General features: G+C 72.2%; 49 protein-coding genes and 1 tRNA gene (2 of these 50 only partly in view). 30 read left to right on the top strand and 20 right to left on the bottom strand.

Features of this window, described 5'->3' with window-relative positions:
- Both ACQP1N_RS07265 and ACQP1N_RS07270 read right to left on the bottom strand, forming a co-directional pair.
- Positions 1-477: the beginning of an acetate/propionate family kinase gene (locus ACQP1N_RS07265; protein ID WP_433229847.1), read on the bottom strand. Its footprint begins 591 nt before the window's first position; 477 of the gene's 1,068 nt are visible here — the first part of the coding sequence; its start codon is at positions 475-477; its stop codon lies off the left edge, out of view.
- Between the two features lie 16 nt (positions 478-493).
- Positions 494-2,851: a phosphoketolase family protein gene (locus ACQP1N_RS07270; RefSeq protein ID WP_067796256.1), complete on the bottom strand. Its 2,358-nt coding sequence runs from the start codon at positions 2,849-2,851 to the stop codon at positions 494-496.
- Positions 2,852-3,335: 484 nt separating this feature from the next.
- On the opposite strand from ACQP1N_RS07270, the gene ACQP1N_RS07275 reads away from it, so the two are divergent.
- Positions 3,336-4,643, top strand: a complete 1,308-nt coding sequence (locus ACQP1N_RS07275) for an amidase (protein WP_433229850.1) — start codon at positions 3,336-3,338, stop codon at positions 4,641-4,643.
- Here the strand turns inward: ACQP1N_RS07275 and ACQP1N_RS07280 are convergent.
- The 4 genes from ACQP1N_RS07280 to ACQP1N_RS07295 form a co-directional block, all read right to left on the bottom strand.
- Positions 4,640-7,336, bottom strand: coding sequence for an AAA family ATPase (locus tag ACQP1N_RS07280; protein WP_433229853.1), 2,697 nt, complete (start codon positions 7,334-7,336; stop codon positions 4,640-4,642). The two genes, ACQP1N_RS07275 and ACQP1N_RS07280, sit on opposite strands and share 4 nt — an antisense overlap.
- A gap of 90 nt (positions 7,337-7,426) precedes the next feature.
- Positions 7,427-7,693, bottom strand: a complete 267-nt coding sequence (locus ACQP1N_RS07285) for a serine hydrolase (RefSeq protein WP_433229856.1) — start codon at positions 7,691-7,693, stop codon at positions 7,427-7,429.
- 59 nt (positions 7,694-7,752) lie between these two features.
- Positions 7,753-8,787, bottom strand: coding sequence for a magnesium transporter CorA family protein (locus ACQP1N_RS07290; protein WP_084262778.1), 1,035 nt, complete (start codon positions 8,785-8,787; stop codon positions 7,753-7,755).
- A 79-nt stretch (positions 8,788-8,866) separates the two neighbouring features.
- Complete coding sequence (locus ACQP1N_RS07295; RefSeq protein ID WP_433229861.1) at positions 8,867-9,874, bottom strand: LacI family DNA-binding transcriptional regulator; 1,008 nt, start codon at positions 9,872-9,874, stop codon at positions 8,867-8,869.
- A gap of 88 nt (positions 9,875-9,962) precedes the next feature.
- On the opposite strand from ACQP1N_RS07295, the gene ACQP1N_RS07300 reads away from it, so the two are divergent.
- Positions 9,963-11,180 (top strand): MFS transporter, encoded by a 1,218-nt coding sequence (locus tag ACQP1N_RS07300; RefSeq protein ID WP_242608714.1) that lies wholly within the window; start codon positions 9,963-9,965, stop codon positions 11,178-11,180.
- A gap of 7 nt (positions 11,181-11,187) precedes the next feature.
- Here the strand turns inward: ACQP1N_RS07300 and ACQP1N_RS07305 are convergent, their stop codons facing one another.
- Positions 11,188-12,873: a dolichyl-phosphate-mannose--protein mannosyltransferase gene (locus tag ACQP1N_RS07305; protein WP_067796240.1), complete on the bottom strand. Its 1,686-nt coding sequence runs from the start codon at positions 12,871-12,873 to the stop codon at positions 11,188-11,190.
- Positions 12,874-12,971: 98 nt separating this feature from the next.
- Here ACQP1N_RS07305 and rsmI point away from each other — a divergent pair, with 98 nt between their 5' ends.
- Together rsmI and ACQP1N_RS07315 are read left to right on the top strand one after the other, a co-directional pair.
- Positions 12,972-13,808 carry a 16S rRNA (cytidine(1402)-2'-O)-methyltransferase gene (rsmI, locus tag ACQP1N_RS07310; protein WP_433229865.1) on the top strand — a complete coding sequence of 279 codons (837 nt, stop codon included), beginning with the start codon at positions 12,972-12,974 and terminating at the stop codon, positions 13,806-13,808.
- Between the two features lie 155 nt (positions 13,809-13,963).
- Positions 13,964-14,266 (top strand): hypothetical protein, encoded by a 303-nt coding sequence (locus ACQP1N_RS07315; protein ID WP_067796234.1) that lies wholly within the window; start codon positions 13,964-13,966, stop codon positions 14,264-14,266.
- Between the two features lie 31 nt (positions 14,267-14,297).
- Here the strand turns inward: ACQP1N_RS07315 and ACQP1N_RS07320 are convergent, their stop codons facing one another.
- The gene (locus ACQP1N_RS07320) at positions 14,298-16,109 is read right to left on the bottom strand and encodes a glycosyltransferase family 39 protein (protein WP_433229869.1); all 1,812 of its coding nucleotides are present in this window, start codon (positions 16,107-16,109) and stop codon (positions 14,298-14,300) included.
- A gap of 311 nt (positions 16,110-16,420) precedes the next feature.
- Between ACQP1N_RS07320 and ACQP1N_RS07325 the strand changes: the two genes are divergently transcribed.
- Entirely contained in the window at positions 16,421-17,737 is a 1,317-nt protein-coding gene (locus tag ACQP1N_RS07325; RefSeq protein ID WP_433229872.1) for a glycosyltransferase family 2 protein, read from the top strand.
- 94 nt (positions 17,738-17,831) lie between these two features.
- A complete protein-coding gene (locus tag ACQP1N_RS07330) occupies positions 17,832-19,688 on the top strand; it encodes a hypothetical protein (protein ID WP_067796228.1) in 1,857 nt (618 codons plus the stop codon).
- On the opposite strand, the gene ACQP1N_RS07335 is transcribed toward ACQP1N_RS07330, so the two are convergent.
- Positions 19,685-21,301 carry an ArnT family glycosyltransferase gene (locus ACQP1N_RS07335; protein ID WP_433229876.1) on the bottom strand — a complete coding sequence of 539 codons (1,617 nt, stop codon included), beginning with the start codon at positions 21,299-21,301 and terminating at the stop codon, positions 19,685-19,687. The genes ACQP1N_RS07330 and ACQP1N_RS07335 overlap by 4 nt on opposite strands.
- Before the next feature lie 134 nt (positions 21,302-21,435).
- On the opposite strand from ACQP1N_RS07335, the gene metG reads away from it, so the two are divergent.
- From metG to ACQP1N_RS07385, 10 genes are all read left to right on the top strand, one after another.
- Positions 21,436-23,229: a methionine--tRNA ligase gene (gene metG, locus ACQP1N_RS07340; protein WP_433229879.1), complete on the top strand. Its 1,794-nt coding sequence runs from the start codon at positions 21,436-21,438 to the stop codon at positions 23,227-23,229.
- Positions 23,226-24,050 (top strand): TatD family hydrolase, encoded by an 825-nt coding sequence (locus ACQP1N_RS07345; protein WP_067796222.1) that lies wholly within the window; start codon positions 23,226-23,228, stop codon positions 24,048-24,050. The genes metG and ACQP1N_RS07345 overlap by 4 nt, the downstream gene beginning before the upstream one ends.
- A gap of 192 nt (positions 24,051-24,242) precedes the next feature.
- A complete protein-coding gene (locus ACQP1N_RS07350) occupies positions 24,243-25,043 on the top strand; it encodes a transglycosylase family protein (protein ID WP_242608717.1) in 801 nt (266 codons plus the stop codon).
- A 17-nt stretch (positions 25,044-25,060) separates the two neighbouring features.
- Positions 25,061-25,942 (top strand): 16S rRNA (adenine(1518)-N(6)/adenine(1519)-N(6))-dimethyltransferase RsmA, encoded by an 882-nt coding sequence (rsmA, locus tag ACQP1N_RS07355; protein ID WP_433229884.1) that lies wholly within the window; start codon positions 25,061-25,063, stop codon positions 25,940-25,942.
- 69 nt (positions 25,943-26,011) lie between these two features.
- Positions 26,012-27,124, top strand: a complete 1,113-nt coding sequence (locus ACQP1N_RS07360; protein WP_242608718.1) for a glycoside hydrolase family 26 protein — start codon at positions 26,012-26,014, stop codon at positions 27,122-27,124.
- A gap of 74 nt (positions 27,125-27,198) precedes the next feature.
- Positions 27,199-28,119, top strand: coding sequence for a 4-(cytidine 5'-diphospho)-2-C-methyl-D-erythritol kinase (locus ACQP1N_RS07365; protein WP_433232603.1), 921 nt, complete (start codon positions 27,199-27,201; stop codon positions 28,117-28,119).
- A 121-nt stretch (positions 28,120-28,240) separates the two neighbouring features.
- Positions 28,241-28,381, top strand: a complete 141-nt coding sequence (locus tag ACQP1N_RS07370) for a hypothetical protein (RefSeq protein WP_157419168.1) — start codon at positions 28,241-28,243, stop codon at positions 28,379-28,381.
- Positions 28,382-28,431: 50 nt separating this feature from the next.
- Positions 28,432-28,659, top strand: a complete 228-nt coding sequence (locus ACQP1N_RS07375; RefSeq protein ID WP_433229889.1) for a hypothetical protein — start codon at positions 28,432-28,434, stop codon at positions 28,657-28,659.
- Between the two features lie 61 nt (positions 28,660-28,720).
- Entirely contained in the window at positions 28,721-30,478 is a 1,758-nt protein-coding gene (locus tag ACQP1N_RS07380; RefSeq protein WP_433229892.1) for an ABC-F family ATP-binding cassette domain-containing protein, read from the top strand.
- Positions 30,479-30,526: 48 nt separating this feature from the next.
- Complete coding sequence (locus ACQP1N_RS07385; protein WP_433229895.1) at positions 30,527-31,642, top strand: amidase; 1,116 nt, start codon at positions 30,527-30,529, stop codon at positions 31,640-31,642.
- Here the strand turns inward: ACQP1N_RS07385 and ACQP1N_RS07390 are convergent.
- Positions 31,639-32,130: a MarR family winged helix-turn-helix transcriptional regulator gene (locus ACQP1N_RS07390; protein ID WP_067796201.1), complete on the bottom strand. Its 492-nt coding sequence runs from the start codon at positions 32,128-32,130 to the stop codon at positions 31,639-31,641. The two genes, ACQP1N_RS07385 and ACQP1N_RS07390, sit on opposite strands and share 4 nt — an antisense overlap.
- Before the next feature lie 207 nt (positions 32,131-32,337).
- On the opposite strand from ACQP1N_RS07390, the gene ACQP1N_RS07395 reads away from it, so the two are divergent.
- Positions 32,338-33,132 (top strand): trans-aconitate 2-methyltransferase, encoded by a 795-nt coding sequence (locus ACQP1N_RS07395; RefSeq protein WP_067796198.1) that lies wholly within the window; start codon positions 32,338-32,340, stop codon positions 33,130-33,132.
- Positions 33,133-33,442: 310 nt separating this feature from the next.
- Entirely contained in the window at positions 33,443-33,805 is a 363-nt protein-coding gene (locus tag ACQP1N_RS07400; RefSeq protein ID WP_433229899.1) for a VOC family protein, read from the top strand.
- Here ACQP1N_RS07400 and ACQP1N_RS07405 read toward each other — a convergent pair.
- Together ACQP1N_RS07405 and ACQP1N_RS07410 are read right to left on the bottom strand one after the other, a co-directional pair.
- Positions 33,797-34,543 carry a TetR/AcrR family transcriptional regulator gene (locus tag ACQP1N_RS07405; protein ID WP_067796193.1) on the bottom strand — a complete coding sequence of 249 codons (747 nt, stop codon included), beginning with the start codon at positions 34,541-34,543 and terminating at the stop codon, positions 33,797-33,799. The two genes, ACQP1N_RS07400 and ACQP1N_RS07405, sit on opposite strands and share 9 nt — an antisense overlap.
- A 53-nt stretch (positions 34,544-34,596) precedes the next feature.
- The gene (locus ACQP1N_RS07410; RefSeq protein ID WP_067796189.1) at positions 34,597-35,550 is read right to left on the bottom strand and encodes an acyl-CoA desaturase; all 954 of its coding nucleotides are present in this window, start codon (positions 35,548-35,550) and stop codon (positions 34,597-34,599) included.
- Positions 35,551-35,951: 401 nt separating this feature from the next.
- Here ACQP1N_RS07410 and ACQP1N_RS07415 point away from each other — a divergent pair, with 401 nt between their 5' ends.
- Both ACQP1N_RS07415 and ACQP1N_RS07420 read left to right on the top strand, forming a co-directional pair.
- On the top strand, positions 35,952-36,710 hold the full coding sequence (locus tag ACQP1N_RS07415; RefSeq protein WP_433229903.1) for a hypothetical protein: 759 nt from the start codon (positions 35,952-35,954) through the stop codon (positions 36,708-36,710).
- A 3-nt stretch (positions 36,711-36,713) separates the two neighbouring features.
- Positions 36,714-36,947 (top strand): hypothetical protein, encoded by a 234-nt coding sequence (locus ACQP1N_RS07420; protein ID WP_084262774.1) that lies wholly within the window; start codon positions 36,714-36,716, stop codon positions 36,945-36,947.
- Here the strand turns inward: ACQP1N_RS07420 and ACQP1N_RS07425 are convergent.
- A tRNA-Gln gene (locus ACQP1N_RS07425) sits at positions 36,918-36,988 on the bottom strand. The genes ACQP1N_RS07420 and ACQP1N_RS07425 overlap by 30 nt on opposite strands.
- 297 nt (positions 36,989-37,285) lie before the next feature.
- Between ACQP1N_RS07425 and glmU the strand changes: the two genes are divergently transcribed.
- From glmU to ACQP1N_RS07475, 10 genes are all read left to right on the top strand, one after another.
- The gene (glmU, locus tag ACQP1N_RS07430) at positions 37,286-38,677 is read left to right on the top strand and encodes a bifunctional UDP-N-acetylglucosamine diphosphorylase/glucosamine-1-phosphate N-acetyltransferase GlmU (protein WP_242608719.1); all 1,392 of its coding nucleotides are present in this window, start codon (positions 37,286-37,288) and stop codon (positions 38,675-38,677) included.
- A 164-nt stretch (positions 38,678-38,841) separates the two neighbouring features.
- Positions 38,842-39,822, top strand: coding sequence for a ribose-phosphate diphosphokinase (locus tag ACQP1N_RS07435; RefSeq protein ID WP_084262773.1), 981 nt, complete (start codon positions 38,842-38,844; stop codon positions 39,820-39,822).
- 241 nt (positions 39,823-40,063) lie between these two features.
- On the top strand, positions 40,064-40,690 hold the full coding sequence (locus ACQP1N_RS07440) for a 50S ribosomal protein L25/general stress protein Ctc (protein WP_067796178.1): 627 nt from the start codon (positions 40,064-40,066) through the stop codon (positions 40,688-40,690).
- Positions 40,691-40,785: 95 nt separating this feature from the next.
- Positions 40,786-41,361, top strand: a complete 576-nt coding sequence (pth, locus tag ACQP1N_RS07445) for an aminoacyl-tRNA hydrolase (RefSeq protein WP_433229907.1) — start codon at positions 40,786-40,788, stop codon at positions 41,359-41,361.
- Positions 41,362-41,614: 253 nt separating this feature from the next.
- Positions 41,615-43,093: a sugar transferase gene (locus ACQP1N_RS07450; protein WP_067796171.1), complete on the top strand. Its 1,479-nt coding sequence runs from the start codon at positions 41,615-41,617 to the stop codon at positions 43,091-43,093.
- Positions 43,094-43,177: 84 nt separating this feature from the next.
- Entirely contained in the window at positions 43,178-44,161 is a 984-nt protein-coding gene (locus tag ACQP1N_RS07455; RefSeq protein WP_433229912.1) for an inositol monophosphatase family protein, read from the top strand.
- A gap of 108 nt (positions 44,162-44,269) precedes the next feature.
- Positions 44,270-45,187 carry a sulfate adenylyltransferase subunit CysD gene (cysD, locus tag ACQP1N_RS07460; protein ID WP_067796165.1) on the top strand — a complete coding sequence of 306 codons (918 nt, stop codon included), beginning with the start codon at positions 44,270-44,272 and terminating at the stop codon, positions 45,185-45,187.
- A gap of 29 nt (positions 45,188-45,216) precedes the next feature.
- A complete protein-coding gene (locus ACQP1N_RS07465; RefSeq protein WP_433232606.1) occupies positions 45,217-46,479 on the top strand; it encodes a sulfate adenylyltransferase subunit 1 in 1,263 nt (420 codons plus the stop codon).
- Positions 46,480-46,547: 68 nt separating this feature from the next.
- A complete protein-coding gene (locus tag ACQP1N_RS07470; RefSeq protein WP_067796162.1) occupies positions 46,548-47,444 on the top strand; it encodes a glycosyltransferase family 2 protein in 897 nt (298 codons plus the stop codon).
- Positions 47,445-47,537: 93 nt separating this feature from the next.
- Positions 47,538-48,401, top strand: a complete 864-nt coding sequence (locus tag ACQP1N_RS07475; RefSeq protein WP_433229917.1) for a hypothetical protein — start codon at positions 47,538-47,540, stop codon at positions 48,399-48,401.
- On the opposite strand, the gene ACQP1N_RS07480 is transcribed toward ACQP1N_RS07475, so the two are convergent.
- The 7 genes from ACQP1N_RS07480 to ACQP1N_RS07510 all read right to left on the bottom strand — a co-directional run.
- Positions 48,398-49,714, bottom strand: a complete 1,317-nt coding sequence (locus tag ACQP1N_RS07480; RefSeq protein ID WP_433229920.1) for an RCC1 domain-containing protein — start codon at positions 49,712-49,714, stop codon at positions 48,398-48,400. The two genes, ACQP1N_RS07475 and ACQP1N_RS07480, sit on opposite strands and share 4 nt — an antisense overlap.
- Positions 49,711-51,027, bottom strand: coding sequence for a ParB N-terminal domain-containing protein (locus ACQP1N_RS07485; protein ID WP_067807984.1), 1,317 nt, complete (start codon positions 51,025-51,027; stop codon positions 49,711-49,713). Before ACQP1N_RS07485 ends, ACQP1N_RS07480 begins: the two co-directional genes overlap by 4 nt.
- A gap of 2 nt (positions 51,028-51,029) precedes the next feature.
- Positions 51,030-52,694: an oligosaccharide flippase family protein gene (locus tag ACQP1N_RS07490; RefSeq protein ID WP_067807987.1), complete on the bottom strand. Its 1,665-nt coding sequence runs from the start codon at positions 52,692-52,694 to the stop codon at positions 51,030-51,032.
- Entirely contained in the window at positions 52,681-54,750 is a 2,070-nt protein-coding gene (locus ACQP1N_RS07495) for a hypothetical protein (protein WP_433229925.1), read from the bottom strand. The genes ACQP1N_RS07490 and ACQP1N_RS07495 overlap by 14 nt, the downstream gene beginning before the upstream one ends.
- Before the next feature lie 89 nt (positions 54,751-54,839).
- Positions 54,840-56,285, bottom strand: coding sequence for a hypothetical protein (locus ACQP1N_RS07500; protein ID WP_433229928.1), 1,446 nt, complete (start codon positions 56,283-56,285; stop codon positions 54,840-54,842).
- A 24-nt stretch (positions 56,286-56,309) separates the two neighbouring features.
- Positions 56,310-57,173, bottom strand: coding sequence for a sulfotransferase domain-containing protein (locus ACQP1N_RS07505; RefSeq protein ID WP_433229931.1), 864 nt, complete (start codon positions 57,171-57,173; stop codon positions 56,310-56,312).
- Positions 57,170-57,320, bottom strand: partial view of a hypothetical protein gene (locus ACQP1N_RS07510; RefSeq protein WP_067806747.1) — the final stretch only. Its footprint extends 1,058 nt past the window's final position; the window shows 151 of its 1,209 coding nt (coding positions 1,059-1,209); its start codon lies beyond the right edge, outside the window; its stop codon occupies positions 57,170-57,172. The genes ACQP1N_RS07505 and ACQP1N_RS07510 overlap by 4 nt, the downstream gene beginning before the upstream one ends.

Genomic DNA, 57,320 nt, shown 5'->3' on the forward strand with positions numbered 1-57,320 from the left:
CGGGGCCGCGCCGAGCATCTCGCCCGCCCGCCGGGTGGCGTAGGAGAACGACAGGCCGTGGAAGCCGTAGCGGCGCAGGCCGTACCGCTCGCGCCATCCGGCGGGCAGCGCGTAGGTCGCGGCGGCGGGCGGCAGCGTCGCGTGGAACGCGGTGTCGAAGCACGCGACCACCGGGACGTCCGGCAGCGCCGAGGTGACCTCCTGCAGCGCCCGCAGGGACGCCGGCTGGTGCAGCGGCGCCAGGTCGGCGAGCTCGTGCAGCCGCTCGGCGACCTTGGCGTCGATGCGGACGGGCGTGGTGAAATCCGTGCCGCCATGGACGAAGCGGACACCGATCGCGTCCGGATGGGGCATGCCCGCGGCCATCGGCCCCGTCTCCCGGCTCGGGCCGGAGTCCCGCGCGAGGACGGTGTCGTCCGCGTCGAGCAGGCTCACCTTCAGGCTGCTCGACCCCGGGTTGACCGTGAGGACCCGCATCGGTACGGCTCCCTCCCTAGTACGACCACGTCCAGTCGCTGACCTCGGGGGCGTCCTCGCCGTGCTCGCGCGTGTAGGTGCGCATGGCGAGGCGCTGGTCCACCATCCGCTGCCGGATGTGGCCGACGCGCCCGCCGAGGGAGGGGACGCGGTCGATGACGTCCATGACCAGGTGGTAGCGGTCGAGGTCGTTCAGCATGACCATGTCGAACGGGGTGGTCGTCGTCCCCTCCTCCTTGTAGCCGCGGACGTGCAGGAGGGGGTGCCCGGTGCGGCGGTAGGTGAGCCGGTGGACGAGGTACGGGTAGCCGTGGAACGCGAAGATGACGGGCCGGTCGGTGGTGAACAGGGCGTCGTACTCGCGGTCCGTCAGGCCGTTCGGGTGTTCGCTGGACGGCTGGAGCCGCATCAGGTCGACCACGTTCACCACCCGGACGCGCAGGTCGGGGAAGAACCGGCGGAGCAGGTCGACGGCGGCGAGGGTCTCCAGGGTGGGGATGTCGCCCGCGCAGGCCAGCACGACGTCGGGATCGGCGCCGCCGTCCGTGGACGCCCATTCCCAGATGCCGATGCCGCGGGTGCAGTGCGCGATCGCGGCGTCCATCGGCAGCCAGTTCAGCGCGGGCTGCTTCCCGGCGACGACCACGTTGATGTGGTCGCGGGACCGCAGGCAGTGGTCGGCGACCGACAGCAGCGTGTTCGCGTCCGGTGGCAGGTACACCCGGATGATCTCCGACTTCTTGTTCATCACGACGTCGAGGAAGCCGGGGTCCTGGTGGGTGAAGCCGTTGTGGTCCTGCCGCCACACGTGCGAGGACAGCAGGTAGTTCAGCGAGGCGATCGGCCGCCGCCACGGCAGGTGCCGGGTCACCTTCAGCCATTTGGCGTGCTGGCCGAACATGGAGTCGACGATGTGGACGAACGCCTCGTAGCTGTTGAAGAGCCCGTGCCGCCCGGTGAGGAGATAGCCCTCCAGCCAGCCCTGGCACAGGTGCTCGCTCAGCACCTCCATGACCTGGCCGGACGCGGCCTGGTGCTCGTCGGTGGGCAGCCGTTCGCCCGTGAAGACGCGGTCGGTCACCTCGAACACGTCGCCGAGCCGGTTGGACGCCGTCTCGTCCGCGCCCATGATGCGGAAGTTGGACGGGTTGGCCGCCACGACGTCGCGGAGGAACGTGCCCAGCCGGCGGGTCGGTTCGGTGGTCGTCGTGCCGGGCTTGTCGACGGGCACGGCGTAGTCCCGGAAGTCCGGCAGGGCGAGCGGCTTCAGCAGCAGCCCGCCGTTCGCGTGCGGGTTGGCGCTCATCCGCCGCGCGCCCTCGGGAGCCAGGACCCGCAGCGCCTCGACGGGACGCCCGTCCTCGCCGAACAGCTCGTCCGGACGGTAGGAGAGCAGCCACCGCTCCAGTTGCGCGAGGTGGCCGGGGTCGTCGCGGACGCCCGCGAGCGGCACCTGGTGGGACCGCCAGGTGTTCTCGACCGGCAGCCCGTCCACCTCCTTCGGGCCGGTCCAGCCCTTGGGGGAGCGCAGGATGATCATGGGCCAGCGGCGCCGCTCGGACACGCCCTCCTCCCGGGCGCCGCGCTGGATGTCCGCGATCTCGTCGAGCGCCTGGTCGAGCGCGGCGGCCATCTTGCGGTGCATGGACTCCGGTTCGTCCCCGCTGACCAGCAGCGGGTGGTATCCGTACCCGTCGAACAGCTGGACGAGCTCCTCCTCGGGAATCCGCGCCAGCACCGTCGGGTTCGCGATCTTGTAGCCGTTCAGGTGCAGGATCGGCAGGACGGCGCCGTCCTTCACCGGGTCGAGGAACTTGTCGGAGTGCCAGCTCGCCGCGAGGGGCCCGGTCTCCGCCTCACCGTCCCCGACGATGCACGCGACGACCAGGCCGGGGTTGTCGAACGCCGCCCCGAACGCGTGCGCCAGCGAATACCCCAGCTCACCGCCCTCATGGATCGAACCGGGCGTCTCCGGCGCGACATGGGACGGGATGCCGCCCGGGAACGAGAACTGCCGGAACAGCCGGCGCATGCCCTCGGCGTCCTGCGAGACCTCCGGATACACCTCGCTGTAGGTGCCCTCCAGCCACGCGTTCGCGACCGCCGCCGGACCGCCGTGCCCCGGCCCCATGATGTAGATCATGTCGAGGTCGCGGGCCTTGATCGTCCGGTTGAGGTGCGCGTAGCAGAAGTTCAGGCCGGGGGAGGTGCCCCAGTGCCCGAGCAGCCGCGGCTTGATGTCCCGCCGCGAGAGCGGCTCGCGGAGCAGCGGGTTCGCGAGCAGGTAGATCTGCCCGACGGACAGGTAGTTGGCGGCTCTCCAGTACGCGTCGAGCGCCCGCACCTCGTCATCGGACATCACGGAGTCGGCCATGGCGCGTTCCCCCCGGTGTCGGTACCGCCTCATAGATGGATCACGTCCCCCGCTCCGGCGCCGTCAACCGTCGTGAAGAGCCCATCATGGGAGGGATCCTGCGCACAGGGGCCAAAGTCCCCGCGTGATCAACGAAGCGTCGCGCGGTGCCTTCGACGCCGGCGTCCGGCGTCGAAGGCACCGCGGTGAGCGGGCGGACGTCACCGATTACAGAGGCGGCACCGCGCCGGGCGGCGGGCTCCGCCTCGCCCCCCAGCAGAACCGGTGGGAACGTCACGGCCGAGTGCGTTGCAGCCTCCCCCGTACTCGCGCGTAGGTTCACGGCTCCGGGCGGACGGTCGCTCAGCGGTAGCACGTCTGCGACGAACGGTCCACGAAGAGCGACGGATCAGGCACGGAACGCCACGACCGGAATATCGGATTTGCCGTGGAGAGGGCCCGGTGTGCTACCCAGACCGGTAGGGCCAACCAGGCAGGAGGCGGTATGCGCGGGTTCTTCATCGGACGGACGCTGGCGGATCTCGGGGGCGCGCTGCGTTCGGGCGAGGAGACGGCGCAGGGGCTCCTCGCGCGGGCCCTGGAGTCGGTCGACCCGGACCTGAACGCCTTCGTCACCCTCGACCCGCAGGGCGCCGAGGCCGCCGCGAAGCAGGCGGACCGGGAACTGGCGTCCGGGATCGACCGCGGCCCGCTGCACGGTATCCCCGTCGCGGTGAAGGACATCATCGACGTCGGCGGCCTGCCGACCGGGATGGGGTCCGCGCACTTCGACGGGCACGTCGCCGAGAAGGACGCGGAGTGCGTGACGATGCTCCGCGACGCGGGCGCGGTGATCGTCGGCAAGACCGGCACGCAGGAGTTCGCGTTCGGCGCCACCGGCGACGTGTCGGTGACCGGGCCGGTCCGCAACCCCCGCGACCGGGAGCGGATGCCGGGCGGATCCAGCAGCGGCAGCGCCGCCGCCGTCGCCGCCGGGACGGTTCCGCTCGCGATCGGCACCGACACCGGCGGGTCGGTGCGCATCCCGGCCGCGTTCTGCGGGATCGCCGGGTTCAAGCCCGCCTACGGCGCCATCCCGGCCGGCGGCGTGTTCCCGCTGTCGCGTTCGCTCGACCACGTGGGCCTCCTCGCCGGGTCCGCCGCCGACTGCCGGACCGCCTACCGGGCGCTGACCGGGCCGGCCGGGGCCGTCCCGTCCCCGGCCGACGACGGCGCCCCGCACGCCCGCGTCGCCTGGATCGAGCCGCCCGCCGCCGACCCCGAGGTGACGCGGACCGTCCGGGCGCTGTTCCCGGACGCGCCCGCCGAGCGGCTCGACTTCGCCGGGCTGCGGCAGGTGTTCCTGGCGATCCAGTTCAGCGAGGCGTACGACGTGCACGCCGAACGGGTCGCGGAGGCACCCGGCCGGTACCAGCCGGTGACCCTGAAGCGGCTGGAGGAGTCCGCCCGCATGCCGGGGTGGCGTCTCGTCCGGGCGCTGCGCGAGCGGGAACGGTTCGCGCGAGAGATCGCGGAACTGCTGGACCGCTACGACTACCTGGCGATGCCGACCATGCCGATCACCGCGCCGAGGATCGGCGATACGCAGGCCGCGCAGGGCCCGCTCACGGCGCTGCTGGTCAGCCTCACCTTCCCGTGGAACGTGCTGGGGCTGCCCGCGCTGAGCGTCCCCGCCGGGACGGCCGGCGGCCTGCCCGTCGGCGCGCAGCTCATCACCCGGCGCGGCGCGGAGAGCGTGCTGTTCGACGCCGCCGGACGGCTCGCCGGCCCCGCCCGGAGCCGGCCCGCCTAGAGGTAGAGGCCGAAGAACTCCTCCGGGTGCTCCAGGAGCGGCGGCAGGTCGTCGGCGGTGAGCGTGACCAGCTCCTCCCGCGTGGGCGGTTCGGCCGGCTCGCCGCCGCGCTCCTTCCCGGCGCCCACGGCGGCGGACGCGACCCGGTCCGCCTGGTTGGCGACCGCGATGTCCAGCATGTTGCGCATCAGCCGGCCGTTGCCGAAGGACGGGCCGCGCGGCGCGCGGCGCAGCATCGCCCGCAGCACCTCCTCGGTGCCGGGCGCCAGCTCGAACCCGTCCGCGGCGGCGAGCTGCCCGAACACGGTGATCAGCTCGTCGTCGGTGTAGTCGGGGAAGTGGATCTGCTTGGGGAACCGCGAGTCCAGGCCGGGGTTGGCGGCGAGGAACTCCGCCATCTCCTGCTGGTAGCCGGCGACGACCACCACGAGGTCGTCGCGGTGGTCCTCCATCAGCTTGACCAGCTCGGCGATCGCCTCGTGTCCGTAGTCGCCCTTCAGCGGCGACTGCGTCAGCGTGTACGCCTCGTCGATGAACAGGACACCGCCGATCGCGCGCTCCACCAGGCGGCGGGTGCGCGGCGCGGTCTGCCCGATGTACTCGCCGACGAGATGGGCCCGGGACGCCTCGACCAGATGCCCGGACGACAGGACCCCGAGCCGCTTGTAGATGCGCCCGAGCAGCCGCGCCACCATCGTCTTGCCGGTCCCCGGGTTGCCGGTGAACACCATGTGCCGGGTCGGCGGGGTGATCTTCAACCCGGACTCGCTGCGCAGCCGCGCCGCGTGCGTCCCGGCGACGAGCAGCGCGATCTCGTGCTTGACGGTGTCGAGGCCGGTGAGGTCGTGCAGCTCCTTCAGCGGGTTCCCGGAGGCCCGCGAGATGTCGAGCATGTCGGGGATGTCGCTCTTGCGGACGACGGGTTCGGCGTCCCCCGCCCGCTTGCGCACGGCGGCCACGACCTGGTCGGCGAGATGCGGGGCGAGCCGGGCGTGGCGGAGCGTCTGCATGGGCGGTGTCTCGGCCAGCAGCGCACCCGCCGCCGCGATCGCCTGCCGGGTGCCGCGGACGCCGCGCGCGTCCAGCGCCCGGCGGAACAGCTCGGCGTGGCCGTCGGCGCTGAACGGACGGGTCCGCGTGATCCGGAACCGGTGCGGCAGTACGGGATTGACCTCCCGGATGCGCTCCTCCCCGCCGATGTCGCACAGCGCCACCAGATGCAGGTCGGGATGGACGGCGAGGAGCCGGTGCAGCTCCGCGGCGAGGGCCTCCCCGTTGCCGGGATCGGTGACGATGCCGTCCAGGCCGTCGATGACGAGCAGCCGGTCGCCGGCGCAGTCGCGGGCGTCGGCGTGCAGCTTGGCGACGGCGTCCGGCAGCCGCTGCCCGGCGAACAGGTTGTCGGTGATCCAGTGCGGATCGCGGCCGAGCGCGAGCGCCCGGCCGAGCTCCTGCGCGGCGTCGCGCTTGCCGGTGCCGTCCGGCCCGCAGATCAGCAGGCGGACGGGCTCGGTGCCGCGGGTCAGCTCGTCCAGGACCGCGCTCACCTCGGGCTGCCCGACCAGCGACGTCGCGATCTGCGGCCGCGTCCCCGGCCGGTCCTCGGCCGCCCCGCCCGCCGCGGGCGCGCTCTGCAGCGTCTCGGTGAGCGGGTTCACGACGCGGCGACGCGGCGCGTAGAGGCGCCGCAGGTCCGTCTGGAACTGGCCGACCGGGATCCACTCCGACTTCGGGAACCACGGGTCGCCCGGCAGCCCCTGGACGACCGCGACGAACCTCATGGCCATGTCGAGCCAGCCCCGGCACGCGTCCGCGGCCCCCGCGACCAGCGCCTGGACCAGCCACGTCCGCGTCCGCTCCTGCCACGCGCCCGCCTTGAACCCGCGGCGCTCCACCGCGAACCGCTGCTGCAGCTCGCCGTACCGGTCCTCGCCCAGCGCGACCGCCAGCTCCGGCGGGACGTGCTCCATGCTGCCCTGCAAGAGCAACTGGATCAGATGGACCTCGACGCTCTCGTCACGCGGCGCCACGTCCGTCAGATGCTCATAGGACGCGAGCAGCCCCGCGCACACCCACTCCAGATAGCCGACCGGGCCGAGCAGCTCCGGCACCGCCGCGACGATGTCGTCCCCGGCGTGCGCGTGCCAGTGCTCGCGCAACTCCATCTTGGGCAGGCTGATGTCGCATTCGGGCGGGTCGTCGTACAGCCGCAGCAGCGCCTTGCGGCGCTCCTCCAGCGGCTCGATGCCCTCCAGCAGCGCCAGGCAGTCGCGCGCCAGCTCGATCGCCGCGCCCCGGTCGGGCGCCTCGATCAGCCAGTCCACCGGCGGACGCCACCGCCCGCCCGGTGCGTCCCAACGCGTCATCCGCGTGCTGAGCGGCCCCGGATTCACCAGATGCCGGTACAGCAGCCGCTCCGGCAGCTGCGACCACGACCCCGCCTTGATCGCGCCGCCGCCCGGCAGGAACGCCAGCATGCCGAAGATCTCGGCGGTGACGAGCGACGCCGGCAACGTCAGCAGCTTGTGCTCGTCGGTGGTCAGGTCCACGGCCCGCGGATCGGCCGCCAGCCCGTCGATCCGCGCCGAGATCTCCTCGAACAGCCCGTCCGGCACACGCCACGGACCATGCGCGTAGACGTCGAGCACCGGCTCGTCGGTGAGCAGTAGCTCCAGATGCTCCGGCAGCCGCAAAGAACACTCCCAAGACAGGTAAAAACCGGGATACAGCCTACGTATTACAACGCCGTGGATGGGCTCATTCCGCCGCCCTCGGGCACCGGGTCAGCGGCCGGGGCGGCGGAGGAACTCTATGGCCTGCCGGGCGGTGGTGCCGATCACCGCGTCGGCCCGGGGAAGGACGGCCGCGGGCAGGAGCGCGCGGGTGAAGACGGCCACCGCGTAGCGGGCACCGTCCGGGTGCTCGACGGCGCCGACCTCGTTGCGGAGGGGCGGGAGGGTGCCGGTCTTGCCGCTGACCACGACATCGTCGTAGGGGAAACCGGACGCCAGCCGATGCGGCGGCACCGGCGCCGAGGCCGCCGCCCCCATCGCGGCGAAGTTCCCGCGCTCCCTCTAGCCCGCCGGACGCGGGGCACGGGGGGAGGCGGTCACAGCCAGTCGCGCAGCTTGAAGACGATGTAAAGGGCGGCGCTGCAGACGATGATGATGACGGTGCTCGCGATGAACCCCGCATACTGCGAGAAACCGGGATACGGGACGTTCTGCCCGTAGAACCCGGTGACGGCGGTCGGCACCGCGATGATCGCCGCCCAGCTCGTGACCTTCTTCATCACGTCGTTCATACGGTTGCCCTGCAGCGCCAGCCGCGTGTCGAGCAGGTCGGCGACGAGGTCGCGCAGGCTGTCGGTCCACTCCCCGACGCGCAGCGTGTGGTCGTAGACGTCCTGGAAGTAGGGCACCAGCGACACCGGGACGAACCGGAGGTCGCGGCGGAGCAGCGTGTTGAGCACCTCCCGCATCGGCAGCGCCACCCGCCGCAGCGCGGTCAGGTTCTTGCGCAGCCGGTAGCTGCGCCGCTGGATCTCCTTGACCGGGAACCTGTCGTCGAACACCAGGTCCTCGATCGCGTCGGCCTCGTCGTCGAGCGCCTGCACGGCCTCCAGTTGCAGGTCGACGACGAGGTCGAGCATCCCGTGCAGCAGGAGCGCGGTGGTCGGCTCGCCGGCGTCCATGTCGGGGCTGCCGTCCCAGCGCCGGATGAGCTCGTCGACGTCGACGCGCGTGTCCTGCCGGACCGTGACCAGCGCGCGTTCGGTGATGAACGCCGACAGTTCGTGGAGGGTCAGGCCGTCGTCGTCCACCCGCGGGATGTAGACGTTGAGGAACGCATACCCCTGGTACCGGTCGAGCTTGGTCCGCTCGTGCCGGGACACCGCGTCCTCCACCGCGACGGGGTCGAGGCCCAGCTCGTCGCTGACGACGCGCAGGTCCTCGTGGCGCGGCCCGCACAGATCGAGCCACACGACGACGTCCGGGCCGGCCAGGTGGTCCCTCACCTCGGCGACGGGAAACCCTTCCGCCACGACCTCGCCGTTGCGCCACGCCCGGGTCCGGGGCGGCGCGGTACCGAGGTGGTTCTCCGGATGTTCGTCGATATCGGTCTCGCACGGACGGGATCCCATGCGACTCTTATACCTGGCTTTTCCGGTTCACCGGGAAGCGCGGGGGTGTGACCTCGATTCTCCCCGTGGCAGGGGAGCCCTATCCCCGGGGCGGCGCCGTCGAGTCCCGCACGACCAGTTCGCCCGGCAGGACGCGGGGGGCCGGGCGGTGGCCGGCGAGCAGGTCGAGCAGAGCCGTCATGCCCTGCGCGCCCAGCTCCTCGGCGGGCAGCCGGACGGTCGTCAGCTCCGGCTCCAGCGCGGTCGCGAGCAGCACGTCGTCGAACCCGGTGACCGACAGGTCGGCCGGGACGTCCAGGCCGAGCGCCCGCGCCGCCTTGTAGGCGCCCGCCGCGATCAGGTCGTCGTCGCAGACCAGTGCGGTCGGCCGGGCCGGGCCGGTCAGCAGGCGGGCCGCGGCGTCCCTGGCGGACGTGACGTCGATCGCGCACCGCGCCCGGGTCAGTACGCCGCCCGGCAGGCCGGCGACGGCGGCGGCGAGGGCCTCGGCGCGGGCGTGGAACGTCCACTGGTCGACGGCGGCGGCCACATGCCCGAAGCGGCGGTGGCCGAGCTCCGCGAGATGCCCGGCGATCGCCCGCATCCCGTCGGCGACGCCGAAGTCGACCGTGGGGACGCGGTCACCGGGCCGATCGTCCGGGCCGCTGTCGAGCATCACGGCGGGTGTGCCGCGGAACTCCGCCAGGGCGCCGGCGGCCATCGAGGAGGCGAGGACGCCGTCGATCGCCTCGTCCGACCCGAACGGGCTGTCGGCGGGACCGGCCGCGTCGTCCGGCCACGTCGACACGACCACGCCGAAGCCGTGCCGGGCCGCGACCCGCGCCGCGCCCGTGTAGACGGGCCCGAAGAACGGCGCGGACAGTGTCGGGACCATCAGCAGGACGGTCCGGGTGGTGCCGAGGCGCAGGTTGCGGGCCGCCTGGTTGGGCCGGTAGCCGAGCCGCTCGGCCGCGCTGCGCACGTTGCGCGCGGTGGCGGGGGAGACGCGCCCGCTCCACTTGCCGCCCAGCACCAGGGAGACCGTGGACTGCGAGACCCCGGCCTCCTGAGCCACGTCCTTGCTGGTCGGACGGCTCACTGCCGGCACCTGCACCTCCCCGGGCGGACATTGTGACGAAAACAGACTAGAGCCGAGGTCCCGGAAAGTGGTACGTATGACTGGTTCGGTAATACGTATGACGGCGATCCCGGGGGCTAGTGGCATGCACGGCTATGTCGTCTTCCTGCGCAGGCCGTACGCGGCACGGCTGCTCGGCGGCACGCTGCTCGGCCGGCTGCCCAACGGGATGGGCATGCTCGCCGTCGTGCTGCACGTCCGGGCGGACGGCGGCGGGTACCCCCTCGCCGGGACGCTCGCCGCGATCCTCGGCCTCGCGACCGCCGCCGGGCAGCCCGTCCTCGGCCGCGTCATGGACCGCTGCGGCCAGCCGCCCGTCCTGCTGCCCGCCGCCTGCGCCGCCGCCGCGGGCTTCGCGCTGCTCGCCGCCGCCGGCGCCGACCCCCTTCCGGTCGCCGTCGCCGCCGTGTTCGTCGCCGGGTTCGCCACCCCGCCGCTGGAGGCCGGGCTGCGCGCGCTCTGGCCCGACGTCCTGGACGGCCCCGAACAGGTCGAGGCCGCCTACGCCCTGGACGCCGCCGCCCAGGAGATCCTCTTCACCGTCGGGCCGCTGCTCGTCGTCGCCGCGGCCGCGGTCAACACCGAGACCGCGCTGCTGCTGACCGGCGTGCTCGGCATCGCCGGGACGCTCGTCGTGTCGCTGTCCGGGCCGTCCCGCCGGTGGCGCGGCGAGCCGCGCGCCGCCGGCTGGGCCGGGCCACTGCGCTCCCCGGGCCTGCGCGTCCTGCTGCTGTCCCTCGCCTGCGCCGGGATCGCGCTCGGCGTCTACGCCGTCGCCGTCGTCGCCTACGCCGAGGAACAGGGCAGCGGCCTCGCGTCCGGCCTGCTGCTGGCGTGCATGGCGGGCGGTGCTCTCACCGGCGGGATCTGCTACGGCGCGCGGCCGTGGGCGGGTGAGCCGCACCGCCGGCTGCCGTGGCTGCTGGCCGCCCTCGCCGCCGGCTACCTCCCGCTCGTCCTCGCGCCCGCGCTGCCCGTCATGTCGGTGCTCGCGTTCGTGTCCGGCGTCTTCCTCGCGCCCGTGCTGGCGTGCAGCTTCACCCTCGTCGACCGGCTCGCGCCCGCCGGGACCGTCACCGAGGCGTTCGCGTGGGTCGTCGCCGCGGTCGGTGCGGGCGGGTCGCTCGGCTCGTTCGTCGCCGGCGTCGGGCAGGACGCCGCGGGCGTCCCGGGCGCGTTCGCGGGCGCCGGGGCGGGCGGCGTCCTCGCACTGGCCCTCTGCCTGCTCGGCGGCCGGGCGCTGCGCCCCGGCACGGCCGCCGTGGCGACGGCCTAGCCGCGCGTCACACCCAGGACTGGAACCAGATCCGCGCGTGCCAGTCCTCGTACGGGATCGTCTGCGCCGACAGGATCGGATGGAAGTACGCGAAGTTCACCAGCACCACCAGCAGGAACGCGCCCGCGGCGGAGGCGCCGATCAGCCGCCGCAACCCCGTTCCCTGGACCGGCGCCGGCGACGCGTGGGCCCCGCCCTCCCCGTACGGGACGGGAGGATGCGCGAGGGTGTGGCCGTCCTCGGAACGGTCCTCGTCCGGACGGGCCGCGTGCGCCCCCGCCGCCCCGGCGGGCGCCGGCCCGATCAGATACCCGAGCACCAGGACGACCGCCAGCGCCATGAACGGGATCAGCGGCGTCGCGTAGAACAGGAACATCGTCCGGTTCGCGAACGCCGAGGGGAACCAGGTCAGCCAGCCCGCGAGGAACCCCAGCAGGATCGCGCCCGCCCGCCAGTCCCGCAGGAACAGCCAGATGAACACGATGACGACCAGGGCGACGAGCGCGCCCCACCACAGCGCGGGCGTGCCGATCCCGAGGATCTCCCGCGAGCAGCGGGCCGCGCCGCACGACTTCGGCTCGGTGTAGAAGAACGCCACCGGGCGCCGCAGGATCGGCCAGTCCCACGGCCACGACTGGTACGGGTGCTTGGCGTCCAGCCCCGTGTGGAACGAGAGCATCTCCGCGTGGTAGTGCCAGAGCTTCGGCATGGCCTCGAACGGCCGCCACAGCGGGGTGTCGGACGCCGTGCCCCGGCCCCAGCCGCCCGGCTTGAAGATCCACCCCCACCAGGTCGCCAGGTAGGTCACCACCCCCACCACCACGAGCTGCACGAACGCCGGGACGGCCTCCAGCACCAGCGTTCCGGCGAAGGGGGCCCGCACCCCGGCGGCGCGGCGGGCGCCGTAGTCCCACAGGACGACCATCAGCCCGAACGCGGCGACGTAGAAGATCCCGGTCCACTTGGTGGCGCAGGCAAGACCGAGGCAGACCCCGGCGCCCCAGCGCCAGCCGTGCGCGAGGAACGGCCCGTACACCGAGGCGTCCCCGTGCTCGATCCGCTCGGCGAGGACGCGGCGGGACCGGTCCCGGTCGTTCACCAGGCATGCGAACCCGGCGAGGACCCAGAACATCACGAAGATGTCCAGCAGCGCCGCCCGGCTGGTCACGAACGCCAGCCCGTCCACCGCGAGCAGCAGCCCGGCGGCGCAGCCGAGCAGCGTCGAGCCCGTCATCCGGCGGGCCACCCGGCACAGGATCAGCACCGACAGCGTCCCGATCAGCGCGGGCATGAACCGCCAGCCGAACGGCGTCGCGCCGAACATCCACTCGCCGATCGCGATCATCCACTTGCCGAACGGGGGATGTGCGACGAACGCGGGACCGTTTCCCCAGATGTGCGCGTCCGGATCGGCGATCAGCATCTTGTCGGCGTTCTCGACGGTGTTGTGCTCCCAGCCGAACTTCAGCAGGGCGAGCGCGTCCTTGGCGTAGTACGTCTCGTCGAACACCACCGCCTTCGGCGACCCGAGCCGGTCGAACCGCAGGTAGGCGGCCAGCGCGGTGACCAGCAGGGCGCCCAGCCAGGACAGCGCCGGGCTGCCCGGGACCGCCGGGGCCAGCCACTCCCGGAGCGGGGGCGGCCGGCGCCGTGACGCGGAGGCCGGGGCGGGGACCAGATCCGTCGTCGCCATCCTGCGAGTTTATTTGCATTCCCCTCCTCCTTCGGGTCCTTGGGCACTTTCAGCGCCGGGTGGGGTCGCCCGGCCGGGCTTCCTGCGAGAATGAGGACGTGACGGGAACCCTGCTGCTGGCGGCGGCGCCGATCGGGCGCCCGCAGGACGCTTCGGAGCGGCTGCGGGCCGCGCTCGCGGACGTCCCGGTGATCGCCGCGGAGGACACCCGGCGGCTGCGCCGGCTGGCGGGGGACCTCGGCGTGGAGCCGGTCGCGCGCGTCGTGTCGTACCACGACCAGAACGAGCGGACGCGGGCGGCGGGGCTGATGGAGGAACTGCTCGCCGGGCGGGACGTCCTGGTGATCACCGACGCGGGGATGCCGGGCGTGTCCGATCCCGGCTACCGGCTGGTGCGGGCCGCCGTCGCGGCGGGCGTGCCGATCTCGGTGCTGCCGGGGCCGTCCGCCGTCACGACCGCGCTGGTGGTGTCGGGCCTGCCGACCGACCGGTTCTGCTTCGAGGGCTTCCCGCCGCGCAAGCCCGGCGAGCGGGCCCGGCGGCTCGCCGCCCTCGCCGCCGAGCCCCGGACGATGGTGTTCTTCGAGTCGCCGCGCCGGCTGCCGGCCACCCTCGCGGCGATGGCGGACGCGTTCGGCGCGGACCGCCCGGCCGCCGTGTGCCGTGAGCTGACCAAGACCTACGAGGAGGTCCGGCGGGGGACGCTCGGCGAACTGGCCGCGTGGGCGAAGGACGGCGTGCTCGGCGAGATCACGCTGGTGGTCGGCGGCGCGCCCGAGCCGGCGGGGCTGACCGAGCCGGCCGACCTGGCCGCGGCCGTCGCCGTCCTGGAGGAGGCCGGGACGCCCCGCAAGCAGGCCATCGCGGAGGTCGCCAAGGCGAACGGCGCCCCGAAGCGCGCGGTTTACGACGCCGTTGTCAAGGCCAGGAAATAGTCACCGGCACAGGACCGCTCGACCCGCTTCTTCGTGGGAATAACCCGATCGGTGGTGGGCGACGGGGGCCGGAACGGGCCCGGTGGAGCCACCATGGAACTGAACGCGGGTGACTTGGGACGCGCGCGAGACGGTCGCCGAAGGGGGTGAATGCCGTGCAGGATGCATGGACGAGCCACGAAACATGGGTCTTCGAGTGCCTCAGCTGCGCGACGACCTGGAACGAGGAGTACGAGGTCCGCCACACCGGGGACGGGCACGGCAACGAGGCCGTCCTGTACGAGCGCGGCGGCCAGCCCTGCATGACGCCCTGGATGGACCGCTGCTGCTCGACCTGCCAGAGCCAGAACGTCAAGGCGCTGTCCGCGATGCGCGGCAAGGAGGGCGAGGTCCCGAAGGTCCGCGGCGGCAGCGACGTCGCGATGGTCTTCCACCTGCGCCGCATGCACGCCTGGTAGCCCGGCCCGACCGGGCCGGGCCACCGCGAGGTCAGTCGACCGCGGGCTCGGCGGCCTTGGCGGCCTTGGCATCGGCCGGGGCCGCGGCGCGCCGGAACCGGCGCCCCCATCCGGCGATGGTCCCGCGGGCCTCGGCGGTGAACGCCGTCCCGGCGGCGAGCGCCGCCAGCGGCACGGCCGGCAGTACGTACCGGTAGTCGAACTCGGCGGTCGCCGCGGGCGCGAGCAGCAGCCCGGTCGCGAGCGTCCACGGCAGCAGCGCGGCGCCGCCGAACCGGCGCCACAGCGGGACCAGCCCGGCCAGGCCGATCAGCAGGATGCCGCCGAGCATCGTCCCGCGCAGGTAGACGACGTCCTGGTAGCCGCGGGCGACCCCGGCGAACGGCTCGACGATCTGCGTCTGGGCGTTGCCGCGCTCGTAGGACCTGGCCTCGCCGGAGGCGATCGAGTCGGCGTCCATGTGCCAGTCGGGCAGCGGGCGGCCCGTCCTGCCGAACTCGTACTGCGAGTACGTGGCCGGGTCGGGGAAGACCGTGCGCTTCCACTGGAAGACGCGGAAGAAGTCGTGCGCGACGACCTGCAGGTAGTCGCCGGGCTGCGCGGTGATCGCCCGCTTGGCGAAGTCGTTGCCGAGCGCGTTGTTGTCGGGGCTGAACCGGGTGCCGGTGTAGCGGTTGAGCGGGGACCGGGCGTTCCAGATGCCGTCCTGCGAGTTGGGCAGCCGGTTCGCCGGCTCGGTGCACAGCGGGTACTCGCGGACCGGCAGGTCCTTCATCCGGTGGCAGTCGGCGAACTTGTAGACCCGCGCGTACAGGAAGATCCCGTTGCTCTCGGTGATCGCGAACTTGCCGCCGGCGGCCTTGTACCAGCCCATGTAGCCGAGCACCGGGAGCATGCACGCCGCCAGCGTGATCGCCATGGTCTTCCAGCCGCTGCGCCGGATGAGCAGGTAGACCAGCACGCCGAGCAGCACCGGCATCCCGACCGAGCGGGTCAGCCACGCCGCCCCGACGATCAGCCCGACCGCCGCGGCGATCTTCCAGGACGGGCGGTCGTGCCACAGCAGCAGCGTGACCGCGCTCAGCACCAGGAACGTGAACATCGTGTCCGACAGGACGAGGTGCTCCAGCTGGAGCTGGTAGGCGTCCAGCAGGACCGGCGCGGCGGCGAGCGCGGCGCCCCAGCCGGGCAGGCCGAACCTGCGCCGCAGCAGCGCGTAGATCATCACGCCCATGGCCAGGCCCATCAGGTGCTGGACGGCGGCGACGAGCGCGAAGCTGTGGAACGGCTTGAGCAGGAGCAGCAGGAACGCGTACCCGTCGGGACGCAGCGGGTGCGGGTACGGGTCGGTCGCGACGTGCAGGTAGTCGAAACTGTCGTTGAAGAACATCACCGGCTGGTAGCCGAGCATCGCGATCAGCCGGAGCAGCGCCGCTGTGGCAATGATCACACTGAACGCCGGGTTGCGGCGCGCCAGCGTCCACAGCCCGCGCGCCCGCCGCCGACCACCGGAAACGGCCCGGTCGGCGGAGGCCGCACCAACCGTCCGTGCGGCTCCGGTCCTTTTTCCGCCGAGTACGCGGCCGTTCTTAAGGTCGGCCCCAGAAGCGGTTTCCGGATCGTCCTCGATAACTTTGCCGGGTTTTGTCGCGATGCCCGGGCCGCCGGGCGCGTCGGCCCCATTCGCGGCATCCGCCGCCTTCGTCCCGGTTCCGCTGTCAACCGCGTTGACCTCGGCGGACGCGTCATCGACCGCTCGTGCGGCCTCGTCGAGCACGGCCTCGTCGAGCGCGGTGCCGAGCCCCGCGTCCAGCGCGGCGCCCCGCGGCGTTTCCCCCGCCACTGCCGCACCTCCCCTTCGGTGTCCGGCCCCCGCTCCGGTGGCACTGCGTTCTCCCGCACGCGTCACAGCCGACCTACCCCTTCCGGGCCGCCGTGCCCGTATGCTTGACGTCCTAGCCTGCCGCCCGCGACCGTGGCGGAGAGGGTTTTTTCGGTTGCAAGTGGGCAACACGATACGGGTGCTCTTGATGAGAGCGGCCATCATTACCCGTCCTCGGCAGGCATCATGAACGACGACGGGCCGCCCCGTGGAACAACTGAGATTAGTGGAAACCGCCGCAGACGGTCACCAGGGGTAACGAAGGAGATCGCGTGGAACTCTCCGTAGTGATGCCATGTCTGAACGAGGCCGAAACGGTCGAGACCTGCGTCCGTAAGACCATCGGCTTCTTTACAGAGAACGGCATCGACGGCGAGGTGGTCATCGCCGACAACGGCAGCACGGACGGCAGCCAGCAGCTCGCCAGGGACGCGGGAGCGCGTGTCGTGCCGGTGATCGACAAGGGCTACGGCAACGCGCTGATGGGCGGGATCCGGTCCGCGCGCGGCCGGTACGTCGCGATGGGCGACGCCGACGACTCCTACGACTTCACGACCCTCGGCCCGTTCCTGGACGAGCTGCGGGACGGCGCCGACCTCGTCATGGGCAACCGGTTCAAGGGCGGCATCGCCGACGGCGCCATGCCGCCGCTGCACCGCTACCTCGGCAACCCGGTGCTGAGCTTCGTCGGCCGGCTGTTCTTCGGCAGCAAGATCGGCGACTTCCACTGCGGGCTGCGCGCCTTCGACCGGGAGGCCATCCTGCGGCTCGGGCTGCAGACCGGCGGCATGGAGTTCGCCAGCGAGATGGTCGTCAAGGCGACCCTGCAGGGCTACGACATCCGCGAGGTGCCGACGACGCTGTCGCCGGACGGGCGGACCCGCGCCCCGCATCTCAACACCTGGCGGGACGGCTGGCGCCATCTGCGCTTCCTCATGCTCTACAGCCCCCGCTGGCTGTTCCTCATCCCCGGGCTGGTCTTCATGACCCTCGGCCTGCTCGCAGGGATCGCGCTGTCCACCGGTCCGGTCACCGTCGGGGAGATCGCCTTCGACGTCGACACCCTGGTCGGGGCGTCCGCGGCGGTGGTGATCGGCTTCCAGGCGGTGCTGTTCGCGCTGCTCACGAAGGTCTACGCGATGCAGGAGGGATTCCTGCCGCACGACCGCCGGGTCCAGAAGATCATCGACTGGTGGAGCCTGGAGCGCGGCCTGCTGATCGGCGGGCTGCTCGCGGTCGCCGGTCTCGGCGGCCTCATCGCGTCGCTGCTGCACTGGCGGGTCAACAGCTTCGGCGAACTGGACCCGCGGCACTCGCTGCGCATCGTCGTGCCCGCCGCGACCGCGCTGGTGGTGAGCTTCCAGGCCATCTTCGCCTCGCTGTTCGTCAGCATCCTCGGCATCCGCCGCCGCCAGCACCCGCCGCTCACCGACCCGGCGGAGGAGGCCGCGGGCGTGGTGGACGCCGCGCACCGGGCCGCCAAGCGCAAGGCCGAGCCGGCCGGGGAGAAGGCCGGGGAGAAGGTCGCCGCGGCCAAGGCCGAGCAGGCGGCCGGGGACGACGGCGAGGACGGCACGTCCGAGCGCTGACGGCCGCCGATGCCGGCGAGCCGCTGAGCGCCGCCGGCCCCGGGGCCGCTGTCCCGGTCGCACTATGACAGGCTTGACCTGCGATGGATCTTCGTTGTCCGACCGTCCGCGCCCGGCGCGCCGCGCGCCGGTGAGCGCCCGTCCACCGGCGGGCGCCCGGGCCGTCTCCCGGGTCGTCGCGCGTCCCCCGGCCACGCCGGCGCAACCGGACGCCGCCCCGTCCCGGAGGGGCCGCCGCTGGGCCTGGGTGTTCCTGCTCGGCTGGGCCGCGCAGGTCGCGGTGCGGCTGTGGCTCGGCGCGGGGCAGACGATCCCGGTCGCGACGCCGGACGAGTCCGGATACCTGTTCGCCGCCCGCGTCCTCACCGGCGGACCCGACGCCGACATGTCGTTCGGGACCGTCTACCGGGGCGGCTACCCGCTGCTGCTGACCCCGGCGTTCTGGTTCGCCGACGGCCCGGTCGGCGTCTACCGGGGCGCCCTGGTCATCAACGCGCTGATCAGCGCCGCGATGCTGCCGCTGGCCTACCTGCTGCTGCGCCGCCTGCGGGTGCGGCGCCGCCTGTCGTATGTGTTCGCGCACGTGATCGCGCTGCTGCCGTGCGTGCTGTTCTACTCCGAGTTCGCGCTGACGGACGCGATCCTGCCGGTCATCGTCGTCGGCTGGCTGCTGCTCGTCCACACCTGGCTGACCGCGCCCGCGCGGTGGACCGGCCGCCGCGCGCCGGGTCGGCCACTGCTGTGCGGGGCGGGCGCGTCGCTGCTGGTCGCCTACGCCTACACCTGCCACACGCGCGGCGCGATCCTGCTGGCCGTGCACGCGGCGCTGCTGCTCGCCGCGCCGGTCCTCCGGTGGCGGGCATGGCGGGACGCGTCGGCCGCCGGGCTCGTCCTCGCCGCCGCGACGGCCGCGGGGATGCTGCTGAACCGGTCGCTGCTGCCGCACATGTACCCGTCCGGCGACAACGACCTGGGAGGCAACGTCGTCCGGCGGCTCACCACGCCCGACGGGTGGGGCTGGACGCTGTCGCTCGGCACCGGCCAGGTCTGGTACCAGGCCGTCGCGACCGGCGGGATGGCGGCGGTGGGGCTGCTCGCGGTGGTGTTCGCCGCCGTCCGGCCGCCGCGCACGCTGCCGGGCGGCCCCGGGCGGACGCGGGCGCTCGCCCTCGCGGTCCTCGCGATCGTCGCGGGCATCGCGTTCGCGACCTCGGCGGCGCTGCCGGTCGAGTACCGCATCGGCAACTACGTCTACGGCCGCTATCTCGCCTGCATCGCCCCCGTGCTGTTCGCCGCCGGGGTCGCGGTGCTGGTGCACGCCCCGCGGCGGACGCTGCTGCGGGCGTCGGCGGCGGCGGCGGTCATGACGGTCGCGGCGGCGGGCGTCGTCCAGTGGTACGCCGGCGACCTGCTCGGCCGGTACACCTACACGGCCTACGACTTCCCGGAGACGTCGCTCCTGACCTGGGACTGGACGGCGTTCCGCCTCTGGCGCGCCACGGCGGCCGGGCTCGTCCTGCTGGGGCTGTCCGTGGCGGCCGTCCGGGTGCGCCGGCACGGCCCGCTGCTGCTCGGGGGGCTGCTCGCCGCCGCCGCGGTCGCCATGTGCGCCACCGCGATCGACCGGATCGCGCAGCCGCTGGCACGCGCCGAGACCGCGCACACCGACCTGCGCGGCAGCGTCGACCTGCGCGCGCAGCGCTCCATCGCCGTCGACTGGAACGTCTGGTGGACGATCCGGCTCTCGCAGTACTACTGGGCCTGGTGGAGCGAGGGCAGCGTCTTCGACGCCCGGTGGACCGCGCCGCCGCAGAACGTCGACATGGTCGTGCTGGCGTGGCCGAAGGACGTTCCCGCCACCGCGTCCTGGCCGAAGGGCGCCCCGCCCGGCTGGCAGGTCGCCGACAGCCGCCGCACCATCGAAGGCGACTGGGTCGCCTGGACCCGCTAGTCCTCCGGCGGGAGGGGAGGCGGGTTCCACAACTGCAGGACGCCGTCGGACGAGCGCCACATCAGCGTCCAGCCCTCGGCGGGGGAGGGGCGCCAGCCGGCGGCGATCTGCGACTCCATCCCGCGCCAGCGCGTGTAGAGCATCGGGCCCTCCATCGCGTTCCGCGGGATCTGCGGCATGTAGTGCGGGAAGTCGCGGATCTCGCCCCGCCAGATCCGGTCGCCCCACATGTCGCGCGTGTAGAACGTGAGGGTCTGCGCGAGCCGCCGGTCGGCGCAGATCAGCGTGATGTCGCGGTGCCCGCGCAGGTAGCCGCGCAGTTCGTGCCACGCCTTGTCGCGCGGCAGGTCGGGGACGGCGCGGACGGCCGCGACCGTGTACGTCCCGCCGAGCGCGACCGCGAGGACGGGCACGGCGACGGCCCGCAGCCGGGACACCCGCCCGGCGGGCAGCATCCGGAACATCAGGATCAGCGACCCGAACCCGCCGGCGAGCAGCGCGGGCAGCACCGAGAACCAGTACCGCTGGAGCCATGCCCGCAGCTTGATGTCGTCGGGGTCGAGGACCCCGGAGAAGACCGTCAGCGGGACGGCGAGGGCGAGGAACCACACCAGCACCAGCGCGAGGCGCCGGTCACGGGTGACGACCCAGCCGACGATCGTCAGGGCGAGCGCGGCGGTGAAGACGACCCCGAGCGGGTTCCAGTCGTGCATCGCGCGCAGGAACGACAGGGCGGCGAGCGTGCGGGTCACGTAGTCGCGGGACTGGCCGCCGTGCGTGGCCGCCGACATCAGCCCGGCGAGCGGGCTGCCCCACACCAGCTGGTTGTGGACGAAGTTGAGCACCAGGATCGCGAGCATCGGCGCGCCGACCGTGATGTTGCGCCGCCACGGGATCCGCAGCAGCGCCAGGTAGGCGGGGATCGCGAGGAACAGGAACGCCAGGAACTCGCGGACCAGGAACGACGTGCCGAGGAACGCCCCGGCGGCGAGCAGCATCCGGGTCTGGGCGCGTCCGGTGCGGCGGCTCGCGACGACGAGGCCCGCCATCCCGATGGCGAACAGCCCGGCGCCCGGCATGTCCGGCAGCATCACCCCGGTCGACCAGGTGGTCTCGTGGCCGAACGGGTTCGTCATCGTGAAGAACGGGTGGACCAGCAGGATCGCCGCGGACGCCACGCCCGCCACGTCCCCGAACAGCGACCGGACGACCAGGTACGTCCCGGTGAAGAACGCGATCCCGCCGAGCGCCGCGACGGTGAAGTAGGCGGCCTGGCCGGGCCCGAGAACCTCCTGGACGAGCCGCGCCGGCAGCACCAGGCCGATCCGGGTGACCTGGTGGGGGACCTCGTCGAACGGCCACTGGGTGAGCGGGATGTCGGGCCAGTCGCGGGCGGCGAGCCACACGTAGTACGGGTCGAAGTACAGCGGCGGCGGCATGACCGCCCACTGGGCGAGCACCGCGGACACCGCGACCAGCAGGGACAGCCACACCACGCGCCGCGTCCGCCGGGCCCGCCCGATCAGCCGCGCGGGCAGGCTCCGGGGCCGCCCGTCCGGCTCGGTGCCGGTCGCCGCCCGTTCGGCGGCCTGGTCGGACGTGGTCTGGTCCATGCCTGGGTTCCCGCCTCCGCGAAAGATGGTGCGCGCATGGAAGAGAAGGGTGCGCCGCCGAATGTCCTGCCCCCGGGACCCGGACCAGGTTACTCGCGTGCCGCGGCCACCGTGACGCGACTACCCTTGACTTCATGTCCTCGTCAAGCCGCCATATCTTGACCGCGCCCGCATGGCCGTACGCCAACGGGCCCCGTCACATCGGGCACGTCTCCGGTTTCGCGCTGCCCGCCGACATGTTCAGCCGCTACCAGCGGATGGCGGGCAACAAGGTCCTGATGGTCAGCGGCACCGACGAGCACGGCACGCCGATCCAGGTGCAGGCCGACAAGGAGGGCGTGACCGCCCGCGAGCTGGCCGACCGCTACAGCGGCGTGATCGCCGAGGACCTGTACCGCCTCGGCATGTCGTACGACCTGTTCACCCGCACGACGACGCGCAACCACTACGCGGTCGTCCAGGAGGTCTTCAAGGGCCTGTACGACAACGGGTACATCTTCCCGACGAAGACGATGGGCGCGATCTCGCCGTCCACCGGGCGGACCCTCCCGGACCGCTACATCGAGGGCACCTGCCCGATCTGCGGGTACGACGGCGCGCGCGGCGACCAGTGCGACAACTGCGGCAACCAGCTCGACCCGATCGACCTGGTCAACCCGGTGTCGCGGATCAACGGCGAGACGCCGAAGTTCGTGGAGACCGAGCACTTCATGCTCGACCTGCCCGCCTTCACCGAGGTCCTCGGCCGCTACCTGCGCGGCAAGGAGGGCCACTGGCGCACGAACGTGGTGAAGTTCTCGCTGAACCTGCTGAACGACCTGCAGCCGCGGGCGATCAGCCGGGACCTCGACTGGGGCGTGCCGATCCCGCTGGACGGCTGGCGCGACAACCCGGCGAAGAAGCTGTACGTGTGGTTCGACGCGGTCATCGGCTACTTCTCCGCGTCCGTGGAGTGGGCGAAGCGGTCCGGCGACCCGGAGGCGTGGCGCGCCTGGTGGCAGGACCCGGACGCCCTGTCGTACTACTTCATGGGCAAGGACAACATCGTCTTCCACACCGAGATCTGGCCGGCGATGCTGCTCGGCTACGGCGGCCAGGGCGACAGGGGCGGCACGCCCGGCTCGCTGGGCGCGCTGAACGTCCCGACCGAGGTCGTGTCGTCGGAGTTCCTGACGATGGAGGGCCGAAAGTTCTCCTCGTCCCGCAACGTCGTCATCTACGTGAAGGACTTCCTGGAGCGCTACGACGTGGACGCGCTGCGCTACTACGTCGCGGTCGCCGGTCCCGAGAACCAGGACACCGACTTCACCTGGGCGGAGTTCGTCCGCCGCAACAACGACGAACTGGTCGCCGCGTGGGGCAACCTCGTCAACCGGTCGGTGAACATGGCGGCGAAGAACTTCGGCGCGATCCCGGAGGCGGGCGACCTCACCGACGCCGACCGGGCACTGCTGGAGCGCAGCCGGGGCGCGTTCGCGAAGGTGGGCGCGGAACTCCAGCGGTCCCGGTTCAAGAGCTCGATCACCGAGGCGCTGGAGGTCGTCCGCGACGCCAACAGGTACCTGTCGGACCAGGCGCCGTGGAAGCTGAAGGACGACCCGGCCCGCGTCCAGTCGATCCTGCACACCGCGCTCCAGGTCGTGGACGACGCGAAGACGCTGCTGACGCCGTTCCTGCCGAACTCGTCGCAGAAGGTCTACGAGATGCTCGGCGGCGAGGGCGTGTGGAGCGGCATGCCGGAGCTTGAGACCGTGTCGGAGGAGGGCGGCCCCGACTACCGCGTCCTGACCGGCGACTACGCGACCGAGGCGCGCTGGGAGTCCACGCCGGTCAAGCCGGGCGTGCCGCTGGCCAAGCCGACACCGCTGTTCAAGAAGCTGGACGCGTCCGTGGTGGACGAGGAGCTCGCGCGGCTGGAGAGCTCGTGACCCGGGACGAGGACGGGCAGGTCGCACGGTCCTACCCGCCGCTTCCCGAGCGCCTGCCCGTGGACGTCTTCGACAGCCACTGCCATCTCGACATCGTCGGGACGCCGCTGGAGGAGCAGTTGAAGGCGGCGAGCGCGGCGGGCGTCACCCGGATCGTCACGATCGGCTGCGACCTGCCGTCGTCCCGGTTCGCGGTGGACGCCGCCGCCGAGTTCGACGACGTGTACGCGGCGGTCGCGATCCACCCGAACGAGACCACGGGGATCTCCGACGCGGTCCTGGAGGACGTGGCGCGGCTGGCGGCGCACCCGAAGGTCCGCGCGATCGGCGAGACGGGCCTCGACTACTACCGGGACTGGGCGCCGAAGGACGACCAGCACCGCTCGTTCCGCGGCCACATCGAGATCGCCAAGCGGACCGGGAGGGCGCTGGTCATCCACGACCGCGACGCCCACGACGACGTGCTCGCGATCCTGGCCGAGGAGGGCGCGCCGGAGAAGGTGGTGTTCCACTGCTTCTCCGGTGACGCCCGCATGGCCGGGATCTGCGCCGAGCACGGCTACCTGATGAGTTTCGCCGGGAACGTCACGTTCAAGAACGCGGAGCCGCTGCGGGACGCGCTGCGGGCGGCGCCGCTCGATCTGCTGCTGGTGGAGACCGACGCGCCCTTCCTGACGCCGATCCCGCACCGGGGCAAGCCGAACGCCTCCTATCTGATCCCGCACACCGTGCGGGCGATGGCCGAGGTCAAAGGCGTGGACGTGGCGGAACTGTGCACGGCGATCGCCGCGAACGGAGAACGCGTCTTCGGCCCCTGGTGACGGCCCCGGCGGCCACCGGGACGGTACCGCGGAAAGGTGACGGCCCGGCCCGCGTCCCCATGGGTGAAATCCGGGACGTATCGCCTCAGGCGGTGCTTTTGGGGGTGATGAGGTGGCGGAGGACGTCCGGGTGGCTCTACTCTCTGGCCCGGTGAGCGGGCGCCTTCGAGCCCGGCCCCCTGGAGGAGCACAGTGCGTCGACCCCCTGCGGCCCCTGCCGTCCCCGTTCTGCTGGTCACGGCGATGCTGGCCGCGGCGTGCGGCGGCGGCGGATCGGCGGGCCCGAAGAACACCGCCCCCGTCGCGGATGCGCCGCGGACCAGCGCCCCCGCGCCGCGCAAGGTCGTCATCGTGGTCGACGGCAAGAAGGCCGAGACGATGACGACGGGCGCGACCGTCCAGCAGGTCCTCGATCAGGCGAAGATCGCGCTCGGCCCGCACGACCTGGTCAAGCCGGCTCCCGACCGGCCCGCCGGGGAGATCATCAAGATCATGCGGCTGCTGTCCGCGCCGGTCGTCCAGGTCGTGAAGACGCCGGCGCCGACGATCCGCAAGAACAGCTCGTCCGTCCCGCCGTGGAGCGAGAAGGAACTGCGCAAGGGCCGCCCCGGCATCAAGATCATCAAGGTGGCGTACGTCAAGCGCAAGGGCAAGAAGGTCAAGAAGGTCATCGCGCAGCAGGTCAAGCGCAGGCCGGTCGCGCGGATCGTGGCGGTCGGCCCGAAGTCGGCGGGGACCGGCTCGGCGGCGCGGCTGAACTGGGCGGGGCTCGCCAAGTGCGAGTCGGGCGGCAACCCGAAGTCGGTGAACCCGGCCGGCTACTACGGCCTCTACCAGTTCTCCATGGCCACCTGGACGTCGGTCGGCGGCACGGGCAAGCCGTCCGATGCCAGCGCGGGTGAGCAGACCTACCGCGCCCAGCTCCTCTACAACAAGGTCAACGGCCGCTGGCAGGGGCAATGGCCCAACTGCGGTAAGTACCTGTTCTCCTGAGCTGAAACAATCACCGGATGGGGGAGACACGGGGGCTGCTCGGGCCGGCGGACGTGCGCGAGCTGGCCGCACGGCTCGGCATCAGGCCGACGAAGGCGCTGGGGCAGAACTTCGTCATCGACGCCAACACCGTCCGGCGGATCGTCCGGACGGCCGGAACGTCCGCCGATGACGTCGTCATCGAGGTCGGACCGGGGCTGGGGTCGCTGACGCTCGCGCTGCTGCCCGAGGTGCGGCGTGTCGTCGCGGTGGAGATCGACCCGGTGCTGGCCGCCGAGCTGCCCGCCACGGTCGCGGCGCGCGAACCCGGCCTCGCGGGACGGCTGGAGGTCGTGCGCGCCGACGCGATGAAGATCACACACGTGCCGGGGCCGGCCCCGACCGCGCTGGTCGCGAACCTGCCCTACAACGTCGCCGTCCCGGTCGTCCTGCACCTGCTGGCCACCCTGCCGGCGCTGCGGACCGCGCTGGTCATGGTGCAGGCCGAGGTCGCCGACCGGATGACCGCGGCGCCCGGCTCCAGGGTCTACGGGGTGCCGTCGGTGAAGCTCGCCTGGTACGGGGACGCGCGCCGCGTCGGCGCCGTCGGGCGGGCGGTGTTCTGGCCCGCGCCGAACGTGGATTCCGGGCTGGTCGCGTTCACCCGCCGCGACCCGCCGCCGACCACGGCGTCCCGCGGCGAGGTGTTCGCGGTGGTCGACGCCGCGTTCGCGCAGCGCCGCAAGACGCTGCGCGCCGCGCTGGCGGGCTGGGCGGGCTCCGCGGCCGCCGCCGAGGACGCCCTGCGCGCCGCGGGCGTCGACCCGCGAGCCAGAGGCGAAGCGCTGGACGTGGCCGCCTTCGCCCGCATTGCCGAGTATGGTCCTTCACGCCGGGGAGATCACTCCCCGAACCCCTAGGCGGGCGCTTCCCCCGGGGGCGGCCCCCGCATCAGGGGCACCAATCATCAGCACGAGCCGGAGGTCGATGTGAAGGCGCGTTCGCGGACGGCGCGGACCAGCTGGCCCCTCGTGGGGACGGCGCTGCTCGCGACCGCGGCCATGGTCGCGACGGTCGCGGCCGGCTGCGGGGACGGTGCGGACGCGGTACCGAAGATCACGACGACGGCGCGGGCCGGTGTCGCGCCCGTCCCGCCGCCGAAGGGCGCCTACTTCGGCGCCTGGGTGCCGCCGGAGGGCGCCGGCGGGCCGGCGCCGTCCGCGAGCTCGTCCCCCACCTCGTCCCCGTCCGGGATGCCGCCGGGGGCGCCGTCCGCGAAGGACGCCGGCAAGCCCGGAATGGCGCCCATCGCCGGCTTCGAGCAGCGGCTCGGACGGCGGCTCGACATCGTGCAGAGCTACCGCACCTGGAAGAGCGACTTCCCTGGCGGCCTGGAGAAGTCCGTCACCGACAGCGACCGCTACCTCCTGCTGACCTGGGGCGGTGCCGACACCCGGGAGATCGTCCAGGGCAAGCACGACGCCCTCATCAAGCGCCGCGCCCGCGCCGTGAAGGACCTCGGCAAGCCGGTGTTCCTGCGCTGGTCCCGGGACATGGACAAGTCGTCCGCCGAGAAGCGCGTCCACACCCCGGCCGACTTCGTCGCCGCGTGGAAGCACCTGCGGACGATCTTCGAACGGGAGAAGGTCGACAACGTCGCCTGGGTGTGGTGCCCCACCGCCCGCGGCTTCGGCCGCGGCAACGCCGACGCCTACTACCCCGGAGACGACCAGGTCGACTGGATCTGCGCCGACGCCCAGCCCGGCGGCGACTACGACTACCGCGACCTGTCCGAGGCCGTGAAGCTGTTCATGGGGTGGGCCCGCGAGCGGCACAAACCCATCATGATCGCCGAGTTCGGGGTGCCGAAGTCCTACGGCACGCGCCGCGCCCAGTGGCTTCGCGAGGCCGCCAAGACCCTGCAGGACCCCCAGGTCAAGGCCGTCGTGTACTTCGACACCGACGAGCAGGCCGAGGACGCCCGCGACAAGCGCCGCGCCTACTCGCTGACGGGCGACAAGCCCGCGATGTCCGCGCTGCGCGAACTGGCGACCACCCCCTACTTCAACCCCCGCAACCTCCCCGTCACCAGCGGCGGCTGAGCCGTTCGAGTCCATGGGGGCGCCCCCCGCCCCCCGGCGGCCGCTTTACCCGTAGGGTTTCGATCGTGAGCGCAGTGACCGTACGCGTCCCCGCCAAGGTCAACCTCCAGCTCGGCGTGGGGCCGATCCGAGACGACGGCTATCACGACCTCGTCAACGTGTTCCACGCCGTGTCCCTGTTCGACATGGTCACGGCCGAGCCCGCGCGGCGGCTGGAGGTCCGTGTCCAGGCCGCACCCCACTCGCGGGTGGCGATCGACGGCGTCCCCACCGGCGAGGACAACCTCGCGGCGAAGGCCGCCCGGCTCGTCGCGGACCGGCTCGGCGTCGACCCCCACGTCACGCTGAGGATCCGCAAGGCGATCCCGGTCGCGGGCGGCATGGCGGGCGGCAGCGCCGACGCCGCCGCCGCGCTGGTCGCCTGCGCCCGGCTGTGGGACGACCGGGAGCGGCCCGTCCTGACCCGGGACGACCTGATGGAGATCGGCGCGGACCTCGGCAGCGACGTGCCGTTCGCCGTCCTCGGCGGTACCGCCGTCGGCGTCGGACGCGGCGAGCGGCTCACCCCCGCCCTCACCCGCGGCACCTTCCACTGGGTGTTCGCGACCGCCGACGGCGGCCTGTCCACCCCCGCCGTCTACGGCGAATGCGACCGGCTCCGCCAGGAGGCGGGGCAGCCGGCCGCGTGTCCGGCCGTGGCCGCCGAGCTGATGACCGCGCTCGCCACCGGCGACGCCAAGGGCCTCGGCGCCGCGCTGTCCAACGACCTGCAGCCCGCCGCGCTGTCGCTGCGCCCGTCGCTGCGCCGCACCCTCGACGCCGGCCGCGACCTGGGCGCGATCGGCGCGCTCGTCTCCGGTTCCGGCCCCACCTGCGCGTTCCTCGCCGAGACCGGCGAGGACGCCGCCGACCTCGCCGACGCGCTGGACGGCGCCGGCGTCGCCCGGCAGATCGTCCGGGCTTCCGGGCCCGTCCCCGGCGCGACGCTTATCTGACGCGGGGTGACTGAGGGGTTACTGTACCGGACATATGAGCGAACTTTCCGTGCGCGACGGGCGTCCTACTCTCCGTGACGACGATTCCCTGCCGAACCGCTCCCCCTGGTGAGGTGAAGCGATGACGTTGCTGTCCGTCCTGCTGGGCCTCGTGGCCGTCGCGATGATGGCGACGCTCGCCCTGCGCGCCGTGCGCCGCGAGCGGAACCTCCGCCGCAACGCACCCGACAAAGTCATGTCAAGCGAAACCGGCGGGCGTTAGGCTCCTGTCGAGTCTCCCCTTTCCCGGATAGAACACATGGAATGGCGCACATGAGCCTGCTCTCCCTCCTGCTCGTTGCGATCATCGTCTTCGCCGTGGTCGGCGCCGTGGTCCTCGTGGTGGTCATCGCCGTGAGCTCCCGGAAGCGCACGGGCACGGCCTACCGGCCGCCCGGCGCCCCCTACCCGCCGCCCGGCCAGCCCGGCCAGCCCGGCCAGCCCGGCCAGCCCGGTCAGCCCGGGCCGCCCGGCCAGCCGGGACCGCCGCCGGGTTACTGAACGTCCGGGCCCGGACGGGCCGCACGAGCGGTCCGCGGAGGGCAATAGGGTTGATGGCGTCGTGAATCTGATCAACCTTGAGAACGTCGCCAAGGCCTACGGGCCCACGCCGCTGCTCGACGCCGTCTCCCTCGGCCTGGACGAGGGCGACCGCGTCGGCGTCGTCGGCCGCAACGGCGGCGGCAAGAGCACCCTCGTGTCCGTCCTCGCCCGCGAGACCGAACCCGACGCCGGGCGCGTCACCCACGCCCGCGGCCTGCGGCTCGGCTACCTGATCCAGCGGGACGTCTTCCCGGACGGCGCGACCGTCCGGTCCGTGGTGCTGGGCGACCGCGCCGAGCACGAGTGGGCGGGCGACGTCCGCGTCCGCGACATCCTCGCCGGGCTGCTCGCCGGCCTCGACCTGGACGCGCCGCTCGCCGGCATGTCGGGCGGGGAACGGCGCCGGGTCGCGCTGGCCCGGCTCCTCGTCCCCGAGTCCGACCTGCTGATTCTGGACGAACCCACCAACCACCTCGACATCGAGGCGATCGACTGGCTCGCCCGGCACCTGAAGGGCCGCAAGGTCGCGCTGCTCGCCGTCACCCACGACCGCTGGTTCCTCGACGAGGTCACCGACCGGACGTGGGAGGTCGTCGACGGCCGCGTCGAACGCTACGAGGGGGGCTACTCCTCCTACGTCCTCGCCAAGGCCGAACGCGCCCGGATCGCCGCGGCCACCGAGGCCAAACGGCAGAACCTCCTGCGCAAGGAACTCGCGTGGCTGCGCCGCGGCCCGCAGGCCCGCACCTCCAAGCCGAAGTTCCGGGTCGACGCCGCGCAGGCCCTCATCGCCGACGAGCCGCCGCTGCGCGACGCGGTCGAGCTGACCCGGTTCGCGACCGCGCGGCTCGGCAAGACCGTCTACGACATCGAGGGCGTGACCGTCGAGGTCGGCGACCGGGAGCTGTTCCACCGGATGACCTGGCGGCTCGGCCCCGGCGACCGGGTCGGTCTCGTCGGTGTCAACGGCAGCGGCAAGAGCACGCTGCTGCGCCTGCTGGACGGCTCCGTCCGGCCGGTCGCGGGCGAGGTGGTGCAGGGCAAGACCGTCCAGCTCGCGCATCTGTCGCAGAACCTGGAGGAACTCGACCCGTCCCGGCGCGTCCTGGAGTCGGTGGAGGAGATCCGGCGCCGCATCACGGTCGGCAAACGCGAATGGACGGCGAGCCAGCTGCTGGAGCGGCTCGGCTTCTCCGGTGACCGGCAGTGGACGCCCGTCGGTGACCTGTCCGGCGGCGAAAGGCGCCGCCTGCAGCTTCTCCGGCTGCTCATGGGGGAACCCAACGTCCTCCTCCTGGACGAACCCACCAACGACCTCGACATCGAGACGCTCACCGAAGTCGAAGACCTCCTGGACGGATGGCCCGGCACGCTCGTCGTCGTCAGCCACGACCGGTACTTCCTGGAGCGCATCACCGACCACGTCGTGGCGCTGCTCGGCGACGGACGCGTGTCGATGCTGCCCGGCGGCGTCGACGAGTACCTCGAACGCCGCGCCGCCGGAACCGCCCCCCAACCGGGTGCGGCGCCCGCCGAGAAGCCCGCACCGCCGAAACCCAAGGGCGGGCAGGACTGGAAGGCCCGCAAGGAACTCGACCGGATCGAACGCCGCCTGGAGAAACTCGCCGGGCAGGAGAGCGACCTCCACGAGCAGCTCGCCGCGCACGCCACCGACTACGCCAAGCTCCAGGAACTGGACGCCCGGCTCAAGGAGATCCAGGCGGAGGCCGCCCGTATCGAGGAGGAATGGCTGATGCTCGCCGAGGATCTCGGCTAGCAGAACCTCCGGTGGAGAATCCCGTTCGGTGCGGGGCATGATCCCCCAATGACGACTTGGATCATCCAGACGGACGCGCCCGGGGACGGCCCGCGCCTCGCCGTCAAGGACGCCATGGACGTGGCCGGCCTGCCCACCACCGCGGGCTGCGAGGCCATCGCCGAACACGCGCGGCCCGCCGCCGTGGACGCCGCCGTCGTCGCGTCCGCCCGCGCGCAGGGCGCCCGCATCGCCGGCAAGGCCAACCTGAACGAGCTGTGCATGGCCGCCGACGGCGTCAACCCGTGGTCCGGTACGCCGGTGAACCCGCTCGACCCGTCCCGCGTGCCGGGCGGCTCCTCCAGCGGCTCCGCCGTCGCCGTCGCCACCGGCGAGGTCGACGTCGCGCTCGGCACCGACACGTCCGGATCGATCCGCATCCCGGCGGCATGCTGCGGCATCGCGGGGCTGAAGACCACCAACGGACGCGTGCCCCTCGACGGGGTGTATCCGCTGTCACCGACCCTGGACGTGGTCGGGCCGATGGGACGCGACGTCGCCGCCGTCGTCCTCGGCATGGGGCTCATCGAACCCGGGTTCACACCCGTCCCGTACGAGCCGTCCCAGCCGATCGCGCGGCTCCGCGTGCCCGGCGTCGACCCCGCGATCGACGCGGCCGTCGACGACGCGCTGCGCCGTCTCGCCCCCCTCACCGACGTCACGTCCGCGCACTACGAGGAGGCGGCCACCGCCAACGGCGTCATCGTCAGCGTCGAAGGGTGGCGGCAGAACGGGCACCTGCTCGGCGACCCGGCCAAGCTGAGCGGACGCATCCACCGGCGCCTCCAGCAGATGAAGGACGTGTCCGAGGCCGGGATGCTCGACTGGGCGATCGGCGTCCAGAAGGCGCTCCGGGCCGAACTGGGCGCGCTCCTGCGCCGCCATCCGGCGATCGCCCTGCCCGTGCTGACCGGCGTCGCCCCCGAACCCGATGAGGCGGACGAGTCCGACCTGCTGCTCACCACGCTGACCGGCCAGATCAACGTCGCCGGGTTCCCCGCGTTCGCGCTGCCCGTCCCGCTGCCCGGCTCGCACCTGCCCGCGTCCGTCCAGCTCATCGGCCCCCCGGGCGGTGAAGAGGAACTCTGCGGCCTGGCCGCCGCCCTGGAGGCCGCCCTCGCCTAGTCGCGGTCGAAGGGGATCAGGAGGGTACGGAGCAGATCGGCCAGGACGCCGCGCTGCTCGGGGCTGAGGCCCTCCAGGATCGCCTGCTCCCGGTCGAGCAGATCGGCGAACGCCGCGTCCACGCGCGTCAGGCCCGCCTCGGTGAGGCGGACCTGCACGCCGCGCTTGTCCTGCGGGTCCGGATGCCGCTCGACCAGGCCCGCCGCCGTCAGCCGGTCGATGCGGTTCGTCATCGTCCCCGACGTCACCAGCGTCGCACGCAGCAGCCGTCCCGGGCTCAGCTGGTACGGGGCGCCCGCCCGGCGCAGCGCGGTCAGGACGTCGAACTCCCACGACTCCATATCGTGCGCCGCGAACACCGCGCGCCGGGCGCGGTCGAGATGCCGGGCGAGCCGGGACACGCGGCTGAGGACCTGCAGCGGCCGGACGTCCAGATCCGGACGCTCGGCCTTCCACGCCTCGACCAGCCGGTCGACCTCATCGCCCATGCGGTCACCCTACCTGTCTTGATATCGAGAAACACGCCCCGATCGCCGCCCGGCCAGTGCGGCGGCGATCGGCCGCGCCGCGTCCGGAGCCTGCCGGTGGACCGGTGCCCAGCGGGTGATGTCGCCGGTGTTCTCCCCGAACGGTGTCCGGGCGGCACACGCCAGAACTCTTGACATCAAGATATAGGCCGGGCAGGCTGTGACCCGATGCCGAGAGAGAACACCACCGTGTGGGACCCCGCGCAGTACGGGATCTTCGGCGGCGAACGGGCCCGCCCCTTCGCCGAACTCGTCGCACGCCTCGGGAGAACCGAACCCGCGCGCGTCACCGACCTCGGCTGCGGCAGCGGCGAACTCACCGCCACCCTCGCCGCCCGCTGGCCGCACGCCGTCATCGACGCCCTCGACGGCTCACCCGAAATGATCGCCGCGGCCCGCGAACACGAAATCCCCGGACGGCTCACCTTCCGCGTCGGGGACGTCACCGACTGGGAACCCGACCGGCCCGTCGACCTCATCGTGTCCAACGCCGTCCTGCAATGGATCCCCGAACACCCCGACCTGCTGCCCCGATGGGCAGGCGCACTCGCACCCGGCGGACGGCTCGCCTTCCAGGTCCCCGGCAACTTCGACGCGCCCAGCCACGCCATCCTGCGCGAACTCGGCCGCTCCGACCGATGGCGCGCCGAACTCGGTGAATTCCAGCGGGACGCGCCCGTCCTCGACCCCGCCGGCTACCTCGACCTCCTCACCCGCCACGGATACGCGGTCGACGCCTGGGAGACCACCTACGCACAGGTTCTGCAGGGCGAGGACCCCGTCCTCGAATGGGTCAAGGGCACCACGCTGCGGCCCGCCCTGTCCGCCCTCGACCCGGACGAGACCGACGAATTCCTCGACACCTACCGGGAAAGGCTCCGGCGGGCCTACCCCGCCGCGCCCTACGGCACCGTGTTCCCCTTCCGGCGGATCTTCGTGATCGCCACGCGCGACGCCCGTTAGGCGGGGACGCCACCCGTCCTCCCCTCGCGGCGGCCCATGGAATTCTTGACATCAAGATACGAGTTGGGCATCATCTGTCTTGACGTCGAGAGATGGACCATGGGGTTCCACATGCTCGAGACGGCCCGAAGACGGGATGCCGCCCGGCCCCCAGAGTGAAGCAACCTGTTCCCCTGCGGTGTGCCATCACCGACGGGAACGGGCGGCGTCCGCACATCCCGGCCTCGCGACCCGAGGCCGGCGACCCCTGGCCGGTGGCCGCCCAGACGAACTCAGGGCGGCCACCGGTTGCCACCCTCCGGAGGCAACCATGATCACCGGCGTTCACCACGTCCAGCTCGCCGCCCCGCCCGGCAGCGAGAACCGGCTCCGCGCCTTCTACACCGGCGTCCTCGGACTCGACGAAGTCCCCAAACCACCCGAACTCGCCGGACGCGGCGGAGCCTGGTTCCGCGGCAACGGCACCGAACTCCACCTCGGCATCGAGCAGGACTTCCACCCCGCCCGCAAAGCCCACCCCGGACTCCTCGTCCACGACCTCGACGCCCTCGCCGCACGCCTCCGCGCCGCAGGCCACGACATCAGGCCGGACGACCTCCTCCCCGGATACCGGCGCCTCTACGCCAACGACCCCGTCGGGAACCGCCTCGAATTCCTGCAGCCGTCACGCTGACGCGTCGGGAATCTCCTCGACATCACGCTGCGCCTTGCGCTGCGCCTTCTCCGCCTTCGCAGCCGCCTTCCCCTCCGCTCTCTCCGCCTTCGCCGCCGCCTTCTCGGCCAACCTCTCCCGGCGCTCCATCTCCTTGCGGCGGCGACGCGGATCCAGCGACGGCCTCGGCTCCAGCCCCGACAGGCCGTTCCACGCGAGATTCACCACATGCGCCGCCACATCCTCCCGGCGCGGCTTGCGGACGTCCAGCCACCACTGGCCCGTCAACGCCACCATGCCGACCAGACTCTGCGCATACAGCGGAGCGAACTTGTCGTCATAGCCGTGCCGGTCGAACTCCTGCGCGAGGATGTGCTCGACCTCACCGGCGATCTCACTCAGCAGGCTGGCATAGGTGCCGGTACCCGTACCGCCGTGCGAATCGCGAACCAGAATCCGGAACCCGTCCGGATGACCCTCGATGTACTCCAGCAGCGCCAGCGCGGCCTTCTCCAGCTTGCTCCGGTAGTGGACCACCGAGTTCAGCGCGTCCGTCACCAGCTTCAGCAGCCGCTCGAACTCCCGGTCGACGACGACCGCGTAAAGCCCTTCCTTGCCACCGAAGTGCTCGTACACCACGGGCTTCGACACCCCGGCCGCCGAGGCGATCTCCTCCACCGAGGTACCGTCCAGACCGCGCCCGGCGAACAGCGAACGGCCGACGTCGAGAAGCTGCTCGCGGCGTTCCTTGCCGGTCATCCGCTTTCTGCGGGTCCTCGGAGCGGGTTCTGTCACAGGATCAATTGTGGCGGTCAAACCGCCTGCTTTGTGCGCTTCGCCGCCAGCCTGTCGCTGTTCGGCCACCGGACGCCGTACGCCCAGCCCGCCTTCTCGAACGCCTGGATGATCCGGGCGCTGATGTCGACCTGCCCCTTCAGCACGCCGTGCCGCGCGCACGTCGGATCCGAATGATGCAGGTTGTGCCAGGACTCGCCGAGGGACGGGATGGCCAGCCACCACACGTTGCGGGACTTGTCCCGCACCTCGAACTCCTCCTTGCCGAACGTGTGGCAGATCGAGTTGATCGACCACGTCACATGGTGCACCAGCGTGATCCGGACGAACCCCGCCCAGAACAGCGCGGTCAGGAAACCCGCCCACGACATCGTGACCAGCCCGCCGATCACCGCCGGCAGCAGGAACGACACCGCCACCAGCCCCGGGAACGCGGCATGGACGCGCCGGACGTCCCGGTCGTTGAGCAGATCCTTCGCGAACCGCTGCTTGGACGTCCGGTTCGCGTCGAACAGCCACCCGTAGTGGGCCCAGGCCAGCCCCTTCGCCAGCGCCTTCCAGTCGTCACCGAACCGCCACGGCGAATGCGGATCGAACTCCTTGTCCGAGTGCTTGTGGTGGCGCCGGTGATCGGCGACCCACGTGATGACCGGCCCCTCGATGGCCATGCTCCCGGCCAGCGCCATGGCGATCTTCAAGCCCCGCTTCGCCTTGAACGACCCGTGCGTGAAGTACCGGTGGTACCCGACCGTGATGCCCCCCGCGGACAGCACGTAGAACACCGCCGTGAGCACGACGTCCGTCCAGCCGAGGAACCGGCCCCACGCCAGCGGAACCGCCGCGAACAGCGCGAGGAGCGGCACCCCGGTGAACACGGCGATGAGCACCCGTTCGGCTGTGCCGCGCGCCTCCGGCACGATCTCGGGCCGCGGCTGCGGACGAGGTGGATCGACGGTCGGAGCTGTTGTCATGCGTCACCACTTTCTGTGACTCGGGGGCGGTCTTACCTACGCCAACGTAAGCTACGCATCCGTAAGTTGGACAGTGCCGAAAGGTAAAATCAGTGAGAAACCACCTCTCGGGCCACAAACTCCTCTTGGGGAACACCGTCGCGAGGCGATGGCGAGGTGCCCCCCTCGTCCCGCGAGAACGCCTCACCCGCGCCGCGAGCCCGCTCCTCGACCTGTGCATGTCCGCGGTGATCGTCGCGCCACCCGTCCCTGGAGGCGGCCGACCCGCACGGAAAGGGACTTGCCTGCAGCGGGCGCACTAAACCGATCCGGACAAACGACTCACTCGCGACATTGCAGAAAGCAACAATATGGCAACGTAGAGTTAAAATCGGTGGTAGGTTTCCGCCATGAGTGGACCAATGCCGGACGAGATCCGAGACAAACTCAAGCCCAAGGCCATCGAACTCCGCCGCCAGGGCTGGACCTACCGCGAGATCGCGGGCTCCCTGAATATCGCCATAAGTACCTGCTCGCTCTGGTTACGGGACGTGCCCTACGAGCGTCGGCCAGGCTACGAGCAGGAACGAGTCGCGGCGATGTGGAAGGCCCGTTGGGAGCCCTACCACATCGAGGCCGAGCAGCGGCGGCAGGAGATCAAGCTGGGCGCCTGCCGTGAGCTGGGCGGTCTAAGCGAGCGCGAGGTGGTGATCGCCGGTGCGCTCGTGTACTGGTGTGAGGGGACCAAGGACAAGATCTACCGGCGTACCGAGAAGGTGTCGTTCATCAACAGCGACCCGGCGCTGGTGGTCTTCTTCCTGCGCTTCCTCGGCGTCGTCGGGGTGCCGCGCGACCACGTACAAGTGCGTCTGCACATCCACGAGACGGGTGACGTCGAGGCCGCGACGAAGTGGTGGAGCGATCTGGTCGGGACGCCGGTCGAGCGCTTTGAAAATCCGGTGATCAAGAAACACAACCCCAAGACCACCAGGAAGAACCTCCTCGATGAGTACCGAGGATGTCTACAGATCACCATCAGGAAGGGCGCGGACCTCTACCGGCGCATCGAGGGGTGGGCCTACGGTGCGATGCTGGGCGGTGACCCTGCCGAGGCTCGTCTGATCAGCCGTTCCGACGAGGTCCTCAGCAAGATCCTCAACGATCGCGGCAGGCAAGGGTAATAGGTGTGGTGGGGCGATCTGGTCGGGACGCCGGTCGAGGGGTTCGAAAAGCTGGTGATCAAGAAGCGCAAGCCGAAGAACACCGTCGACGCCTACAAAGGGTGCCCTCTTGTCACGGTCAGGCAGAGCGCGGACCTCTACCGAAGGATCGAGGGTTGGGCCTTCGGTACCATGCTCGCCCCTCGCCAGGAAATCCGGACAAACGTGCTCCCGGGGGAGGATTCGAACCTCCGTTGACTGAACCAAAATCAGTAGTCATGCCCCTAGACCACCCGGGATTGGGTGAAATCGGACACCAGTCAGGTGCTGGTACCGAGCTTGCCGGGCCAACGATACCGAGTCGGAGCCAACGGCCCCACATCTTTGATGTAGGGCGGGGATGGCGTCGGGTGGGCGGCGGGGTGACTGGGTGCGGGCGGGCGGTATCCTGCCCGTGTCGGGTGTGCTCTGGCCTGCCGTCTCGCAGGTGGGCGCGTCCGTGACCGATCCCGTCCGCGATGCCGAGGAGCCTCCTTGTGAGCGCTGCGAGCCGACCGGCCGCCGTCATCGTTCTCGCCGCGGGCGAGGGCACCCGGATGAAGTCCCGTAAGTCGAAGGTCCTGCACGAGCTGTGCGGGCGCAGCATGCTCGGCCATGTGCTGGCCGCCGCGCGCCGGCTGGAGCCGGAGCGGCTCGTCGTGGTGGTCGGGCACCGGCGCGAGCAGGTCGTCGCGCATCTCGCCGAGCACGCGCCGGACGCCGAGGCGGCCGTCCAGGAGCGGCAGGGCGGGACGGGGCACGCCGTGCGGATGGCGCTGGAGCAGACCGGCGCGCTGGAGGGGACCGTCGTGGTCACCAACGGCGATCATCCGCTGCTGCGGGGGGAGACGTTGCAGGCGCTCGTCCGGGCCCATGAGGACGAGGGCAATGCCGCCACCGTGCTGACGACCGAGATGCCGGACGCGACCGGGTACGGGCGGATGGTGCGGGCGGCGGACGGCAGCGTCGAGGCGATCGTCGAGCACAAGGACGCCACCGCGGAGCAGCGCGAGATCACCGAGATCAACGTCGGCATGTACGCCTTCGACGGGGCGTTGCTGGCGGACGCGCTCAAGCGGGTGACCACCGACAACGCCAACGGCGAGGAGTACCTCACCGACGTGGTCGCGATCCTGCGCGGGGACGGTCACCGGGCGGGCGCGCATCTGGCGGCCGACTGGGTGGAGACCCAGGGCGTGAACGACAGGGTCCAGCTCGCGCAGGCGCGGCGGCAGTTGAACGACCGGATCGTCGAGGCGCACATGCGGGCGGGGGTCACGATCGTCGACCCGGCGTCCACCTGGATCGATGTGGACGTGACCGCCGATGAGGACGCCGAGGTCCACCCGGGGACGCAGTTGCATGGAAGGACGCATCTGGGTGCGGGCTCGCGGGTCGGGCCGGGGTGCACGCTGACCGATACGAGGGTCGGCGAGGGTGCGTCCGTGGTCAACGCCGTGTGCGTGGAGGCGGAGGTCGGGCCGGAGGCGTCGGTGGGGCCCTACGCCTATCTGCGGCCTGGGACGAGGCTGGCGCGCAAGGCCAAGGTCGGGACGTATGTCGAGACGAAGAACGCCGACATCGGTGAGGGCTCGAAGGTGCCGCATCTGACCTATGTGGGCGATGCCGAGATCGGTGAGCACTCGAACATCGGCGCCAGTTCGGTGTTCGTCAACTATGACGGTGTGCAGAAGCGTCGCAGTGTCATCGGGTCCCATGTGAAGGTCGGCAGCGACAACATGATCGTGGCGCCGGTGACGGTGGGTGATGGTGCTTATACGGCGGCCGGGTCGGTGATCATCCAGGATGTCCCGCCGGGGGCGTTGGGGGTCGCGCGGGCGCGGCAGCGCAACGTCGAGGGCTGGGTGGAGCGGACGCGGCCGGGTACGGCGGCGGCGGAGGCGGCCCGCCGGGCGAAGGGCGAAGGCGAGGGCGCGGGCGCGCCGTAGCCCGGTGCCGAGGTGACGACGGTCCCGCTCCAGGAGCGGGGAGGTGGAGGACGGCGGTGTCCTTCGACAACAGAGCAACCCGCGGGCCGCACTCTTGTGGTGCGCGGGGAGTGGGGACAACACCCCACATGTAAGGCACATCCATTGAGGGGGAGTTGTCAGAGGTGAGTGGGATCAAAGCGAGTGGTCAGAAGAAGTTGATGCTCTTCACTGGCCGAGCCCACCCGGACCTGGCCAAGGAAGTAGCCGACAACCTCCACATCGAGCTGACACCGACGTCCGCGTATGACTTCGCCAACGGTGAGACGTTCGTGCGGTTCCTGGAGTCGGTCCGTGGCTCCGACGCTTTCGTGATCCAGAGCCACACGGCTCCCATCAATCAGTGGATCATGGAGCAGTTGATCATGGTGGATGCGCTGAAGCGCGCGTCGGCCAATCGGATCACCGTGGTGGCGCCGTTCTTCGGGTACGCGCGGCAGGACAAGAAGCACCGGGGCCGTGAGCCGATTTCGGCGCGGCTGATGGCGGATCTGTTCAAGACGGCGGGCGCCGACCGGCTCCTCACCGTGGACCTGCACACCGCGCAGATCCAGGGTTTCTTCGATGGCCCGGTGGATCACCTGTTCGCGCTGGATCTGCTGGCCGGGCATTTCGAGAGCCGGCTGGACACCTCGCAGGTGACGGTGGTGGCGCCGGACGCGGGCCGGGTGCGGGTGACCGAGCGCTGGTCGGACCGGCTGGGCGGTGTGCCGATGGCGATCATCCACAAGAAGCGCGACCCGGATGTGGCGAACGAGGTCAAGGTCTTCGATGTGGTCGGCGAGGTCAAGGGCCGCACCTGCGTGGTGGTCGACGACATGATCGATACCGGTGGGACGATCGTGAAGGCCGCGGACGCGCTGTTCGAGAACGGTGCCACGAAGGTCGTGGTGGCGGCGACGCACGGTGTGCTGTCGGGCCCGGCGGTGGACCGGCTGAAGAACTCCCGTATCTCCGAGGTGGTGTTGACGAACACGCTGCCGATTCCGGAGGAGAAGCAGTTCGACAAGCTGACCGTCCTGTCGATCGCTCCTCTCGTCGCCCATGCGATCAACCAGGTCTTCAGTGACGGCTCGGTGACGAGCCTGTTCGGGGGGCACAGTTAGCTCTTGGGCGGCGGTTTCTCGGCGGGCGCTGGCGTTGGGCGTGGCGGCGATCGGCTAGACTTGGTTAATCCGCGTATGCCCCGGGTCGTTCAGTGTGGTGCCGGTGCTGGGGTCGCACTCCCCGGGGAACGCAAAGAATCTTCGAGGCGCCTGACGCATCGAGCATCGCCTGAGACGCACTGTCCGCAGCGGACGTCCGATGGCGGACGGCCGTGGATCGCAACAACGAGGAGTTTTCGCCGTGTCCGAGGTACGCATTGCCGCCGAGCCGCGCACCGAGTTCGGTAAGGGTGCCGCGCGGCGCACCCGCCGGGCCGGCAAGGTGCCCGCCGTCCTCTACGGTCACGGCACCGACCCGGAGCACATCTCGCTGCCGGGGCATGATCTGATGCTCGCGCTCAAGACGCCGAACGTGCTGCTGACCATCGAGGGGCTCGGTAACGGCACCGCGCTGGCACTGCCGAAGGACGTGCAGCGCGATCCGATCAAGGGGTTCCTGGAGCACGTTGACCTGCTGCTGGTGAAGCGCGGTGAGAAGGTCGTCGTCGACCTGCCGGTGAACGTGGTCGGTGACGTGGTCCCGGGCGGTCAGGTGGCGCAGCAGGTGGTGGAGATCTCCGTGGAGGCGGAGGCGACGCACATTCCCGAGTCCGTGGATGTGGATGTCTCCGGGCTGGAGATCGACTCGCAGGTGCTGGCGAAGGACCTGAGGCTTCCGTCGGGGACGACGCTGGTGGCGGACGATGAGACGCTGATCCTGCAGATCCAGGACGCGTCGGCGGCGACGGCGCCGGAGGCCGCGGCGGAGGCCGCCGAGGCCGCCGGGGGTGAGGCCGCCGCGGCCGAGGGTGAGGCCGCCGCGGAGTGACGCGTGGCCGGGTGGCCGGCCGCATCGTTCTTTCTTTCATGGCCCCCGCGGGTGTGCGCACCGGCGGGGGTCATGGACGTCTGTGAGGAGTTCGGGTGAGCGCGGATCCGTGGCTGGTGGTGGGGCTGGGTAATCCGGGGCCGTCGTATGCGGGGAACCGGCATAACGCGGGGTTCATGGTGCTGGACGTCCTGGCGGCGCGGGCCGGGGGCCGGTTCAGGTCGCATCGGGCGCGGGCGGATGTGCTGGAGGGGCGGCTGGCGGGTGCGCGGGCGGTGCTGGCGAAGCCGCGGTCGTTCATGAACGAGTCGGGCGGTCCGGTGAAGGGGCTGCGGGATTTCTACAAGGTGCCGGTGGAGCGGCTGATCGTCGTCCATGACGAGCTGGACGTCCCGTTCGGTGCGGTGCGGCTGAAGCTGGGCGGTGGTGACAATGGCCACAACGGGCTGCGGTCGATCACGAAGTCGCTGGGGTCGGGGGAGTACCTGCGGGTGCGGTTCGGGGTGGGGCGCCCGCCGGGCCGGATGGACGCGGCGGCGTTCGTGCTGAGGGACTTCTCCGCGGCGGAGCGCAAGGATCTCGACCTTGAGGTGGACCGGGCGGCGGATGCGGTGGAGGCGCTGGTGTCGCAGGGGTTGGCGGCGGCGCAGAACGTGTTCCACGCGGGGTGACCGTATCCGGCCGTCCGTTCGGTGGCCGGTCGGTGATCATGCGGGTGCGGCCGTTGTTTCGCCGGTGGGCGCCGCGAGGCGCTGATGTTGCGGGTGTGATGTGGGCATTCACGCGATGACCATGGTAAACCGGTCGTAGGATGCTGCATGAATGAGGTGCGGGGTCCATGTGAACCTCGGGCGGCGTTCAACCGTCTTCGGTGTGAATCGCGCGCTGACGGGGCGCCCGTTACAGGGGATTGGTGAGATCTTTATGGCCGTCGTTGACAAGGTCCAGGCCAAGTCATCGATCCGCCATGAGCAGGGACGCGTCCGGTCACAGAACTGGAGTGGATCTTACCGCCGGTTGGCGCGGTGGCTCGACTTCGTCAGCATGTTGATGGCCGGCGTCATCGCGTTCGTGCTCAGGTTCCCGGGGGTGCCGACCGAGCTGGACGCGCCGTACGTGGTGTTGACCATCGTTCTTCCTCTCGTGTGGGTGCCGACGCTGATGCTGTGCCGGGCGTACCAGCCCAAGTACGTCGGCGTCGGGTCCGAGGAGTTCCACCGGGTGCTGCGCGCCGGGTTCATCCTGACCGCGACGGTCGCGATCGTGGCGTATGCGACGAAGACCGAGGTGGCGCGCGGCTATGTGGTGATGGCGCTGCCGCTCGGGACGCTGCTCGCGCTCGTCGCCCGCTACCGGCTGCGCAAGTGGCTGCACAAGAAGCGGTGGAACGGCGAGTGCATGCGGCGTGTGGTCGCGGTGGGGCACCGGACGGCGGTGGCCGACCTGATCCGGCTGCTGCGGCAGAAGCGGTACCACGGTATGGACATCGTGGCGGTGTGCCTGCCGCCCGCGCTGGCGTCGGGTGACGACGCGGTGGCCGAGGTCGAGGGCGTGCCGGTGCTGGGCGACTTCGCGCAGGCGGCGACGGTCGCGGACCGGCTCGGCGCCGACTCGGTGGCGGTGCTGGCCTGTCCGGAGATGGACGGGGTGGCGCTGCGCCGGCTGGCGTGGCAGATCGAGCGCGATGACGTCGAGCTGGTGGTGGCGCCGGCGCTGATGGACGTGGCCGGTCCGCGGATCTCGATCCGCCCGGTGTCGGGGCTGCCGCTGCTGCACGTGGAGCACCCGGAGCTGGACGGGGGCCGCAAGGTCTTCAAGGGTCTGTTCGACCGGGTCGCGGCGCTCGCCGGGATCGTGGCGCTGAGCCCGCTGCTGGCGCTGGTCGCGCTTTTGATCAAGTTCGACGGGGACGGCGGCCCGGTGCTGTTCCGGCAGACCCGGGTCGGTCGCGGCGGCCGGGAGTTCACCGTGCTGAAGTTCCGCACGATGGTGCGGGACGCGGAGGCGCGGCGGGTGGAGCTGCTGGCGGCCAACGAGAACGACGGGGTGCTGTTCAAGATCCGGGAGGACCCGCGGGTGACCCGGGTGGGGCGGTGGCTGCGCCGCTACTCGCTGGACGAGCTGCCGCAGATGTTCAATGTGCTGCGCGGGGACATGTCGCTGGTGGGTCCGCGTCCGCCGCTGCCGGAGGAGGTCGCCCAGTACGGCGGCGACGTGTACCGGCGGCTGGTGGTGAAGCCGGGGTTGACGGGCCTGTGGCAGGTGTCGGGCCGCTCGGACCTGACGTGGGAGGAGTCGGTGCGGCTCGACCTGCGCTACGTCGACAACTGGACGCTCGCGCTCGACCTGCAGATCATGTGGAGGACCTGGTCGGCGGTGTTCCGCGGCTCCGGCGCCTACTGATCGGGCCCCGGGTCCCGGGGGTGCTCGGGGACGCATGAGAAAGTAGACCGAACAGACCATTCGAGTCGGGAATGTGAGCACGGGATGACCGAGGGAGCGGCGGTGGACGACCACGTGCTGGCGGCGGAGCTCGCCGGTGCGGCGGGGCGGCTGCTGCTGGGCGTGCGGGACGAGGTGGGGTTCGCGGACGCGCGGGCCTTGAAGGACACGGGCGACCTGCGGGCGCACGAGTACCTCATGGCGGCGCTGGCGGAGCGCTGTCCCGGCGACGCCGTGCTGTCGGAGGAGGGCCGTTCCTCGGCGGCGGGGAAACGCTCGAAGGGCGATGGCCGCGCCCCGACCCGCAACACCGCCGACGCCGAGCGGCGCACCGCCCGGCGGGTGTGGATCGTCGACCCGCTGGACGGGACCCGCGAGTTCTCCGAGGAGGGCCGCCGCGACTGGGCCGTCCATGTGGCGCTGTGGGAGCGCGACGCGTCCGGGAGGGGGCGGCTGGTCGCCGGGGCGGTGGCGCTGCCGGCGCAGGGCCTGACGCTCCGCACGGACGCGACGGGCGGTGCCTCGCTCGTCCGGGCGGAGCCGGGGGAGCGGGGCCCCGTCCCGGCCGGTCCGGACGTGGTGCGCCGGACGCAGCCGCGTGAGGTGCCGCTGCACGTCCCGGCGCCGGACGCGGGCAAGCTCCGCATCGCGGTCAGCCGGACGCGTCCGCCGGAGTTCGTGCGGCACCTGGCCGAGCGCCTGGCGAAGGCGCGGGCGGGGGATGGTTCCGGTTCGGACGGCATCGATGTGGAGCTGGTGCCGATCGGGTCGGCGGGGGCGAAGATCTCCGCGGTGCTGCTCGGCGAGGTCGACGCGTATGTGCACGCGGGCGGCCAGTACGAGTGGGACTCGGCGGCCCCGGCGGCGGTGGCGCTCGGTGCGGGCGCGCACGCGTCCCGGATCGACGGGGCGCCGCTGGAGTACAACCGGGAGGATCCGCGGCTGCCGGATATCCTGGTGTGCCATCCCGTGTCGGCACCGGCGCTGCTGACCGGCATCGAGGACGTGAGCGGCGTCCTGCCCGGCTGACCCGCCGGCCGGGCGGAGCGAGTCGCGTAGGCCGGAGTTCGATCCGGTGGGACGTCCGTCCCGTCGCCACCGGTTGCATCTGCCAGAACGTGGAGAGAACCCCAGACCATGCAGCGTTCCGATTATCTGCTGTCGCAGCTAGACGTCCTCGAAGCCGAGTCGATCCATATCTTCCGGGAGGTGGCGGCCGAGTTCGAGCGGCCGGTGCTGCTGTTCTCGGGCGGCAAGGACAGCCTGGTGATGCTGCGCCTCGCCGAGAAGGCGTTCTGGCCTGCGCCGATCCCGTTCCCCGTGCTGCATGTCGACACCGGCCACAACTTCCCCGAGGTGATCGAGTTCCGGGACCGGCGGGTCGCGGAGCTGGGGGTCCGGCTGGTGGTGGCGTCGGTGCAGGACGCGATCGACGCCGGCACGGTGGTGGAGCAGAAGGGCCGCCGGGCGTCCCGGAACCGGCTGCAGATCGCGCCGCTGCTGGAGGCGATCGAGGAGCACCGGTTCGACGCCGCGTTCGGCGGGGCGCGGCGGGACGAGGAGAAGGCCCGCGCGAAGGAGCGGGTCGTGTCGTTCCGGGACGAGTTCGGGCAGTGGGATCCGAAGAACCAGCGTCCGGAGCTGTGGAACCTGTTCAACACCAGGATCGAGCAGGGGGAGCACGTCCGGGTGTTCCCGCTGTCGAACTGGACGGAACTCGACATCTGGGACTACGTGCGGCGGGAGGACCTCGCCCTCCCCTCGATCTATTTCGCGCATTCCCGCCGGGTGTTCGAGCGTGACGGGCTGCTGCTGGACGCCGAGACGGGTTTTGCGAACCGCGGTGACGACGAGCCGGAGTTCGCGGCGACGGTCCGGTACCGGACGGTGGGGGACGCGTCCTGCACCGGCGCGGTGAAGTCGTCGGCGGTGACGCTGGACGAGGTGATCGAGGAGATCGCGGCGACCCGGATCACCGAGCGCGGCCAGACCCGCGCCGACGACCGGACGAGCGAGGCCGCGATGGAGGACCGCAAGAAGGAGGGGTACTTCTGATGGCCGGGACCGAACCCGCGGGCAAGCCGATGGACCTTCTGCGGTTCGCCACCGCCGGCAGCGTCGACGACGGCAAGTCGACCCTGATCGGCCGGCTGCTGTTCGACTCCAAGTCGATCTTCGAGGATCAGCTGGAGGCGGTGGAGCGCACGAGCACCGAGCGGGGCGAGGAGTACACCAACCTGGCGCTGCTGACCGACGGGCTGCGCGCCGAACGCGAGCAGGGCATCACGATCGATGTGGCGTACCGCTACTTCGCGACGCCGCGCCGCAAGTTCATCATCGCCGACACGCCGGGCCACATCCAGTACACCCGGAACATGGTGACGGGCGCGTCGACGGCCGATCTGGCGATCATTCTGGTGGACGCCCGCAAGGGCATCCTGGAGCAGTCGCGGCGGCACGCGTTCCTGACCACGCTGCTGCAGGTCCCGCACCTGGTCGTGGCGATCAACAAGATGGACCTGGTCGGCTACGACCGGGCCGTCTACGAGCAGATCGTGGACGAGTTCACCGCGTTCGCCTCCAAGCTGGAGGTGACGGACCTGACGTTCATCCCGATCTCGGCGCTGCACGGCGACAACGTCGTCGAGCGCAGCGTGAACATGTCGTGGTACGAGGGGTCGTCGCTGCTGCACCATCTGGAGCACGTCCACATCGCCTCCGACCGCAACCTCATCGACGTGCGGTTCCCGGTGCAGTACGTGATCCGCCCGCACGCCTCCACCGATCCCGACCTGCACGACTACCGCGGTTACGCGGGGCAGGTCGCGGGCGGCGTCCTCAAGCCGGGCGACGAGGTCGTGCACCTGCCGTCCGGCCTGACCACGACGATCACGCACATCGACGGCCCGAACGGGCCGGTGGACGCGGCGTTCTCGCCGATGTCGGTGACGCTGCGCCTCGCCGACGACATCGACATCTCCCGCGGCGACATGATCGCGCGTCCGAACAACCGTCCCGAGGTCGCGCAGGACCTCGACGCGATGGTCTGCTGGATGACCCCGGACCGCACCCTCGCGCCGCGCACCAGGCTGGTCATCAAGCACACGACCCGCACCGCGAAGACGATGGTGAAGGACCTGCACTACCGGCTGGACGTCAACACCCTGCACCGTGACGAGCAGGCGGCGTCCCTCGGCCTGAACGAGATCGGCCGGGTCTCGCTCCGCGTGACGCAGCCGCTGTTCGTGGACGACTACGGCCGCAACCGCCTCACCGGCGGCTTCATCCTGATCGACGAGGCCACGGGCAACACCGTCGCCGCCGGCATGATCCTCGGCGCGCGCTGACCGCACGCCGCGGGGCCGGCCCGGGTCCCGCGGTCCTCCCTTCCGACCCTCGACAAGGCAGGCCCTCGATGCCCCCATCCGTCGGAGTCGTCCTCCCGACGCACAACCGGCCGGAGCTGCTGCGCCGCGCGCTGGAGTCGGTGCTCGCACAGGACTACGAAGGCGAGCTGCGCGCCGTCGTCGTGTTCGACCGGGCGGAGCCGGACGTGTCGCTCGCCGGTGACCGCGTCGAGGTCATCGTCAACACCCGGGAGCCGGGTCTCGCGGGCGCCCGCAACTCCGGCATCCTGGCCCTGGACACCGATCTCGTCGCGTTCTGCGACGACGACGACCAGTGGCTGCCCGGCAAGCTCACCGCGCAGGTGAAGGCCCTCGAAGGCGAACCGGACGCGGTGCTGTGCAGCTCCGGCATCCTCATCGACTTCGACGGGCGGGAACTGCCCCGGCTGGCCGGAACCGGCCGCGTCACCTATGCCGCGCTGATCCGCGACCGGATGATGAGCGTCCACTCGTCCACGTATGTGGCGCGCCGCGAGCCGCTGATCGAGATCGGCATGGTGGACGAGACGATCCCCGGCAGCCAGGGCGAGGACTGGGACCTCGCGCTGCGCGCCGCCCGCCGCCACCCCGTCGTGAACGTCGACGAGCCGTACGTCCGCGTCCTGTGGGGGCTGACGTCGTACTACGCGCAGGCGTGGGAGACGAAGGTGGCCGCGCTGGAGTGGTTCCTGGAGCACTACCCGGAGATCGGGAAGGAGCCGGGCGCGGCCGGACGCGTATACGGGCAGCTCGCGTTCGGCTGCGCGACCGTCGGCCGCCGCAAGGACGCGCTGCGCTGGTCGGCGCGCGCGCTGAAGGCGAACCCGGCCGAACGCCGTGTCCCGTTCGCGCTGGCGGTGGCGTCCGGGGTCGTGTCCGGCAAACGCGTCCTGCTCGCCCTGCACACCCGGGGCCGCGGCATCTGACGCGAGCCGCGCCGAGTCCCGGGCTTCCACCACCTTTCCCCATGTCGCGCCGCTACTGTCAATGCCCGTCGCCGTGCTAGAAGGAGCCTGTCCGTGAACATCTCTTCCCGCCGCATCGTCGCGTCCGGGACGCTGGCGCTGGCCCTGGCGCCGGCGCTCGCGCTGACCGCCACTCCCGCGTTCGCGGGCGTGGACCTCGACGCGGTCGCCGAGGGCATCACCGAGAGCGGCTACTACGTCGACTCGCACGCCAAGTACTACCGGTCGGACGGGGCGCAGGAGCTGCTCCGCACGGCGCAGGGCCGGTCCGTGCCGGTGTTCATCGCGATCCTCCCGGCCGGGGAGGACGCGGGGCAGGTCCTCCAGCGGCTGCCGGGGCTGATGAACCGGAAGGGCACCTACGTGGTGCTGGCGGGGGACCAGCTCAAGGCGACGTCCAACACGCTGCCGGCGGGCCAGGTGAAGGCCGCTTACACCAAGGCCGTGCAGGGCGGCAAGGGCAAGCCCGACCTGGCGCTGCTGAAGTTCGTCCAGACGCTGCCGGAGTCGAAGTACGCGCCGCCGAAGTCCGGCAAGCCCGGCAACAACGGCAAGCCCGCGCCGCAGTCCACGAAGCAGACCGAAGAGCAGGAGGTGCGGACGCTCGCGCAGGCGCAGCCGACCGGGCCGGCGGCGGGCGCCGAGGACACCGCGGCGAACAAGGACGACGGCGGCTCCATGACCCCGGTCCTGCTCGGCGGCGGCGGACTGGTCGTCGTGGCCGCCGCCGGGGCCGGGTTCCTGCTGTGGCGCCGCCGTTCGGCGAAGCCCGCACCCGCCGGTGCCGCCGCGAGCTCCGCCCCGGCGCCCGGCGCGCCGCCCGCGGCCCCCCAGCCGCCCGCGGAGGCGCCCACGCCGGCCGGCCCCGAGCCCGTGGCACCCAAGCCCGAGACCTCCGAGGACGCCAAGGACGTCTAGGAGCTCATCAGCAGGATCAGGTGGCGTTCACCGGCGCCCGCCGACAGTGCCTTGCCCGGCGCGGCGCCGTGCGCCATCACCAGCGTGCCGGGACGGCTGCGCGGCACCCTGTTGCCGGAGCCGAGCTGGCCGCTGCCGCCCGCGCCCCACGTCAGCGGCGTCCCGTCCGTCAGGATCGCGGCACCGTACGCCTCGCCCGCGTACACCTGGGCGACGCCGCGCAGTTTCGGGCCGTGCCCGGCGGCGACGGTGACGGGTGTGGTGCGCAGCTCCACCGTCCCGTCGCCGAGCTGCCCGGCCGTGTTGTTGCCCCAGGCGACGACCGTGCCGTCCTTGCGCAGCGCGTAGCCGTGTTTCTCCGCCGCGCTGATGCCGGTGACGCCGCCGAGGAAGCCCTTGCCGTGCACACCCGCGACGAGGCCGGGGGTGAGCCGTTCCCGGCGTGACCCGTCGCCGAGCTGCCCGAGGTCGTTGTACCCCCAGGAGGCGACGCGCCCGTCGCGCAGCAGCGCCAGCCCGTACTGGCCGCCGATCGCGATGCGGGTGACGTTGCCGAGGCGTCCGGAGCCGTTCAGGCCGCGCACCGGGACGGGCAGCGACCGGTTCTCGCGGGTGCCGTCGCCGACCATGCCGTAGGCGTTGGCGCCCCAGGCGAGCACCTGCCCGTTGCGGCGCAGCACCAGCTCGGTGTGCCCGTCGGCGGCGATCGCGGTGACGCCGCCGAGCGGTCTGCGCCCGTCCGGTGACCGCACGGTCGTGGGGCCGAGCGGGCCGGTGCGCTCGCCGATCCCGCGCTGCCCGGACGACCCGTCGCCCCACGTCACCACGGTCCCGTCGCGGCGCAGCGCCATCGAGAAGGCGTTGTTCGCGCTGATCGCGACGACGTCGTCCAGGTCGCCGGGGCGCCCGTCGGGGGCGCGGACGGGGACGGGGACGTGCCGGTCCTCGCGGCTGCCGTCGCCGAGCTGGCCGTGGTCGTTGGCGCCCCACGCGACGACCTTGCCGCCGTCGATGACGGCCAGCGAATGCCGGGCGCCGCCGGCGACGGCGTGCACGCGGTCGAGCCGGCCCCGCCCGCCGACCCCGGTGACCGGGGCGAGCTTGAGGTCGATGACGGGACCTGGCCGGCCGAGCTGCCCGTGGTCGTTGAGGCCGCTGGTCCAGACGACGCCGGTCCGCTCGCCCGCCGACCCGGCGGCGGGCGGCAGGGACGACGGCGGTGCCGCGGTGGTGGACGCGGACCGGCTGCACGCCGCCGCCAGGACCATCGGGACGGCCAGGAGCGCGACGAGCGAACGGCGCCCGGCCGTCATGCCGTGCGGACGCAGGCGAACAGGTGCCTGCGGTAGTTGTCCTCGTAGGGCGGGCGGGCGTCCTCGTCGGGGCCGAGGTCGATGATCTCGTCGAAGCTCGTGTTCTCGCGCAGGAACCGCTCGACGCGCGGCGGGTCCCAGCCGCGCAGCGACTCGGCGAACCACGCCTCGTTGTCCTGCCCGGTGTCGAAGAACAGCACCCGGCCGGTGGCGCGGTCCAGGAGCCGGATCAGTTCCTCGGCGCTGACGGACCCGCGGCCGAGGACGAAATGGTGCAGCAGGCTGAAGCACGACACCACGTCCCAGCGGCCGGCGTCGTGGCCGCCGAGGAACTCGACGCAGTCGCCGGTGGAGATGACCCCGTCGCCGAGCCCGTAGACCGCCTGGCCGAGGGGGACGGCGAGCGGGTCGCGCTCGATGCCCTCGGCGGCGAAGCCGCGCCCGGCCATCTGCGCGACGAACCAGCCGTAGCAGCTTGCGACATCGAGGTAGCGGCCTTCGGCGATGCCGCGTTCGCCGAGGAACGCGTCCATCTTGGCGAGCCGGTCGGTGCACTGCCGGACCGTCGTCCAGCCGGACCGCAGCTCGGGCGCGTCGATCGGCTGGTACAGCTCGTGGGTGCCGTCGAGCCAGCTCATCTTGAGCAGCAGGTCCTGCAGGGGGGTGGTGACGGGCAGCCACTTGGCGACGACGTTGGCCCCGTCGGCGCCGCTCATCGCGGCGATCGCGAGACGGTGGTGGCCGTCCAGGATCTGGTACTGGTCGGAGCCGCGGACGGGCGCGACGAGCACCGGGTCCTGCGGGCCGCTCTGCTGCGGGCGGGGTGCCGCGCCGGGCACCTCCTCGCCGCGGTGCCGGGCGATGAACGCGCGGGCCGCGGCGAGCACGCCGGCCTCGTCGGTGCCGCCGAAGTAGTTGCCGCCCGCTTCGATGCAGCGCAGCCCGAGCCGCCCGTAGGCGCTTTCGAGGATCTCGTCGTCGGTCAGGCCGGGCCGCTCGTCCGCGAGGCGGAGCAGGGCGACGTGCGGGCCGTCCAGGAACGGGGTGGACGGCCACAGCAGGTCGCCGGTGCGGTCGGCGAACTCGCGGGCCGTCCAGCCGCCCTGCGCGCCGACGAGGAGCTGGTCGAACCGGACGGGCACCTTCCACGGACGGCGCAGCACGGCGGTGGACACCGCGACGCGGGCGGCGGCCGGGATCGGCAGCGAGCGCCCCGCGTCGACCAGCCGCCCGTACACCGGGCCGCTCGGCGCGAGCCCGCTCTTGCGCAGTACGGCGCGCGACTTCCGGCGTACCTGATCAATTCCTGGCATGGTCAATTCCCGTGGGCAGGGACGCTCCTGGCGGAGGTCGTGTCGGTGGCCGGCGGGGCGGTGGCGCCCGCGGGCCCGGGTGCGGCGCGGCCCCGCCTCCCCGGCAGCAGGGAGGCGAACGCGGTGAGGGACAGCCGCTCGCGACCGCCCCAGAGTAGGGCAACGTACAAGATGGCGCCGGGGATCAGCCCGCAGGCGAGCGCGACCGGGCTGGACCCGGCGACGAGCCGGACGGCCAGCGGCACCGCGGCGAAGCTCACCAGCGCCGAGCCGCCCGCCCAGAACAGCCCGGCGCTCGCCGGGGACATCCCGAGGATGCGGCGGACCTGGACGAGGGCGAGCAGCGTCCGGACGAGCAGCCCGCACGCCCGCGCGATCGCCGCCCCGGCGATCCCGAACGGCGGGATCAGCAGCACGTTCAGCACCAGGTTCACGCCGAGCGCGGCGCTCTGGTTGACCAGGCTCAGCCCGCTGCGGCCCGCCATCAGCAGCATCACGTCACGGGCGCCGGTCGCGGTCGCGACCAGCATCGCCATCGCGAGGATCACGGTGACGACCTCGCCCGTCCCGCGGTACCCGGCGCCGAACGAGCCGACGTAGACCGGCGCGCCGACCGCGATCGACAGGTGCACCGGCCAGGCGAGCACGAGGTTCCAGGACGCGCACACCGCGAAGATCCGCTGCGCGCCGGCCCGGTCGGCGAGCGCCATCAGCCGGCTCACCGCGGGCTGCATGACGTTCTGCACCGCCTGGGTGGCGAGCTGGCTGATCACGATGAACCGGGTCGCGGCGGTGTAGACGGCCGCCTCGCGCGGCGAGCTGAGCGCGGCGACGAGCACGATGTCGGCGCGCTGGAACGCCGTCTGGCAGATCTGCGCGAACGCGCGCGGCGCCGTGAACCGCCAGAAGCCGCCCGCCAGCGGACGCCACCCGGCCGGGGACGCGGCGGTGCCGTCCGGGGCGCCGGCGCGGTGCGACCGGCTGATCTTCAGGTACCAGAGCGCGGCGACGGCCAGGCACGGCAGGTAGGGGACCGCCCAGGCCAGCGCGAGCCACATCGCGTCGTCCGACAGCACCGCCGCCGCGATCACGCCGCCGACCTGGAGCGTCTGCCGCAGGATCTTGTCGACCAGGACGGTCGGCCGCATCGAGCCGTACCCGCGGGTCGCCGCGAGCAGCGCGTCGTGCGCGCCCGCCAGCGGCAGGAACAGCGCCAGCACCCGCACCATGTTCACGGCCTGGTCCGGGTCGTCGGCGCCGATGTGACCCGCCGTCCACGGCGCGGTGAGGGCGAGGACGAGCCCGGCCGCCGCGGCGGTCGCCGCGACCGGGACCAGGGCGACCGGCACCGTCCGGTGCGCCGCGGCCCGGTCGCCGAGCGCGAGATGGCGCGGCAGCCAGCGCAGCAGGCCCGCGTCGGTGCCGAGGCCCGACACCGCCTGCAGGATGATGAACAGCGACGTCGCCGCGAAGAACGTGCCCGCGATCCGCTGCGAGTACAGGTGCGCGACGAGGAAGACCAGCGCGAGTCCCTGGACGCCCGCCACGGCGGCGCCCACCAGGTTGAGGGCGCCGCCCCTCGCCAGCCTGTTCAGATTGGGCCCGCCCGGCGCGGCCTGTCCCGGGGCCGGCCCGGGACCGGCCGCGCCCGGTTCAGGATCCGGCATGCCGCCCCGCCTTGTGCGTCTTGCCGTAGCGGGGCAGGACCTCGCTCGACGTGGGCCCGTCCGCGGAGTCGTTCGGGGGCTCGGGCGGCATGTACTTGGAGATGTCCTCCTGCGTCCGGGCGGAGGCGGACTCCAGCGCCGCCTCCGTCTCCCGCTGCTCGGCGGTGTCCGCGGGCTCGCCGGGTTCGGCGTCGCCCGGCTGCGCCCTGCTCGCCCGCGGCCTGCTCGTCCCGGTGCCCTGGGTGACGTCCGTCGGGGAGACCGGCTTCGGCGCGACGGGCTTGCCCGGCCCGGACGGCGGCTCCAGCGCCGGCGGGGTGGGACGCCGCCCGGGCGGCGGGGCGCCGCGCTGCGCGCCGCCCCGGCGGGCCTGGGCCTGCCGCGCGTCGCCCGGCCGCGGCGGCTGCTTGATCTGCGGCAGCGCCTGCGTGGTCAGCGACGCGGCGTCGGCGGAGTCGTGGTCGTCCTCCCAGCCGAGGGACGCCTCGGGGACGGTGGGCCGCTCGCCGCCCCCGAGCGTCTCGGCGGCCTGCGGCGCCCGGCCGGCCTGCCGCGGCGGCGCCTGCCGCGGCGCGCGTCCGCCGCCGCGCTGCTCCGGCGGCTCCAGCAGCGCGCCCAGCACGGTGACGCCGGCGCGCTCGGCCTCCACGTACGCCTGGCGCAGTTCCTCCCGGGTCGTCACCCCCTGGTTGACGACGAGGATCACCGCGTCCACGAACGTGCACAGCGCCTGCGCGTCCGCGTCGTGCAGGCTGGCCGCGTTCACGACGAGGTACTCGCTGCGGCGGCGCAGCACCTTCACGGTCTCGCGCATCCGCGGGCCGCTGAACCGGTGCGCGGCCTCGGGGGCGCGCGGGCCGCGCGGCAGCAGCCGCAGCTGGGAGTCGGTGTGGATCAGCAGGGTCGCCGGGTCGGTGCCGCTGAGCAGCGTGTCCGACAGGCCCTTGCCGCCGGGACGCGCGCCGAACAGCGTGCTGACGTCGGTGTCGTCGGTGGTGGCGTCGATCATGATGGTCTTGGCGCCGGCGAACGCCAGCGAGACCGCGAGGTTGGCGCTGGCCAGCCGGGCGCTGCCGCCCGGGGTGGCGCTGGCGACCAGCAGCGCCACCGGGGTCTGCGGGGCGGTCGCCACGACCGCGGCGCGCAGCCGCCGGTACGCCTGCCCCGCGGGGCTCTTCGGCGCGCTGACCAGGGCGAGCGTGTCGCCGGTCGGGCCGCCCGCCGGGATCGTGGACAGCGTCCGGACGCCGAGGCCCTCGATCGCCTCGGCGTTGTGCAGCCGCTGGTTCAGCCGCTCGCGCAGCAGCACGACCGCGCAGCCGACGAGGAGGGCGCCGACCAGGCCGCCGGCGCCGAAGGCCGCGGTGCGGATCTGGCCGGGCCCGTCCGGCGCGCCGGCCGGGGTGATGACCTGCCCCGGGTTGATCGGGGTGCTGCCGATGTCGTTGGCCTGCTCGTCGATCACGCCGAGCTGGTTGGTGTAGGCGGTGACGCGCTGGCGCAGCGTGGCGCGCTCGGCGCCGGACGCGACCGCCATCTCCCGGTTCGTCTTGAGCAGCTGCTGCTGCACCTTGCTGGACTGGTTCTTCAGCTTGGTGAGCTGGTTGTTCACCACGTCCTGGGCGCGCTGCTGCCGGTAGGCCAGGTAGGCGTCCGCGAACGCCTGCGCCCCGGCGCGGGCGTCCTTGGCGCTGCCGGCCGTGTAGGTCAGGTTGAGCACCTGGGTGTTGGGCGGGACCGTGACCTCGATCTGGCCCTCCGGGGCGTGCCCGAGCTTCTGCCCGACGATCTTGGCGACCCGGTCGGTGGAGACCAGCTGCGCCTCCGTCTGCAGGTTGACCAGGTCGTCGCCGCGGCCGTTCGGCGAGTACGGGTTGCCCTCCAGCGGGCTGACCAGCACGGTCGAGGTGGCCTTGTACGGTGCGGGCAGCACCAGCGCCGCGATGACGCCCACGGCCGCGCCGACGACGGCCAGCAGGACCAGCAGCGGCATGTACCGCCTGAGCAGGGGCAGCAGCTGACCCTGCTGCGGGTCGGCCGTCTGGTCAGCTCCCACGGCGATCCCCCTCGGTGATCCGGGTCGTGCTCGACGGACAGATGGTCACGACTTTATCCGCGCTTGGCGCGGGGCCGGTTTCGTTCATCTCAACCTCGTGGTGAACGGTGGCCGGGAGCGGTCGCCCGGCGGGCGGGAGTGTCCGGGCTCTGCCTGGTCAGCACGATGCCGCGGGCGGGGGTGGCGGCCTGGTCGAGGGCCAGGACGCCGCGTGCCACCTCGCGGTCCAGGGCGCGGCCGCGCTCCACCACGACCAGGGTGAGGTCGCTGGCGGCGGCCGCGCTGATCGTGTCGGCGGCGTTGATGTCGGGGGTGGTGATGACGACGATGCGCGACTCGCGGCCCGCCTTGTCCATCGCGCGGGTGAGCTGGCGGTCGTCGTCGCCGCGCACCAGCCGGACGCCGAACGTGCGCGGCGGCGGGGCCTCGGCGGGGTCGCGGTCCTCGCCGTCCCCCCGGATGCGCAGCACGGTCGTGGCCGAGCCGCCCTCGGTGCACAGTTCGGCGAGTTCGTAGGCGACCGCGGTGCCGGCGGCGGAGGGGACGCCGGCGACGAGGACGGTGGTGGCCTCGGAGTCGAAGACGAGGTTGCGCAGCCGCCGGCAGATCTCGCGGTGCCCGCCGCCGAGCGCGGCCGACTCCACCATGATCGGCAGCTGCGCGTGCAGCCGGACGTCGGCGGGCCGCCGGATGCGCCGCGGCCGCCGGTCGATGAGCAGGGTGGACACGACCCAGCCCAGCAGCCCGACCCCGAGGCCGCCCGCGAACGCCACGTCCTGGCCGGCGTCGTCGCGGGCGGTGGGCAGTGCGGCGCTGCGCAGCACCTCGCCGGGCTGCACGACCTTGCTGTCCAGCGCGGAGATGTGCTTTTGCACCTCCTCGATCTGCTTCAGGATCTCCTGGCGGCGGGTGCGGGTGGTCCGCCGGACGAGCTCGTCGTCGCTGCCCGGCAGGCTCCTGAGCTGCTTGTGCAGCAGCGTGAGGTACTTCTCCAGCGATTCGCGGTTGCGCTGCTGGAGGCCGCCGAGGATCTGCTGCCGCAGGTCCAGGTACGCCTCCGCGACGGTCTGGGCGCCGCTCTGCGCCGCCTTGGGCGTCCCGGCCCGCACGGCGATCGTCAGCACGTGCGTGCTGTTCGGCACCGACAGGTCGACGCGGCGGCGCAGTTCCTCGTGGGACGCCTGGAAGCCGGGGAACGTGGCGAGCCGGCGCAGCACCTCGTCGGACCAGACGAGCTGCGCCTCGGTGTCCATCGTGGCCTCGCGCGGCTCGCGTTTCTTCTCGTCCAGCGGACGGCCGGGCGTGTAGCCCGGATGCAGCGACACCGGCGGCGCCAGCACCGAGATCCGCGCGGTGTAGCTGGCCGGGGTGAGCATGATCTTCGCGCCTCCCAGCACGCCGCCGGCCAGCAACGCCACCAGCAGCGCCGCGAAATGCCTGCGGACCGCACCCGCGTACCGGGTGACGGGGATCGAGTCCGGAGCGAGCGGCGGTTCCGCCTGCACGCTGGACGGGCCGAGGAAGCGCTTCTTCATCACTGTGCCGTCTTCACCGCCGGCTCAACGCCGCCAGGCGGGTTCGGCGCCGAGCAGCGCGGCGAGCTTGTCGTCGTAGGGCGCGAAGTGGTCCGACAGCCGGCGCTGCAGATGGTCCGGCAGCGGGGACCCCGGCCGGGCGTTGTGCCGCTCGAACGTCGCGGGCCGCCACCGCGGGAGGCCGAGGAACTCCAGGATGGAGTCGTAGCAGGGCTCGGGCTCGGAGAAGAAGTCCTCCGCGTACAGGACGAGCACCCGGTCCCGTCCGAACAGCTCGAACAGCCGCTCGATCTGGTCGGCGTACTGGCCGCGGTCGACGTAGGAGTGGTGCCGGTGGCTGTGGCTCACGTACGCCGGGTCGGCCCTGATCTTCTCGACCTCGCCGGCGAGCCGCTCGGGCTCCAGGTCCAGCGCCCGCTCGAACGGCTCGGTCTCGAAGCCGCGCGCCAGTTCGTGCTTGTGCGCCGAGTAGGCGCGCACCACCGGGTCGCGCAGCAACGCGATGAGCTTCACGCCGGGCAGGTCGCGGGCGATCCGCTCCGGTGCCAGCGGGTGGTGCATGTAGTAGCCGGCCGACTCGAACGCCAGCGGCCGCGCGGGCGCGGTGCGGCGCTCGGCGAGCGACCGGACGGGGAAGTGCCCCCGGTACCAGCCGAGGCCGCGCGGGTAGTTCACGTCGAAGTAGTGGACGCCCTTGTGGAAGTTCGGCTGGACGACCGCCGGGTGCGGGGCCAGCGCGCGAAACAGCGAGGTCGTGCCGCCGCGCTGCGTTCCCACCATGAGGAAGTCCGGCAGCATCCGGGCGCCGGAGGTGAGCCGCCCGCCGGCGCGGGTGGCGGCCCGTCCGGCGTCCTTGACCCACTGCGGGGCGTCACGGCGCGAGATCACGAGATCCTCCCGAGGTCGGTGTGCAGGAGCGTCAGCAGCCGCTCGGCGTCGGCGCGCAGCGGCTCGCCGATCGGTTCCTGCGCGGCCAGCAGGTAGCGGCGGCAGAGTTCCAGCAGGTAGAGCCGGACCGTCGCGTCCGCCGCCGCG

The organism is Actinomadura formosensis, assembly GCF_050948385.1.
Taxonomy (GTDB): Bacteria; Actinomycetota; Actinomycetes; order Streptosporangiales; family Streptosporangiaceae; genus Spirillospora; species Spirillospora formosensis.

Excerpts from the sequence above, each read along its gene's own strand:
- ACQP1N_RS07270 (WP_067796256.1), bottom strand. The coding sequence starts at position 2,851 with ATGGCCGACTCCGTGATGTCCGATGACGAGGTGCGGGCGCTCGACGCG.
- ACQP1N_RS07275 (WP_433229850.1), top strand. The coding sequence starts at position 3,336 with ATGCGCGGGTTCTTCATCGGACGGACGCTGGCGGATCTCGGGGGCGCG.
- ACQP1N_RS07285 (WP_433229856.1), bottom strand. The coding sequence starts at position 7,693 with ATGGGGGCGGCGGCCTCGGCGCCGGTGCCGCCGCATCGGCTGGCGTCC.
- ACQP1N_RS07290 (WP_084262778.1), bottom strand. The coding sequence starts at position 8,787 with ATGGGATCCCGTCCGTGCGAGACCGATATCGACGAACATCCGGAGAAC.
- ACQP1N_RS07300 (WP_242608714.1), top strand. The coding sequence starts at position 9,963 with ATGACGGCGATCCCGGGGGCTAGTGGCATGCACGGCTATGTCGTCTTC.
- ACQP1N_RS07305 (WP_067796240.1), bottom strand. The coding sequence starts at position 12,873 with ATGGCGACGACGGATCTGGTCCCCGCCCCGGCCTCCGCGTCACGGCGC.
- ACQP1N_RS07335 (WP_433229876.1), bottom strand. The coding sequence starts at position 21,301 with ATGGACCAGACCACGTCCGACCAGGCCGCCGAACGGGCGGCGACCGGC.
- metG (WP_433229879.1), top strand. The coding sequence starts at position 21,436 with ATGTCCTCGTCAAGCCGCCATATCTTGACCGCGCCCGCATGGCCGTAC.
- rsmA (WP_433229884.1), top strand. The coding sequence starts at position 25,061 with ATGGGGGAGACACGGGGGCTGCTCGGGCCGGCGGACGTGCGCGAGCTG.
- ACQP1N_RS07370 (WP_157419168.1), top strand. The coding sequence starts at position 28,241 with ATGACGTTGCTGTCCGTCCTGCTGGGCCTCGTGGCCGTCGCGATGATG.
- ACQP1N_RS07375 (WP_433229889.1), top strand. The coding sequence starts at position 28,432 with ATGAGCCTGCTCTCCCTCCTGCTCGTTGCGATCATCGTCTTCGCCGTG.
- ACQP1N_RS07385 (WP_433229895.1), top strand. The coding sequence starts at position 30,527 with ATGACGACTTGGATCATCCAGACGGACGCGCCCGGGGACGGCCCGCGC.
- ACQP1N_RS07390 (WP_067796201.1), bottom strand. The coding sequence starts at position 32,130 with ATGGGCGATGAGGTCGACCGGCTGGTCGAGGCGTGGAAGGCCGAGCGT.
- ACQP1N_RS07395 (WP_067796198.1), top strand. The coding sequence starts at position 32,338 with ATGCCGAGAGAGAACACCACCGTGTGGGACCCCGCGCAGTACGGGATC.
- ACQP1N_RS07400 (WP_433229899.1), top strand. The coding sequence starts at position 33,443 with ATGATCACCGGCGTTCACCACGTCCAGCTCGCCGCCCCGCCCGGCAGC.
- ACQP1N_RS07405 (WP_067796193.1), bottom strand. The coding sequence starts at position 34,543 with ATGACCGGCAAGGAACGCCGCGAGCAGCTTCTCGACGTCGGCCGTTCG.
- ACQP1N_RS07410 (WP_067796189.1), bottom strand. The coding sequence starts at position 35,550 with ATGACAACAGCTCCGACCGTCGATCCACCTCGTCCGCAGCCGCGGCCC.
- ACQP1N_RS07415 (WP_433229903.1), top strand. The coding sequence starts at position 35,952 with ATGCCGGACGAGATCCGAGACAAACTCAAGCCCAAGGCCATCGAACTC.
- glmU (WP_242608719.1), top strand. The coding sequence starts at position 37,286 with ATGAAGTCCCGTAAGTCGAAGGTCCTGCACGAGCTGTGCGGGCGCAGC.
- ACQP1N_RS07450 (WP_067796171.1), top strand. The coding sequence starts at position 41,615 with ATGGCCGTCGTTGACAAGGTCCAGGCCAAGTCATCGATCCGCCATGAG.
- ACQP1N_RS07455 (WP_433229912.1), top strand. The coding sequence starts at position 43,178 with ATGACCGAGGGAGCGGCGGTGGACGACCACGTGCTGGCGGCGGAGCTC.
- cysD (WP_067796165.1), top strand. The coding sequence starts at position 44,270 with ATGCAGCGTTCCGATTATCTGCTGTCGCAGCTAGACGTCCTCGAAGCC.
- ACQP1N_RS07465 (WP_433232606.1), top strand. The coding sequence starts at position 45,217 with ATGGACCTTCTGCGGTTCGCCACCGCCGGCAGCGTCGACGACGGCAAG.
- ACQP1N_RS07470 (WP_067796162.1), top strand. The coding sequence starts at position 46,548 with ATGCCCCCATCCGTCGGAGTCGTCCTCCCGACGCACAACCGGCCGGAG.
- ACQP1N_RS07480 (WP_433229920.1), bottom strand. The coding sequence starts at position 49,714 with ATGACGGCCGGGCGCCGTTCGCTCGTCGCGCTCCTGGCCGTCCCGATG.
- ACQP1N_RS07485 (WP_067807984.1), bottom strand. The coding sequence starts at position 51,027 with ATGCCAGGAATTGATCAGGTACGCCGGAAGTCGCGCGCCGTACTGCGC.
- ACQP1N_RS07490 (WP_067807987.1), bottom strand. The coding sequence starts at position 52,694 with ATGCCGGATCCTGAACCGGGCGCGGCCGGTCCCGGGCCGGCCCCGGGA.
- ACQP1N_RS07500 (WP_433229928.1), bottom strand. The coding sequence starts at position 56,285 with ATGAAGAAGCGCTTCCTCGGCCCGTCCAGCGTGCAGGCGGAACCGCCG.